Source organism: uncultured Chitinophaga sp. (genome assembly GCF_902168175.1).
Taxonomy (GTDB): domain Bacteria; phylum Bacteroidota; class Bacteroidia; order Chitinophagales; family Chitinophagaceae; genus Chitinophaga.
On the sequence record NZ_CABHOU010000054.1, the window covers coordinates 115,344 to 173,014 of the forward strand.

55 protein-coding genes (2 of these 55 cut by a window edge) are annotated in these 57,671 nt (G+C 46.6%); 36 read left to right on the forward strand and 19 right to left on the reverse strand.

All coding sequences use genetic code 11. From position 1 onward, the window contains the following. Together QZT80_RS11110 and QZT80_RS11115 are read right to left on the reverse strand one after the other, a co-directional pair. A protein-coding gene (locus QZT80_RS11110; protein ID WP_295121711.1) for an OPT/YSL family transporter crosses the window boundary here: on the reverse strand, positions 1-403 show its 5' end (the start). 1,658 nt of this gene lie to the left of the window's left edge; 403 of the gene's 2,061 nt are visible here — the first part of the coding sequence; it begins with the start codon at positions 401-403; its stop codon lies beyond the left edge, outside the window. 82 nt (positions 404-485) lie between these two features. After that, a complete protein-coding gene (locus QZT80_RS11115) occupies positions 486-2,195 on the reverse strand; it encodes a peptide MFS transporter (protein ID WP_295121713.1) in 1,710 nt (569 codons plus the stop codon). Positions 2,196-2,465: 270 nt separating this feature from the next. Here QZT80_RS11115 and purD point away from each other — a divergent pair, with 270 nt between their 5' ends. From purD to QZT80_RS11155, 8 genes are all read left to right on the forward strand, one after another. Further along, a complete protein-coding gene (gene purD, locus QZT80_RS11120) occupies positions 2,466-3,743 on the forward strand; it encodes a phosphoribosylamine--glycine ligase (RefSeq protein ID WP_295121715.1) in 1,278 nt (425 codons plus the stop codon). A 201-nt stretch (positions 3,744-3,944) separates the two neighbouring features. After that, complete coding sequence (locus QZT80_RS11125; protein WP_295121717.1) at positions 3,945-4,967, forward strand: rod shape-determining protein; 1,023 nt, start codon at positions 3,945-3,947, stop codon at positions 4,965-4,967. Positions 4,968-5,025: 58 nt separating this feature from the next. Further along, a complete protein-coding gene (gene mreC / locus QZT80_RS11130) occupies positions 5,026-5,913 on the forward strand; it encodes a rod shape-determining protein MreC (RefSeq protein WP_295121719.1) in 888 nt (295 codons plus the stop codon). Positions 5,914-5,916: 3 nt separating this feature from the next. Further along, complete coding sequence (locus QZT80_RS11135; protein ID WP_295121721.1) at positions 5,917-6,426, forward strand: rod shape-determining protein MreD; 510 nt, start codon at positions 5,917-5,919, stop codon at positions 6,424-6,426. An 81-nt stretch (positions 6,427-6,507) separates the two neighbouring features. Then, the gene (gene mrdA, locus QZT80_RS11140) at positions 6,508-8,484 is read left to right on the forward strand and encodes a penicillin-binding protein 2 (RefSeq protein WP_295121723.1); all 1,977 of its coding nucleotides are present in this window, start codon (positions 6,508-6,510) and stop codon (positions 8,482-8,484) included. A 6-nt stretch (positions 8,485-8,490) separates the two neighbouring features. Beyond that, on the forward strand, positions 8,491-9,777 hold the full coding sequence (gene rodA, locus QZT80_RS11145) for a rod shape-determining protein RodA (protein ID WP_295121725.1): 1,287 nt from the start codon (positions 8,491-8,493) through the stop codon (positions 9,775-9,777). A 197-nt stretch (positions 9,778-9,974) separates the two neighbouring features. After that, complete coding sequence (locus QZT80_RS11150; protein WP_295121727.1) at positions 9,975-10,721, forward strand: MBL fold metallo-hydrolase; 747 nt, start codon at positions 9,975-9,977, stop codon at positions 10,719-10,721. 66 nt (positions 10,722-10,787) lie between these two features. Next, complete coding sequence (locus QZT80_RS11155; RefSeq protein WP_295121729.1) at positions 10,788-11,138, forward strand: nuclear transport factor 2 family protein; 351 nt, start codon at positions 10,788-10,790, stop codon at positions 11,136-11,138. 67 nt (positions 11,139-11,205) lie between these two features. Here QZT80_RS11155 and QZT80_RS11160 read toward each other — a convergent pair whose 3' ends face one another. The 8 genes from QZT80_RS11160 to QZT80_RS11195 form a co-directional block, all read right to left on the reverse strand. Continuing rightward, positions 11,206-11,682: a hypothetical protein gene (locus QZT80_RS11160; RefSeq protein WP_295121731.1), complete on the reverse strand. Its 477-nt coding sequence runs from the start codon at positions 11,680-11,682 to the stop codon at positions 11,206-11,208. A gap of 6 nt (positions 11,683-11,688) precedes the next feature. Next, positions 11,689-12,297: a hypothetical protein gene (locus tag QZT80_RS11165; protein ID WP_295121733.1), complete on the reverse strand. Its 609-nt coding sequence runs from the start codon at positions 12,295-12,297 to the stop codon at positions 11,689-11,691. A 72-nt stretch (positions 12,298-12,369) separates the two neighbouring features. Beyond that, entirely contained in the window at positions 12,370-12,951 is a 582-nt protein-coding gene (locus QZT80_RS11170) for a sigma-70 family RNA polymerase sigma factor (RefSeq protein WP_295121735.1), read from the reverse strand. A gap of 121 nt (positions 12,952-13,072) precedes the next feature. Then, complete coding sequence (locus QZT80_RS11175) at positions 13,073-14,035, reverse strand: transketolase family protein (RefSeq protein WP_295121737.1); 963 nt, start codon at positions 14,033-14,035, stop codon at positions 13,073-13,075. An 85-nt stretch (positions 14,036-14,120) separates the two neighbouring features. Further along, the gene (gene galE, locus QZT80_RS11180) at positions 14,121-15,152 is read right to left on the reverse strand and encodes a UDP-glucose 4-epimerase GalE (protein ID WP_295121739.1); all 1,032 of its coding nucleotides are present in this window, start codon (positions 15,150-15,152) and stop codon (positions 14,121-14,123) included. A gap of 32 nt (positions 15,153-15,184) precedes the next feature. After that, positions 15,185-16,048, reverse strand: coding sequence for a glucose-1-phosphate thymidylyltransferase RfbA (gene rfbA, locus QZT80_RS11185; protein ID WP_295121741.1), 864 nt, complete (start codon positions 16,046-16,048; stop codon positions 15,185-15,187). A 490-nt stretch (positions 16,049-16,538) separates the two neighbouring features. Beyond that, a complete protein-coding gene (locus QZT80_RS11190) occupies positions 16,539-17,543 on the reverse strand; it encodes an inorganic phosphate transporter (RefSeq protein ID WP_295121743.1) in 1,005 nt (334 codons plus the stop codon). 39 nt (positions 17,544-17,582) lie between these two features. Continuing rightward, positions 17,583-18,233, reverse strand: coding sequence for a DUF47 domain-containing protein (locus QZT80_RS11195; protein WP_295121744.1), 651 nt, complete (start codon positions 18,231-18,233; stop codon positions 17,583-17,585). A 314-nt stretch (positions 18,234-18,547) separates the two neighbouring features. Between QZT80_RS11195 and QZT80_RS11200 the strand changes: the two genes are divergently transcribed. The 6 genes from QZT80_RS11200 to QZT80_RS11225 all read left to right on the forward strand — a co-directional run bounded on the left by QZT80_RS11200 (position 18,548) and on the right by QZT80_RS11225 (position 26,547). Continuing rightward, a complete protein-coding gene (locus QZT80_RS11200) occupies positions 18,548-19,378 on the forward strand; it encodes a UDP-2,3-diacylglucosamine diphosphatase (protein ID WP_295121746.1) in 831 nt (276 codons plus the stop codon). A 147-nt stretch (positions 19,379-19,525) separates the two neighbouring features. Continuing rightward, positions 19,526-19,909, forward strand: a complete 384-nt coding sequence (locus QZT80_RS11205; RefSeq protein ID WP_295121748.1) for a hypothetical protein — start codon at positions 19,526-19,528, stop codon at positions 19,907-19,909. Positions 19,910-20,074: 165 nt separating this feature from the next. Beyond that, the gene (locus QZT80_RS11210) at positions 20,075-22,852 is read left to right on the forward strand and encodes a TonB-dependent receptor (RefSeq protein WP_295121750.1); all 2,778 of its coding nucleotides are present in this window, start codon (positions 20,075-20,077) and stop codon (positions 22,850-22,852) included. A gap of 82 nt (positions 22,853-22,934) precedes the next feature. Continuing rightward, the gene (locus QZT80_RS11215) at positions 22,935-24,377 is read left to right on the forward strand and encodes a hypothetical protein (protein WP_295121752.1); all 1,443 of its coding nucleotides are present in this window, start codon (positions 22,935-22,937) and stop codon (positions 24,375-24,377) included. A gap of 348 nt (positions 24,378-24,725) precedes the next feature. Next, positions 24,726-25,133, forward strand: coding sequence for a hypothetical protein (locus QZT80_RS11220; RefSeq protein ID WP_295121754.1), 408 nt, complete (start codon positions 24,726-24,728; stop codon positions 25,131-25,133). 112 nt (positions 25,134-25,245) lie between these two features. Continuing rightward, entirely contained in the window at positions 25,246-26,547 is a 1,302-nt protein-coding gene (locus QZT80_RS11225) for a porin (RefSeq protein WP_295121757.1), read from the forward strand. Positions 26,548-26,612: 65 nt separating this feature from the next. On the opposite strand, the gene QZT80_RS11230 is transcribed toward QZT80_RS11225, so the two are convergent. Beyond that, positions 26,613-27,662 (reverse strand): ATP-binding protein, encoded by a 1,050-nt coding sequence (locus QZT80_RS11230; RefSeq protein ID WP_295121759.1) that lies wholly within the window; start codon positions 27,660-27,662, stop codon positions 26,613-26,615. A 180-nt stretch (positions 27,663-27,842) separates the two neighbouring features. Then, a complete protein-coding gene (locus QZT80_RS11235) occupies positions 27,843-28,529 on the reverse strand; it encodes a response regulator transcription factor (protein ID WP_295121761.1) in 687 nt (228 codons plus the stop codon). 265 nt (positions 28,530-28,794) lie between these two features. On the opposite strand from QZT80_RS11235, the gene QZT80_RS11240 reads away from it, so the two are divergent. The 7 genes from QZT80_RS11240 (at position 28,795) to atpA (ending at position 37,542) form a co-directional block, all read left to right on the forward strand. Further along, a complete protein-coding gene (locus QZT80_RS11240; RefSeq protein WP_295121763.1) occupies positions 28,795-31,008 on the forward strand; it encodes a hypothetical protein in 2,214 nt (737 codons plus the stop codon). A 222-nt stretch (positions 31,009-31,230) separates the two neighbouring features. Further along, positions 31,231-32,901: an ABC transporter ATP-binding protein gene (locus tag QZT80_RS11245; protein ID WP_295121764.1), complete on the forward strand. Its 1,671-nt coding sequence runs from the start codon at positions 31,231-31,233 to the stop codon at positions 32,899-32,901. Positions 32,902-33,187: 286 nt separating this feature from the next. Further along, positions 33,188-34,381: a F0F1 ATP synthase subunit A gene (gene atpB, locus QZT80_RS11250; RefSeq protein WP_295121767.1), complete on the forward strand. Its 1,194-nt coding sequence runs from the start codon at positions 33,188-33,190 to the stop codon at positions 34,379-34,381. Positions 34,382-34,419: 38 nt separating this feature from the next. Further along, on the forward strand, positions 34,420-34,677 hold the full coding sequence (gene atpE, locus QZT80_RS11255; protein ID WP_078670146.1) for an ATP synthase F0 subunit C: 258 nt from the start codon (positions 34,420-34,422) through the stop codon (positions 34,675-34,677). A gap of 92 nt (positions 34,678-34,769) precedes the next feature. Beyond that, positions 34,770-35,264, forward strand: coding sequence for a F0F1 ATP synthase subunit B (gene atpF / locus QZT80_RS11260; protein ID WP_295121772.1), 495 nt, complete (start codon positions 34,770-34,772; stop codon positions 35,262-35,264). Between the two features lie 51 nt (positions 35,265-35,315). Further along, positions 35,316-35,876: an ATP synthase F1 subunit delta gene (gene atpH, locus QZT80_RS11265; protein WP_295121774.1), complete on the forward strand. Its 561-nt coding sequence runs from the start codon at positions 35,316-35,318 to the stop codon at positions 35,874-35,876. An 88-nt stretch (positions 35,877-35,964) separates the two neighbouring features. Further along, the gene (atpA, locus tag QZT80_RS11270; protein WP_295121776.1) at positions 35,965-37,542 is read left to right on the forward strand and encodes a F0F1 ATP synthase subunit alpha; all 1,578 of its coding nucleotides are present in this window, start codon (positions 35,965-35,967) and stop codon (positions 37,540-37,542) included. A gap of 117 nt (positions 37,543-37,659) precedes the next feature. Here atpA and QZT80_RS11275 read toward each other — a convergent pair whose 3' ends face one another. Together QZT80_RS11275 and QZT80_RS11280 are read right to left on the reverse strand one after the other, a co-directional pair. Beyond that, entirely contained in the window at positions 37,660-38,079 is a 420-nt protein-coding gene (locus tag QZT80_RS11275; RefSeq protein WP_295121778.1) for a hypothetical protein, read from the reverse strand. Positions 38,080-38,083: 4 nt separating this feature from the next. Further along, entirely contained in the window at positions 38,084-38,590 is a 507-nt protein-coding gene (locus QZT80_RS11280) for a hypothetical protein (RefSeq protein WP_295121780.1), read from the reverse strand. Between the two features lie 73 nt (positions 38,591-38,663). Here QZT80_RS11280 and QZT80_RS11285 point away from each other — a divergent pair, with 73 nt between their 5' ends. The 7 genes from QZT80_RS11285 to QZT80_RS11315 all read left to right on the forward strand — a co-directional run bounded on the left by QZT80_RS11285 (position 38,664) and on the right by QZT80_RS11315 (position 44,834). After that, the gene (locus tag QZT80_RS11285; RefSeq protein WP_295121782.1) at positions 38,664-39,173 is read left to right on the forward strand and encodes a hypothetical protein; all 510 of its coding nucleotides are present in this window, start codon (positions 38,664-38,666) and stop codon (positions 39,171-39,173) included. Positions 39,174-39,285: 112 nt separating this feature from the next. After that, on the forward strand, positions 39,286-41,442 hold the full coding sequence (locus QZT80_RS11290) for a TonB-dependent receptor (RefSeq protein ID WP_295121784.1): 2,157 nt from the start codon (positions 39,286-39,288) through the stop codon (positions 41,440-41,442). A 45-nt stretch (positions 41,443-41,487) separates the two neighbouring features. After that, entirely contained in the window at positions 41,488-42,129 is a 642-nt protein-coding gene (locus tag QZT80_RS11295; RefSeq protein ID WP_295121786.1) for a hypothetical protein, read from the forward strand. A gap of 91 nt (positions 42,130-42,220) precedes the next feature. Beyond that, the gene (locus tag QZT80_RS11300) at positions 42,221-42,832 is read left to right on the forward strand and encodes a hypothetical protein (RefSeq protein ID WP_295121788.1); all 612 of its coding nucleotides are present in this window, start codon (positions 42,221-42,223) and stop codon (positions 42,830-42,832) included. Positions 42,833-42,844: 12 nt separating this feature from the next. After that, complete coding sequence (locus tag QZT80_RS11305; protein ID WP_295121789.1) at positions 42,845-43,462, forward strand: hypothetical protein; 618 nt, start codon at positions 42,845-42,847, stop codon at positions 43,460-43,462. Next, positions 43,459-43,755, forward strand: a complete 297-nt coding sequence (locus QZT80_RS11310) for a transcriptional regulator (protein ID WP_295121791.1) — start codon at positions 43,459-43,461, stop codon at positions 43,753-43,755. The genes QZT80_RS11305 and QZT80_RS11310 overlap by 4 nt, the downstream gene beginning before the upstream one ends. Positions 43,756-43,988: 233 nt before the next feature. Next, positions 43,989-44,834, forward strand: a complete 846-nt coding sequence (locus tag QZT80_RS11315; protein ID WP_295121793.1) for a class I SAM-dependent methyltransferase — start codon at positions 43,989-43,991, stop codon at positions 44,832-44,834. A gap of 54 nt (positions 44,835-44,888) precedes the next feature. On the opposite strand, the gene pdxA is transcribed toward QZT80_RS11315, so the two are convergent. Continuing rightward, a complete protein-coding gene (pdxA, locus tag QZT80_RS11320) occupies positions 44,889-45,959 on the reverse strand; it encodes a 4-hydroxythreonine-4-phosphate dehydrogenase PdxA (protein ID WP_295121795.1) in 1,071 nt (356 codons plus the stop codon). 110 nt (positions 45,960-46,069) lie between these two features. Between pdxA and rsmA the strand changes: the two genes are divergently transcribed. The 4 genes from rsmA to QZT80_RS11340 all read left to right on the forward strand — a co-directional run bounded on the left by rsmA (position 46,070) and on the right by QZT80_RS11340 (position 48,836). After that, complete coding sequence (rsmA, locus tag QZT80_RS11325; protein WP_295121797.1) at positions 46,070-46,822, forward strand: 16S rRNA (adenine(1518)-N(6)/adenine(1519)-N(6))-dimethyltransferase RsmA; 753 nt, start codon at positions 46,070-46,072, stop codon at positions 46,820-46,822. Beyond that, entirely contained in the window at positions 46,819-47,742 is a 924-nt protein-coding gene (locus QZT80_RS11330) for an NAD(P)-dependent oxidoreductase (protein WP_295121799.1), read from the forward strand. The genes rsmA and QZT80_RS11330 overlap by 4 nt, the downstream gene beginning before the upstream one ends. 125 nt (positions 47,743-47,867) lie before the next feature. Then, complete coding sequence (gene greA, locus QZT80_RS11335) at positions 47,868-48,341, forward strand: transcription elongation factor GreA (protein WP_295121801.1); 474 nt, start codon at positions 47,868-47,870, stop codon at positions 48,339-48,341. Between the two features lie 105 nt (positions 48,342-48,446). Beyond that, positions 48,447-48,836 (forward strand): HIT family protein, encoded by a 390-nt coding sequence (locus QZT80_RS11340; RefSeq protein ID WP_295121803.1) that lies wholly within the window; start codon positions 48,447-48,449, stop codon positions 48,834-48,836. 136 nt (positions 48,837-48,972) lie between these two features. Here the strand turns inward: QZT80_RS11340 and QZT80_RS11345 are convergent, their stop codons facing one another. Both QZT80_RS11345 and ruvC read right to left on the reverse strand, forming a co-directional pair. After that, a complete protein-coding gene (locus tag QZT80_RS11345; protein ID WP_295121805.1) occupies positions 48,973-49,668 on the reverse strand; it encodes a response regulator transcription factor in 696 nt (231 codons plus the stop codon). Positions 49,669-49,843: 175 nt separating this feature from the next. Beyond that, a complete protein-coding gene (gene ruvC, locus QZT80_RS11350) occupies positions 49,844-50,404 on the reverse strand; it encodes a crossover junction endodeoxyribonuclease RuvC (protein WP_295121807.1) in 561 nt (186 codons plus the stop codon). A 13-nt stretch (positions 50,405-50,417) separates the two neighbouring features. Here ruvC and QZT80_RS11355 point away from each other — a divergent pair, with 13 nt between their 5' ends. From QZT80_RS11355 to QZT80_RS11365, 3 genes are all read left to right on the forward strand, one after another. Further along, positions 50,418-51,425 (forward strand): lysylphosphatidylglycerol synthase domain-containing protein, encoded by a 1,008-nt coding sequence (locus tag QZT80_RS11355; protein ID WP_295121809.1) that lies wholly within the window; start codon positions 50,418-50,420, stop codon positions 51,423-51,425. Between the two features lie 9 nt (positions 51,426-51,434). After that, positions 51,435-52,226, forward strand: a complete 792-nt coding sequence (locus QZT80_RS11360) for a DUF3108 domain-containing protein (protein WP_295121811.1) — start codon at positions 51,435-51,437, stop codon at positions 52,224-52,226. A gap of 105 nt (positions 52,227-52,331) precedes the next feature. Further along, positions 52,332-53,033, forward strand: coding sequence for a response regulator transcription factor (locus tag QZT80_RS11365; protein WP_295121813.1), 702 nt, complete (start codon positions 52,332-52,334; stop codon positions 53,031-53,033). Between the two features lie 4 nt (positions 53,034-53,037). Here QZT80_RS11365 and ruvB read toward each other — a convergent pair whose 3' ends face one another. Beyond that, the gene (gene ruvB / locus QZT80_RS11370; protein WP_295121815.1) at positions 53,038-54,066 is read right to left on the reverse strand and encodes a Holliday junction branch migration DNA helicase RuvB; all 1,029 of its coding nucleotides are present in this window, start codon (positions 54,064-54,066) and stop codon (positions 53,038-53,040) included. Positions 54,067-54,153: 87 nt separating this feature from the next. Between ruvB and QZT80_RS11375 the strand changes: the two genes are divergently transcribed. Beyond that, the gene (locus tag QZT80_RS11375) at positions 54,154-55,455 is read left to right on the forward strand and encodes a M20/M25/M40 family metallo-hydrolase (RefSeq protein WP_295121817.1); all 1,302 of its coding nucleotides are present in this window, start codon (positions 54,154-54,156) and stop codon (positions 55,453-55,455) included. Between the two features lie 292 nt (positions 55,456-55,747). Here QZT80_RS11375 and QZT80_RS11380 read toward each other — a convergent pair whose 3' ends face one another. Next, positions 55,748-57,671: the 3' portion of a S41 family peptidase gene (locus QZT80_RS11380; RefSeq protein WP_295121819.1), read on the reverse strand. It continues 1,268 nt past the right edge of the window; only the last 1,924 of its 3,192 coding nucleotides appear in the window; its start codon lies beyond the right edge, outside the window; the stop codon is at positions 55,748-55,750.

The window sequence follows — 57,671 nt, forward strand, 5'->3', positions numbered from 1 at the left end:
TCATCAGCAAAGTGCCGAGTAGTCCGCCCAGTATAGCCAGGATGAGAATTGTCCAGTAGTTGAAAAAGGATGCGCCGTCATTCACGCCCGCCTCGTTGAGCGACAGGAACAGGAAGCCCGGAAGCGTAAATGCTACGCCGGAGGCAATAGACTCACCAGCGGAACCGGTCGTTTGAATGATGTTGTTTTCGAGAATGGTGGTTTTAAAGAATTTGCGCCCTAAGGTAATGGCCACTACGGCTATAGGGATAGATGCCGATACGGTGAGGCCGGCCTTTAAAGCCAGGTATACGTTGGCGGCACCGAAGATAATCCCGAAAATACAACCCAGCAGGATGGATTTAAGGGTGAATTCCTTCATTTGTGTTTCGGGGGAAACGAAGGGTTTGAAGTTGTTGCTCATAAGGAGGTTTATCTATTAAAAATAAAACAAAAAAGGAGCTGAGGCAATTCTCAACTCCTTTTTTGGAAAAAGGTGATTATCCTTATTGGGCGTTCATTAGCTTCTGCAACTGTTTGGTAATCATAAACAGGATCAGGGAGGCAACGCCCGCCATGATCACAAACAACATGAAGAACTCATAAAGGTTGGATATCTGGAATCCCATGAACTGGGTAGGGCTCTTATCAGGATAAAGTGCGCTGAGTTCACCTGCCAGCTTGTTGGCACCTGCGTTAGCGAGGAACCAAACTGCCATCAGCAGGGAGGCGAAACGTACAGGAGAAAGTTTGTTCACCAGTGCAAGGCCGATGGGCGACAGGCAAAGTTCGCCCCAGGTGTGCAGGGCGTACATGCTGATCAGGAACAGCATGGTTACTTTCATACCAGGTGCCACGCTTTTAACACCTACACCTATCACTACATAACCCAGTGCCAGCAGCAACAGGCCGATAGCCATTTTGGTTGGGGAGCTAGGTTCGTACTTGCCCAGTTTCAGCCATATCCAGGCAAATAAAGGTGCAAATGCTACTACGAATAAAGAGTTCAGCGACTGGAAGGCGCTTGCTGGTAATTCTTTCACAGTGATCGTCATATCGCCGGCGCTGTAAAGGCTGATGTTCAAGTATACGAGGTAAGCGCCCGCGAGCAGTAACAATACAGCCAGCGTGGTTTTTACGCTCTTCGGATCTTCAATCATCTTCGTGTTGATCTTGCGGATCAGCACATAGATGTAATATATAGCCACGGCGCTAAGTGCAGAAATCACCCAAACAGGAATGTTCCAGTTAAGTACACGATCGGTCTGCTCGTCCGCAAAGAATGTAAGTGAAGCACCAGCCTGCTCGAACGCAGCCCAGAAGAACACTACGAAGAACGAGAGGATGAAGATCACACCGATCTTCTTTTTCTCAATAACGGTAAGACTTTTATCGCTGAAGATCATCACGATGATAATCACTACAGCAGCGATCAGCAGGTAAGTAAGGAAAGGGAATTCTTTAGCATCTACCCATAACATACCAATGGCCAGTGCAGAGAAAAGCAGCAGGGCCGGGATAACTACGATAGGGTTGGTCGCATTTTTAGGCGCTTCTGCAGGCACAATACCCAGTGGTTCGCCGCTGGATTTGCGGATGTAAAAGTCTTTAAGCCACTGGAACACTACTACGCTCAATAACATACCGATACCTGCGCAAAGGAAGGCCCATTTAAAATCAGCAGGGTTGCCGGTATCGCCAAGTCCGCCGCACAATGCAGGGCCTAAAGCGCCACCTACGTTAATACCCATATAGAAGATGGTGTATGCCGCATCTATCCTCCTGTCGTTAGCCGGGTACAGCTGGCCAACCATAGAGGAGATGTTAGGTTTGAAGAACCCGTTGCCGGAAATCATGAAACCAAGGCCAGAGAAGAAGAGCAGGGAGGCGAGTTGCGGATTGCTGGCATAAATGGATGCACATCCGAACAGCAGGAACTCACCCAGTGCCATTAACAGGCCACCGGTAATGATTGATCTCCTGTTACCCCAGTAGCGGTCGGCTACAAAGCCACCTACAAGCGGGGTGAGGTAAACAAGGCTGGTATAGCTGCCATATAAACTGGACGCGAAGGCTTTGTCGAACAACAGGGCTTTAGTCATAAACAGGATCAGGATCGCCCTCATCCCATAGTAGTTAAACCGCTCCCACATTTCTGTTGCAAACAATACGTACAAGCCCTTCGGATGCCCCTTAGGCGTAGCAATTTGATTCATAAATGGTTAGTTTTGTTATAGCTGATTTTAGTTATTAAGCTGCGTTTTCTTGCTCTCGGAGTCATGGATGCGGGGCGTAAGTTAAATAAATTCAGCAATCCAGCTAAAAAAATAAGGCTTTTGTACATTTTTAGTGTTCCTTTGCAAAAAAATCCAATTCCCCATTTTTCATGTCCATATCCCGGCTATCATCCCCTTGCAAAAGGGTTAGTTGATGCATGACCTTGAAAAGCACGCCTATGGCGGGGGGAATACTATTTTAGGAGAATTATGAAGATACTATTACTTGGAAGCGGCGGCCGCGAACATGCGCTGTCATGGAAAATGTCTCAGAGCACTAAGTGTACGGGTCTGTTTATAGCCCCGGGAAATGCAGGCACCGCCCAGTACGGTACCAACGTAAACATTGCGGGTACCGATTTCGAGAAACTCAAGAATTTCTGTATTGACAATAAAATTGAGCTGTTGGTAGTGGGTCCTGAAGATCCACTGGTACACGGCGTTTACGACTTTTTTACGCAAGATCCTGCGCTGCAGCACATACCAGTGATAGGCCCCTCTAAAGTGGGTGCCCAGCTGGAAGGCAGCAAGGCCTTTGCCAAGGAGTTCATGCTCCGCCACAATATTCCCACCGCCGCTTACCGCGAGTTCAGCGAAGCCAATTACGAAGACGGTGTTGCTTACCTTAAGCAACACAGCCTGCCTATCGTACTAAAGGCCGACGGACTGGCAGCAGGTAAAGGTGTGGTAATTGCGGCCACGCACGAAGAAGCCCTGACAGAGTTTGCGCAAATGATTAAAGACGCCAAGTTTGGTGATGCAAGCAAGAAAGTGGTGGTAGAACAGTTCCTTACCGGGATTGAACTGTCTGTTTTCGTGCTTACAGATGGCATCTCTTATAAAATTCTTCCTGCTGCGAAAGACTACAAGCGGATCGGCGAGGGCGATACCGGCCTTAATACCGGCGGTATGGGTGCCATTTCACCGGTGCCGTTTGCAGGCAAAGCCTTTATGGACGAGGTGGAACAAACCATCATCCGTCCAACGGTGGAGGGCCTGGCGAAGGAAAACATCACGTACAAAGGATTCGTTTTCGTAGGACTCATCTCCGTGGAAGGCAAACCTTTTGTGATCGAGTACAACTGCCGTATGGGCGATCCGGAAACCGAAGTGGTAATGCCACGTTTGCAGAACGACCTGCTGGAACTGTTTGCTGCCGTAAGTAACGGTACGCTGGCTGAACAAACGATCTATGAAGATCCGCGTGCGGCAGCTACTGTAATGTTGGTGGCGGGCGGTTATCCCGAGGCCTACGAAAAAGGGAAGGAGATTACAGGTATACCGGAAGCCACGCTGGACCAGATTGTTTTTCATGCCGGAACAAAGGAAGAAGGTGGGATGGTGCTTACAAACGGGGGACGGGTATTAACTGTAACTTCGATGGCGGCCGATTTGAACCTGGCTTTAACGCATTCCAAACAAACTGCCGAAAGTATCAGTTTTGAAGGCAAATATTACCGTAGAGATATAGGCTATGAATTTGTGTAACAATAAGTTACAGCATAAAATATATGTCGCTATTTTTGGGGTAAGCAGCAATTAAAGCAATTTAAATCCGTTAAAACGGAAAAGAATATCTAGCAATGCTTCATACTATAAAAAAAATTATTATACTTTAAGCATTTTGCATCGTATATTCGTTGGAATTAATCATTTTTGCATATCTAATTCTTTTGACCGTATCAAACAATGGGCTTCTTTAATTTTTTAACACAAGAAATCGCGATAGACCTGGGAACCGCGAATACGTTGATCATACACAACGATTCGGTGGTGGTGGACGAACCCTCCATTGTAGCCATAGAGAGAGCCTCCGGCAAGATTGTGGCCGTGGGTAAGAAGGCTATGATGATGCACGAGAAAACGCACGAGTATCTTCGCACTATACGTCCCCTGAAAGATGGGGTTATTGCCGACTTCAATGCTGCCGAGGGCATGTTGAGGGAACTGATCAAAATGGTTTATCCAAAGAAGCCGCTGTTCGCCCCTAGCTGGCGCATGGTGATCTGTATCCCTTCGAGCATTACCGAGGTAGAAAAAAGAGCGGTACGCGACTCTGCCGAACAGGCGGGCGCCAAAGAAGTTTATCTTATTCATGAGCCTATGGCTGCAGCACTCGGTATTGGTATCGATGTGGAAGAACCTGTAGGTAACATGATCATCGACATAGGAGGCGGTACCACCGGTATTTCGGTTATCGCCCTGGCGGGTATCGTTTGCGACCAGAGTATCCGTATTGCGGGTGACGAGTTCACCTCCGATATCATGGAAGCCCTGCGCCGTTACCACAGCCTGCTGATCGGCGAAAGGACTGCCGAACAGATCAAGATCCAGATCGGTTCTGCCCTGAAAGAACTGGACAACCCACCAGATGATATCGCGGTGAACGGTCGTGACCTTGTTACCGGTATTCCTAAACAGATCTTTGTGTCTTACCAGGAAATCGCCGAAGCACTCGATAAATCTATTTTCAAAATAGAAGAAGCTATCCTGAAGGCGCTGGAAACAACCCCTCCGGAGCTGGCCTCGGACATTTACCGCCGTGGTCTTTACCTTACAGGTGGCGGCGCATTGCTGCGCGGACTGGACAAACGCCTTTCTCAAAAAATTAAGCTGCCCGTACATGTAGCTGACGATCCGTTACGTGCGGTGGTGAGAGGAACAGGTATTGCCCTCAAACACATCGGTAAATATCCTTTCTTAATGCAATAATTTCTGGAAGTTCCGGAATCGCAGGTAATGTGGTTCCGGAACCTATACTTTTATCAAGGTGCGTAATCTCATTATTTTCTTCAGGCGGTATTTCAACTTCTTTCTGTTTTTGCTGCTGGAAGTGATATGTATTGCCTTCGTGTTCCGTAACAACAATTACCAGCGCACGGTATACATCAACTCTTCCAACAACATCGGCGGTCAGTTGTACACATGGAATAACGGCATCCAGTACTATTTTCACCTTAGATCTACCAACGACAGCCTGGTAAAAGAAAACGCGCGCCTGCACAATGAGTTATTATCGGCCTTCAATACGGTCGATACTGGCTTCCTCCTCAAAGCAGATACCCTCAGGAAATTTTCCAATGATACCATGCACCGTGTAATTGGTTCCGAAGTACGCCGTTATCGCTGGCTCGAAGCCAAAGTGATCAACAACAGTATTACGCGGGAAATTAACTATCTCACCATTAACCGCGGCAGCAAATACGGCATCAGGCCCAATATGGGCGTGGTTGGACCCAGCGGTGTTGTGGGGGTGGTGCGTAACGTAAGTGAGAACTATGCCACCGTTATATCGCTCCTCTCTAAAACAGCTGCATTTGGCTTTAGCGCCAGGCTGCAGTCTAGCCGCGAAATGGGTACCGTAGTGTGGGATGGAAAAGATGGTGCGCATGCGATCATGAAAGATGTGCCCAAAAGCGCGAAAATTAAGGCCGGCGATACGGTGGTAACCAGCGGTTACTCCCAGTTGTTCCCTGAAAATATCCATATCGGTTATATCGAAAGCTTTTCGCTGTCCGATAAATCCAGCACGGCATATACCATTAAACTGAGGTTGGCTACCAACTTCTCCAATGTGCAATATGTGTATGCGATAGACAACCTGCTGAAAGATGAGCAGGCAAAACTTGAAGATTCTACCTACAAGCAGATAAAATAAGAGATGAGCGTACTGTTTAAAAATATTATCCGCTTTGTGCTGCTGCTGATGTTGCAGGTACTGGTGCTTAACCAGGTACTCATTCATCAGCTGGTAAACCCTTATATCTACATGTTATTTATCCTGCTGCTGCCCTTTAACCTGCCAAGGCCGGCGGTGCAGCTGTTAGGACTGTTACTGGGCCTTACGCTTGATATGTTTATGGATACGATGGGCCTGCATGCAGCAGCCTGTGTGTTTATCGCATATCTCCGCCCGTTTATCCTCAATGTACTATCTCCCCAGGGTGGTTTTGAGGTAACGCAGAAAACACCGTCCATCACAAGTATGGGTACTTCGCAGTTTGCTATTTATGTTTCTATACTGGTGTTGTTGCACAACATCGTTTATTTCTTACTGGAAGTTTTCGGTTTCGCCAACCCTTTTTACCTGTTGTTGAAAATGCTCGCAAGTACAGCCGCCAGTTTGGTGCTTATACTTATTTACGAGTTACTTTTCTTCGCCAGGAAGTAGAATGTTAAATGCAAGTGAAAGCAGCCCGACCGCTGCCCGTTATTTTGTATATTCGTTTCATTAGCCTGCAGTTTACAGTCCATGTCCGTTTATAATCAGCCCAGACAAAGAGTCATCCAGATGATCATCCTTGGGATGGTAGCACTTATCGTGGTGAGGTTATGTTACCTCCAGCTGGTTGATAAGAAGTATTCTAAACTTGCCGACGCCAATGCGGTGTTGCGCAAAGTGGTGTATCCCGACCGTGGCATCATCTACGACCGGAAAGGGCGCAGTGTGTTAGGCAATGATGCCCTGTACGACCTTGTCGTAACACCTGCCAACGTTAAAAGAATTGATACCACTTACCTCTGCCAGTTACTTCAGATCGATAAAGATGAATTTATCCGCCGGATAGGCGATGCTATACGTAAGAATGGCCGTGTAAGGCAAACTGTGTTTTACCCGCTGATGCCGCCCGATATGTACGGCAAACTGCAGGAAAGCATGTACCTGTTTCAGCCGGGCTTCGAGCTGGTATTAAGACCAGTACGTTCTTACCCTTACCATGCCGCCGCCAACATCCTCGGGTACATTGCGGAAGTACCGCCTTATATGCTCGACGATTCGTTGCAACGCTGGGCCGATTACTCCATGGGCGATTTCATTGGCCGTACCGGTCTGGAGAGTTCTTATGAAAAAGTATTAATGGGCCAAAGGGGGATACAATACCTGGTGAAAGATAACCTCAACCGTCCGCAGGGCCCTCTCGAAAACGGAGAGTTCGATACCGCGGCAGTCGCCGGTAAAAACCTGCGCTTATCCCTCGATATAGAACTACAGGCCCTGGGCGAAAAGTTCCTGAAAAACAAGATCGGCAGTATCGTGGCCATCGACCCGCAAACGGGTGGTATACTGGCCATGGTGAGTGGACCTACCTTTGATCCAAACCTGCTTACCGGCTCAATGGGCCGTAAGAACTTCAATAAACTGTTTGTGGATACGGTGTACCCTATGTTGAACAGGGGGATGCAGGCGATTTATCCGCCGGGTTCGTCCATGAAGCCACTTACGGCATTGATGGCGCTGGATGAAGGGGTAATCACCAAAGACTTCGGTTTTCCCTGTCACGGGGGATATGTGAACTGTGGACGCTTAATTAAATGTACGCACCATAATCCCGGACACGCGGCTAACCTGCGCCTGGCGATCGCTAACTCCTGTAACGCCTATTTCGTACACCTTTACCGCCTGGCCGTAGACGCACCTAAGTGGGGTGGCGTTAAAAAAGGACACCAGAAGTGGTGGGGGTATATGCGCGATTTCGGGCTGGGACATCCGCTCGGTGTTGATGTACCTGGTGAGTATCCGGGCCGTGTGGCCGACACTGTACGTATTAACCGCCTGTACAACGGTTACTGGAACTCCTGTAGTGAATTGTATGTGGGTATGGGGCAGGGTAACGTATCAACCACCCCGCTGCAAATGGCCAATGCCATGTGTATTATTGCGAACAAAGGCTCGTACTACATCCCGCACTTCGTAGAAAGTATAGATGGCGATAAGTCGGACATACTCAAAAAATATAAAGAAAAACATAAGGTAGCCAATGTGTCTGACGATGCTTACGAGTCGGTAACACTCGGTATGGCGGACGTAATTACCAGTGGTACAGGTCGTGTTGCCGCTATCGATGGGATAGAGGTATGTGGTAAAACCGGTACTGCCGAAAACCAGGCTAAGATTAACGGTGTACTTACCAAACTGAAAGACCACTCGGTGTTCGTTTGTTTTGCTCCCCGTGTAAACCCGAAAATTGCGGTTTGTGTAATCATCGAGAACGGTGGTTTCGGTGCCACCTACGCCGCGCCAATTGCCAGCCTGATGATGGAGAAATATCTTAATGATACCATCGCTATGACGCCCAAACGCCAGGCGATGATGCAAAAGATGTTTGCCGATAATACCATGTCTCCAGCCCTCCGTGAAAAATCGAAACTGGACTCAATGAATAGCGCCTACGCTGGCTCCGGCCATTTTGGCATCGATAACAGGGGAAGATTTATACTGAATCAATAACGAGAAATGAACCGCTCACAACCTAAATTAACACAGGGTATCGACTGGCCTATTCTGGGCCTCTACTTCGCATTGGTATGCATTGGTCTGATGGCCATCTTTGCTGCCGAACACCGCGATGGCGATAATGTCTGGAATAACATTATTACCCTGAATAAAAACTATGCACGCCAGCTCATGTGGCTTGGAGTTTCCCTTGCTCTCGCTACGATCATATGGCTGATGGACAGTAAGTTTTTTACGGCTACGGCTAACCTGTTGTATGCATTCGGTATCCTTTTACTCTTATTGGTACTTGCTATCGGGCAGGATGTGAAAGGTTCGCACTCCTGGCTGAATGTAGGCTCGTTCAGGTTTCAGCCCGCGGAGCTTACAAAGTTGTTCACCAACCTGGCCCTGGCCAAATACCTCTCATCGCTGGAAACTGATTTTACCAAACTGCGTCCACGGCTTATTGCAGCCGCTATTGCCCTGTTACCCTGCGCCATTACCATATTGCAGGACGAAACCGGGTTGGCGCTCGTATATTTTTCTTTCTTCCTGGTAATGTATCGCGAAGGTTTGCCTTCGGTATTACTCGTTATTGCATTCTCTGCTATCGTGCTGGTATTGTCGGCACTATTGGTTGATAACAAGATATTATTTATCATTTTCACCGTCATCGCCGGCCTGGTCATCTACTTCGCGCGGCGGGAAATAAGACGGAAGAAATCGCGCCTGTTCACGATTGTGGGTATCTGGGCTTTTTGCTCCATATTCGTAGTGTTCGTAGTGCCCTACGCTTTTACCAAAGTGTTGAAGGACTACCAGGTGAAACGTATTAACGTAATGCTGGGAAAGGAAAACGATCCCAAAGCTACCTATAACACCCGCCAGAGTATTATCGCTATTGGTTCCGGTGGTCTGTTCGGTAAAGGATACCTGAAAGGCACACAAACCCGGTTCGACTTCGTACCAGAACAGAGTACGGACTTTATTTTCTGTACCATCGGCGAGGACTTTGGTTTTGTTGGTTCCGTTATTTTTATTGGCCTTTATGTGGCCCTGCTCTTACGGATCATTCTCATCGCAGAGCGACAGCGATCGACATTCAGCCGAGTCTATGCGTACGGGGTGGCCTGTATCATCTTTTTTCACCTGGCCATTAACCTGGCCATGACCATCGGTTTGGCGCCGGTAATCGGTATTCCCCTGCCATTGGTGAGTTACGGTGGGTCTTCGCTTATGACGTTTACGATGCTTCTCTTCATCATGCTGCGGCTCGATGCCGACAGGCAGATGGTGTTACGCTAGTAACGCCCCTCGGTCTATCCGGTTTTTTTGTTCGTATCCGGCTATAATCAACCCGCAAAGGGTTATCTGGCGTGGCCGGATTTAAGTCCGATTTCATAAGCGTGTGTGCAGGCTCCGGTGACTTCCATTGATAACAAAGAACGGTTTACGTTGGGTCGATAAACCACTTCGGTGAAAAGCCGTATTTTTGCAGCAGCATGGCACGAATCATACCACTCTCGGAAGGAAGTTTTACAGTTGACGGAACAAAGGCTTTTGTTCCTTATAACACCAGTAAGGATACGATGCAACAACGGGGCCCCGGCGCGTTGTTGGTGGAAATTCAACCTTTCCTCGTTATTACAGATAAGGACTACCTGCTCTGCGATACCGGCCTCGGTTTCCGCAACAGTAACGGCATCCTGCAACTGCATCAGAACCTGATCGACAATGGAATTAATCCGCTGGAGATCACGAAGGTGCTGATGAGCCACCTGCATAAAGACCATGCCGGCGGGGTTACTGTACAGGACCCGGTTACGGGCGAACGTACACTCAGCTTTCCACACGCCACTTATTATGTGAACACACGCGAAATGGCTTATGCCATTGAGCAGGACGGCAAATCGTACCACGCAGAGGAAGTAGACCAGTTGCAAAAGCGCGATAACGTAGTGTTTATCGATGGCAATGGTACCATAGATGGTTATATACATTATGAATTCACTGGCGGCCACTGCCCCTATCACCAGGCATTTTTGATAGATGATGGCGAGGATAAGGTGTTTTTTGGTGGCGATGTTACCCCGCAGTTATCACAAATGCGCAGCCGTTTTATTGCCAAATACGATTACGATGGAAAGCTGAGCATGGAATTGCGCCAGCAGTTCATTGAACGTGGAAAGGCCGAAGGCTGGCAGTTCCTCTACTACCACGATACTAAGCAACCTTACGGTACATTCTGATTTAACGTCCATCCACTCAAAAGCAGCTTTTTTGAGCCCGGTTAAAGCCATAACTTAGGTATAAAAATGAACGCCAACATTTTTGCCAAGGCCTGGCTCGACGCCTGGAACAGCCACGACCTGGATGCGATTATGCATCATTATGCGGAGAACATTGCTTTTTATTCCCCTTTTATTAAACGTGTAAACAACGACCCATCGGGCTGCATTAAGAATAAAGCCGAACTGAGGGCCTATTTCGAACGTGCGCTAACAGCCTATCCCGACCTGCATTTCGAGTTTTACCAGGTGCTGGAAGGTGTAAACTCTGTGGTTTTATACTACAAGAGCGTCAACAACAACCTGGCAGCCGAAATGATGGTGTTGGGCGATGATGGAAAGGTTACGGAAGTAAGAGCGCATTACTATCAGCAATAAAAAAAAGGCCGCCTTTTCTATGAAAGACGGCCTTTTTCAACTAAAACAAAAAATCGAACGTATCAGTCTAATTTCTTTGCCTCCGCATATTGCGATTCTCTTTTCGCTCCTTTAGCTGCCGGATCATCATTTGCCTGAACTCACGTTCTGACCGGAAGAAGTCCGTTACTTTCGGCGTAGGAATTACTTTTTTGAACTCTTCTTTATATTTGGTGCGAATGTCGAGCATCCTCCTTTCGTACCCCAGTTCTGTATCCATGGCCTCGTCTGCACCTTTGTCCGTACGCGCCTGCTGTTTATTGACCCTCATCTTCTGCTTGCGGTCCTGGATAAGTATTTCTATTTCGTGGGAGTACTTATTATATACCGGCCAGAACTTCTGTGCTTCGTCGGGTGTAAGGTTCAGTTCTTTGGAGATGTAAGCTATTTCCAGTGATTTCACCTTGTCCTGGATGGTTTTGTTATCTGCCCCCTGGGCCGAAGCGCGGGGAAGATAACCAAGGAGCATCACTGCCATTATCCATATCAGGTAAAATTTCTTCATGTAGTATTAATTAACGTCTTTAATCATGTTTTCGTCCACAAATTCTTCCAGCGCATCGGTCGATACTTCGTCCAGTACAGACGGGAGTTCAGATTCATAACTAACGGTGGAAAAAATGGCTTCGGTATCAAAATCGTCGGTATGGTTCTGTAGGTACTCTTCGATTTCCGTGTCGCTGAGGGCAGCCAGTTGTTGGTCGATTTTACCCGGATTATATTCGTTGGTCAGGTATACACCGCCCACACTGATCACCGCGGCTATACAGGCTGCGGCCAGGCCGCGTTTGAGCAGCTTTACCCGTTTAGCCATCGTTACCACCCTGCCACTTTCCTTTTTGTCGGCTGTAATGGCCACCGGTAACTCCAGCGATTCGAAGTAACCTGCAGGTGCCGAATAGGGGGTATGCCTGGGCACAGCAGCCAGGAACGGCGAAATTTCGTCCAGTTCTTCCTGAACACTGCTCACCGGGTGCTGTTCTTCCATTACCCGTTGCATGATCATACCGGGCAGCGCGTCGAAATAGCCATCCGGTATGCTGTAAGCCGGCATATCCGGTACAGGCATTCCGGGTGCTAAACCCTTCAGTTCTTCCGCTATTTCTTTCCCTTTTTTCATGCGTTATTACTGTTTAGACGGATTTTAAGCCCCATCGTTTAACCGGGCCGGCGTTTTTTTTGCTGAAAACGCCTATCCATTCTTCATAAACTCCTCTACTTTTTTAACAGCGTGGTGGTAAGATGCTTTCAAAGCGCCTTCCGAGGTCTCTAATACCTTCGACATTTGTTCATAGGGCATCTCGTCGTAGTAGCGCAGGTTAAACACGATGCGCTGCTTTTCCGGGAGCCCTAAAATCGCTTTTTGCAGTTTCCACTCCAGTTTATTGCCATCGAACTGGCTGTCGGCCTGTAGTTTATTGCTCAGCCCCGTTTCCACGTCTGAAAGAGAGATGGCCGACTTTCGCTTCTGTTGTTCCAGGAAAGACAGGGCTTCATTCGTAGCTATTTTATATAGCCAGGTATAGAGCTGGGCATCTTCCCGGAAGTTATCCAGGCTTTTCCAAACCTTAATGAACATATTCTGCAACACATCATTGGCATCCTCGTGGTCTACGACCAGGCGGCGGACGTGCCAGTACAGCCTTTCCTGGTATTTCCGGATAATGAGGGTAAATCCCTTTTCCTTCGTGCCGGGCTGCCGGTATATTGCCAAAAGCTCTTTGTCTTCCTGCGTTACGGCCATATCGGTTAAATGGTTAGAATCTGTCGGCAAACTGCCGTTTTATGGTCTTGCAATCCCTGCCCCGGTAAACACTCTCACGACCAATTTAAAATAAAAAACCCATCCTTGGATGGGTTTTTTGTGCGAAGGTTTAATGCCTTTAGCTTTAAAGCTATGCTTTTTTACGGGCCATTGCCTTTTCAGCCGCTTCTACGATGTTTGGTGTATCCAAACCGTACTTTTTGAGGAGATCGGTAGGTTTACCGCTTTCGCCGAAAGTATCGTTGGTACCAACATATTCGATAGGGCATGGAATGTAACGTGCAGCTACCTGTGCAATGCTGTCGCCCAGGCCACCCAGTACGTTATGTTCTTCAGCCGTAACCGCGCAACCGGTTTTGGTCAGTGATTTAATCACCGCCTCGGTATCGAGCGGTTTAATGGTGTGTATGTTAATGAGTTCTACGCTGTAACCTTTTTCTTCGAGGATACGGCCAGCTTCTACTGCTTTCCACACCAGGTGGCCGCAGGCGAAGATGGTGATATCGGTACCTTCGTTCAGCACCTGTGCCTTACCGATCTCGAATTTCTGATCTTCGGCGGTAAAGTTGGGCCATTTTGGACGGCCGAAACGCAGGTAAACAGGGCCTTCGTAGTCGGCTACCGCGATAGTGGCCGCCTTGGTCTGGTTAAAGTCGCAGGGCACGATCACGGTCATACCAGGCAACATTTTCATCAGCCCGATATCTTCCAGTATCTGGTGGGTAGCGCCATCTTCACCGAGGGTAAGACCTGCGTGAGAAGCACATATTTTAACGTTTTTACCGGAATAAGCTACAGACTGACGGATCTGGTCGTAAACACGGCCGGTAGAGAAGTTCGCAAAAGTGGTGGTATAAGGAATTTTACCGCCAATGGTTAAACCGGCAGCTACGCCGATCATGTTTGCTTCTGCAATACCGCATTGTACAAAACGGTCGGGGAATTCCTTAATAAAGGCGTTCAGTTTCATAGAACCGAGCAGGTCAGCCGTAAGCGCTACGACATTAGGATTTTTACGTGCCGCTTCGAGGATGCCTTCGCCAAACCCACCGCGGGTTTCTTTTTCATTAAGGACTTGTATGTCTTTTACCATAGTTGCCAGAGTTTGTGCCGCAAAATTAGAAAAATACTGTAAAGCAGGTATATAAACCGGCTTACAGGTGGAATTAATTGATGAATTAGTTATTCAGGACCCGGTCTCTCAACGACACTTCCCACTGCCAGGCAGTGCGCATCATATCTTCGATACCTTGTTTTGGCTCCCAGCCGAGTTTTTCGCGGGCATAGGAGTTATTAGCGTAGATCTCGATCACATCTCCCGGGCGACGGGGCCCCAGTTCGTAGTTGAGTTTTACGCCTGATACTTTTTCGAAGGCCTTAATAGCTTCCAGCACGGTAACGCCGTTACCGGTACCCAGGTTAATGATCTCGCGTTTAGTATCGTTTTTACCGTCCAGCAGGTACTGGATGGCTTTAGTGTGCGCGTTGGCGATATCCATTACGTGAATGTAGTCGCGTACGCATGAACCATCGCGGGTATCGTAGTCGGTACCAAACACCGTTACCTTAGGCAGTTTGCCAATGGCAGTCTGCGTAATTACCGGTACCAGGTTATCTGGACGGCCTAAAGGCAGTTCGCCGATGAGTGAGGTTGGGTGGGCTCCAACCGGGTTGAAGTAACGAAGTATAATGTTGCTGGTGTCGTTTACAGCGCTGTAATCCTCGATAATCTGCTCGCCCATTTGTTTGGTACGTGCGTAAGGGCTTTGTGCCGCGCCAAGCGGGGTGCTTTCTACCACCGGCAGGGCATCGGTATTGCCGTATACAGAACAGGAAGAAGAGAATACGAAGTTAGGTATCTTAAACTCCTTTACACATTTCAGCACATTTACCAGTGAAGTAAGGTTGTTGTGGAAGTACATCAGTGGGTCGCTTACCGATTCAGGAACGGTTTTAAGCGCCGCAAAGTGAATTACACCAACAATATCGCGGTTCTCGTGAAACACAGCATGTGTATCTTCGAGGTTACAAAGGTCCACCTTGTAGTTATGGATCTTTTTGCCGGTAATTTTTTCAATACCTTCTAAAAGTTGCGTAGAGCTGCGCACGTTACTGTCTACAGAAACTACTTCAAAACCATGATTGATGAGGTCTACTATCGTATGCGACCCAATATAGCCACAACCACCTGTAACAAGGACTTTTTGCATATTGCTGAATTATTGTATTGAGATTCTTTGTATTAATGTTTCACCAGGTCCATCAGGTACTGGCCGTAACCGCTTTTAATGAGAGGTTTGGCCAGCTTTTCCAACTGTGCGGCGTCTATAAAGCCTTTCCTGAACGCAATTTCTTCTATACAGGCCACTTTAATGCCCTGGCGCTGTTCAATTACCTGTACAAACTGCGAAGCCTGCATCAGGGAGTCGAAGGTGCCGGTATCGAGCCAGGCGGTACCACGGGGTAATATGCTTACTTCCAGTTTGCCCCGGCGCAGGTATTCCCTGTTTACGTCGGTAATTTCATACTCACCACGTGGGCTGGGTTGCAGATTTTTAGCGATTTCCACCACATCGTTATCGTAGAAGTAGAGGCCGGGTACGGCATAGTTCGACTTAGGCTGCGTAGGTTTTTCTTCTATTGATACGGCTTTCATGCTGGCATCAAACTCCACCACACCATACCTTTCCGGGTCGGATACATGGTAAGCATATACGATACCGCCATTAGGGTGTACGTTATTTTCCAGCTGGGTGCCCAGGCCGGCGCCGTAGAAGATGTTATCGCCCAACACCAGCGCAACATTGTCTTTACCAATAAACTGCTCGCCAATCACAAATGCCTGCGCCAGCCCGTTAGGTTCTGGTTGCTCGGCATAAGTAAGGCTGATGCCAAACTGGGAACCATCGCCGAAAAGGCGCTTAAATGAAGGAAGATCGTGCGGCGTGCTGATGATAAGGATCTCTTTAATACCAGCCAGCATCAGGGTCGACAGCGGGTAATAGATCATAGGCTTATCATATATCGGCATAATTTGTTTGCTGATAGCGTAGGTGATCGGGTGTAAACGAGTACCGGAGCCGCCGGCAAGAATAATTCCTTTCATGGATGGTACAGTGTGTTTAAGTTTTAAAGACCTGTTTGAGGCCGCACAAAAATAGGGGCAATATAGTTATTGCCATAATTTTTGAAGGAAAAAGCAGAAGAAAAGTAGATGCAGGTGCCTGATGTTATGATATTAACCCGATCGTTGGCCCGAAATAAGGTTTCCACGCCAGTAACAATTCCAGGTAATATCCTATCAGTAAAGAAGCTATATCCTCTATAGATCCTTGCTCCCTCCCTGCTCCAATCTAGGTTCATTCTAGGTTCATTCTAGGTTCATCTTAGGTTTATTCTAGGTTAAAATACCTATCATCTACCTAGGATTAACCTAGGATCTACCTTATATCTACCTAAGATACATAAAAGATGGAGCAAGGTTCCGGCATGGACCCGGCACCGGACCGCAGAAGTAGTAGTTTTTTAACAGGGTAAGCACGAAAAAGGCCTGCGGGTAACACCCACAGGCCGAGATATAAGAAAGATACAGTTAACTAGATGAAGAGGCTTACCACGTAGAAAGTGCCAGCCGCCAGCAGGGCGCTGATAGGAATGGTAAGTATCCATGCCCAAAGCAGATTTACGGTAACGCCCCAGCGCACTGCCGACAGGCGTTTGGTTGCGCCCACGCCAATAATGGAACCGGTGATGGTATGGGTGGTACTTACAGGTATACCCAGCGATTCGCTAAGGTACAGGGTAAGGGCACCCGCTGTTTCGGCACTCACACCTTCCAGCGGAGTTACCTTGGTAATGCGCGATCCCATTGTTTTTACGATTTTCCAGCCGCCGCTCAGTGTACCAAGGGCAATGGCAGTAAAGCAGGAGAATGGTACCCAGTCCGGCACCGATTTAAGGTCGGGAATAAGCCCCTGTGCCACCATGGCTGCGGCAATAATACCCATTACCTTCTGCGCATCGTTACCACCGTGGCCAAGGCTAAACGCCGCCGATGAAACCAGCTGCAGGCGTTTAAACCAGTTTTCGGCCCGGTACGGATTGGCTTTCTTACAGATGTTCACAATGATCACTGTAATAATAAAGGCCATCACCATACCAATCAGAGGGGCAAGAACGATGAAGTATACTGTTGGTAATACTTTAGAATAGTTAATTACGTCGAAGGAGCCGTGCGCGTTAGCTATTGCGGCACCAATAAAGCCGCCGATGAGCGTATGCGAAGAGCTGGAAGGGATGCCATACCACCAGGTAAGCAGGTTCCAGGCAATAGCAGCCACCAGGCCGGAGAAAATCACCTTTAAGGTGATAAACTGTTCGAACACCGACTTAGCGATGGTGTTACCCACCTTAAACTCGCCGTAAATGTATTTGGAAATGAAGAACGCGGCGAAGTTGAAAACCGCCGCCCACAATACCGCCTGAAAGGGGGTCAGTACCTTGGTAGATACGATTGTGGCAATCGAGTTGGCAGCATCATGAAAACCGTTAATATAGTCAAAGATGAATGCCAGTATAATAATTATAACCAGAAAAGTCATGATACAGGTGAATTGTGCCGAAGATGTGCAAAAGCGTTATCAGGCGTACTTGATAATAATGGTTTCGATCACATTGGCAGAATCCTCACATTTATCTGTGGCAATCTCCAGCGCCTGGTATATTTCGCGCATTTTGATCAGCTCGGCAGCATTAGTTTCAAACTCGAACAGGTCGCCGATAGCACGGTCATAGATATCATCCGCATGGTTTTCCAGGCTGTTGATCTTAACGCAGGCATCGGTGATAATGCGCATGTTTTTCATGTTACGCAGCTCGGGAATAGCGCGGTGCAGCTCGATAGTACCTTCATGAATGAGGTGGGCGAGTTTACGTACGCTATCGGTAATTTCTTTTACTTTATAAAGATCGATCCTCTTGGCAGAACCGTGGATGTAGTCGGCTACGTCGTCGAGGGTAGAGGCAAGGTAGTGGATGTCTTCGCGGTCGAAAGGCGTAATGAAGTTCTGACCCAGTTCCACGAATATGCGATGCGTATAATCATCGTTTTTATGCTCAAGACGCTCGATCAGGTGCGTTTTGTCTTTACGGAATGACGGATCATTGCTCTCCACAAGGTAAATAAGCTCCTGGGCCATGTCTACCAGGTTTGCCGACACATCTTCAAACAAGGAATAAAACACCCGGTCTTTCGGCATAAAAAGTTTAACGATCGAATTGAAGCCTCCCATAAATGTTGTGTTAGATTATAAATTTGCCGCAAAAATAGCCTTCAAAGGGTATAGGAGCCAAGAAAATGTGAGAATTAATAATTCCTTAATACTGGATTAATATAAAAGTAATATAGCGATTTTTCCTTTGCATAAGTAAATATAGACCGCGAAATTGTTTCAAACTGATCATTGACGCGGGTTTTCTGATCCAAAGCCGTGGTTGGCTAAATGGAAAGCCCGTTTGCTGACTGGTCATTATGAAACAAAAAAAATCTTATTTAGTTAAAACAAACCCGGGTTTTGCGGTTTTTCCCAGGCATTATAAGCAGCGCATGCCCGAAAAACGCCCATTAGACATAGCCGTAATCTCCGACGTCCACCTGGGCATCTACGGCTGCCACGCCAAAGAGCTGGTCAGTTACCTCGACTCCATCGATCCTAAAATCCTCGTACTCAACGGGGATATTATAGATATATGGCAGTTCAGCAAACGGTATTTCCCGAAATCCCACACCAAGGTGATCCGGAAAATACTGAAGATGATCGGTAAGGGTACCGAAGTGTACTACCTCACCGGTAACCACGACGAGTCGCTCCGCAAATATGCCGGCTTCGAGTTAAGCAACTTTACCATCGACAATAAACTCATCCTGGAGGTAGATGGTAAAAGGCACTGGTTCTTCCACGGCGATGTGTACGACATTACCATGAAAAACTCCAAATGGCTGGCCAAACTCGGAGGTAAAGGGTACGATATCCTCATTATCCTGAACCGCCTGGTTAATAACGTATTGGAAAAGATGGGCCGCGAAAAGATGTCGTTCTCTAAAAAAGTAAAGGAAAGTGTGAAAAAGGCCGTGACCTTCATTTCCGATTTCGAGCAAACCGTAGCCGAGATAGCCGCAGAAAAGAACTTCGACGTAGTATGCTGCGGGCATATTCACCAGCCGGTGATCAAGGAGATGGATTTCGAAGGAAGGAAAATCACCTACCTGAACTCCGGCGACTGGGTCGAGAGCCTCACCGCCCTCGAATACAGCCAGGGAAACTGGGACCTTTACACCCATCCCGTCACTAAAACTGTGCAGGTAATATTGGAGGAGGAAGAAGAAAGCGTGATAGAATGGCCCGATGGTAAAGTGATCACCTTTCCATCTATATAATAAAAATAATATACCGCTTAATTAGATATTAGTGATATTTTAATATATTTGTAAAGACCACTTAGTTGTTTACAATTAAGTAACCTGTTATTAATATTTAAGTAACCCTGCGTTACTAAGTTTGCCTATACCTGATAAGAAATTTAGATGAAGATCCTGAAGTTACATCCTTTAATGACCGTATCCCTATTGCAAATGCAGTTCCAGCGTTTGCTGAATTGTAATGTTACCGTGTATATCAAACACTCGCTTGCCAACGCTTTTGATACGCTGAAAGAAGCGGGGCTGGACGAAGCCGATATGGTGGAACATCCGATTGATGAAACACTGAGCCTCCGCGAATTCGAGGAAGAGTTGGAAGAGAAGTACAACTTCAGCCTTGAATTGTGTAAAACGGACTCAAAGCCATTTTTGAATAAAAGCCTGCGATTGTTTCAATTGGGAGAGCCCAAAGTTAACACACAGGCGCTGCCCGATATTTTGGTACCCAACGTTAATCCACCGTTCCCCGGCCTCAGCGCGTCGCTATAATTCCTTTACTATGGCCATTTTAGCAGTATTTCTCCACTGCACGGAACCCTCGTCCGTGTTAACTATTCTTTAATGATTTCTTAACAATTAACATTCTGGTAATATTGGCTTAACAATGCGGTAATGCTATGCTGGTAGTTTTGCGTCGAAATAAACAAACAAGTAGTGAAACGCATAACTATCGTATTACAATTTATTTTCGCCTTACTACTGGGTACTGCCCAGGTATTTGCACAGGGCAACGGTAAGGTGACGGGTAAAGTGACAGACAGGAAGTCGGGAGAGGCACTTATCGGTGTTACTGTAATTGTTCAGGGAACATCTACCGGTGCTGTTACTGATGTGGAGGGACGTTATAATATATCTGTTAAAGCAGGTACCTATACTTTACAGGTAAAATACATTGGTTATCAAACCAAAGAAATTTCTGAAGTAGTAATTAAGGCTGGTGCTGTAACCAACCTGGATATGACGCTGGACGAACCTAAGTCCGAGAAATTGAACGAGGTGGTGATCAAAGGTTCTGCAAGAACGGAAACACTGAATTCACTGTTAACGTTCCAGAAAAATACGAATACGGTGGCGCAGGTCGTATCTGCAGAAACTATTCGCAAATCGCCGGACAGAAATACATCCGAAGTATTGAAAAGGGTGTCCGGTGCATCTATGCAGGACGGTAAATACCTGGTAGTACGTGGTTTGGCCGACCGTTACAACCAGGCGATGGTGAACGGTGCGCTGATGTCTTCTACAGAGCCGGACCGTAAAACTTTCTCTTTTGATCTTTTTCCTTCGGCAATTATTGATAATATCATTATCAATAAAGCAGCTACGCCAGAAATGCCGGCCGAGTTTGCAGGCGGCCTTGTACAAATCAATACGAAAGACGTACCAGACGAGAACTTTTTTACAATTAGCGTTGGTACGGGTTATAACACCTCTCTTTCCGGCGAAGACTTCAAAACTTACAAAGGCGGTAAACTCGACTTTTTCGGGTTGGACGATGGTGATCGTAAACTCGGAAGCAGCTTCCCCTCTTCATCCGCTGTATCTGGCGGCAATCCTGCCGACAACGCAGAATTGGGTAAAAGCCTGAACGACGTTTGGGGATTAACCGACAAATCGGTTCCATTAAATGGTAGTGCGCAGATTGCTGGTGGTTTCACCAAACGTTTGGACGGCCAGAAAGGTTGGGGCGGTGTATTTGCACTCAATTATAATAAGCAGAACAGGGTTCTCAACGTTGAACGTAATTATTATGAACTTGATGAATCTCCCGAGTTTCTTTACAGGGATAAAGTATTCGTTCAGAATTTACTATTGGGCGGCCTTGCTAACTTCACCTATCGGACCGGTTCTTCAAAGATCAGCTGGAAAAACTCCTATAATATCAGCAGTAACGATCAGACAACTACACGTGAGGGACAAGATATCGACTCTGACAGGAGCTATGATATTCGCAGCCAGGAACTCAGTTTTGTATCCAACAAACTTTATAACACGCAGCTGATTGGCGAACACCTGCTTAGGGGCAGCAATATCAAAATTAAATGGAACGGCAACTTTGCGTTGACCGACCAGGACATTCCAGACCTTCGGCGTCTGAAATATACATCTCTTAATAGTGATGGTAACTATGGGGCCAATATCCAGAGAAATACAGGAAGTCCGAGAAATGCAGGTCGCTTTTATTCCGATTTACAGGAGATCCTTTATGGCGGATCAGCCGAGGCTTCCAAAACCTTTAAGGTTTGGGGACGTCAACAGCAGGTAAAAATAGGAGGCCTGTACCAGCGTAAAGACCGCGATTTTAATGCACGCGCGTTGGCTATTATCAGGGCAGATAATGCGGTCACTGAACAATTGATCAACCTGCCACCAGACCAGATACTCGCTAAGGAGAACTATGGTCCTGATAAATTCTACCTCGATGATCTTACCAGCACAACAGATTCCTACACAGCATATTCCAATCTTGGAGCAGGTTTCCTTCAGTTCGATAACCAGTTCGGTGATAAGTGGAGATTAGTGTGGGGCGCCAGGATCGAGTACTTCCTCCAGCACCTGGAGTCAGCAAATGTAATTCCAAGTCAAAACTCCAAGACGGACGTATTACCGTCACTGAACCTGACCTATATGCTGAATGCCTCCACGAATATCCGCCTCGCTGCTTCTCAAACAGTTGCAAGGCCGGAGTTCAGGGAAATTGCCCCTTTTAGTTTCTACGATTTTGAAAGAAACGGTATTGTACTTGGTAACAGGGCACTGGAGCGCACAAAGATCTCTAACGTAGATCTGCGTTACGAAATTTATCCCAAGGCCGGAGAGGTTTTAACAATAGGTGCGTTCTTTAAATATTTCGACAAACCTATCGAAACAAACTACTTTACCTCAGGTGGATCACCAACTTTCTCTTATCAGAATGCGAAAAGTGCAACCAGTCTCGGTATAGAAGTCGAATTCAGAAAAAAGCTTGATTTCCTGAATAGTTCATTCCTCGACAACTTTGCCATATTCGCTAACGGAGCATTGATTAAAAGCGAAGTGAAGTTCCCTGAAAGCCTCAGCGCACTGTCGAATGACCGGCCGATGTTTGGTCAGTCTCCATACCTTATAAATGCGGGCCTGCAATACGACAATACTGAAATTGGACTGAACGCCTCTGTATTATTTAATGTAATCGGCAGAAGGATTGCTCAGGTGGGTAACGCGGATTTTCCAGATATCTGGGAAAGCCCCCGTCCTTTGCTTGATTTCCAGGTAACAAAGAAATTGGGTAAGAATAGCGAAGTGAAATTAAGTGCTTCTGATATCCTGAACAGGCCAGGCAGCTTCTATTGGGAGATGAATGATAACAAAAAGTATGATGCCGGGAAGGACTATCTGATCAACAGATTCAGGTATGGCACTAACCTCAGTGTTCAGTACAGCTATCGCTTCTAGTAGTTGATAACATTAACTTAATGCGTAGTTAACATAGGAATAATAACTCAATTGCATTTTTGTATCTCATAAAATTGAAAAGATGAAAAAAATATTAGCAGCTTTATTAACCGTTTCCGCGTTTGTTGGACTGAATGCGTGTAAAGATGACAATCCAAACCCAAATGGTGGTGGCAATAAGGGTATTGATACTTTGAGCGGTGTTTATGAAAAAGATGTAAAACTCGCAGCCGGTAAAACTTACTACATAAGCGGGCCTGCTATTTTCAGAAAAAATTCAACATTAACAGTTGATCCGGGTGTTGTGGTGAAGGCGATTAAAGGAACTAAGGCCTGTATCATCATTACCCGCGGATCAAAAATCCAGGCACAAGGTACTGTTGATAAACCAATCGTATTTACGTCTAACCAGGCTGTAGGCGCAAGAGCAAGAGCTGACTGGGGTGGTATCGTGTTGTGCGGTATCGCAACTGTGAACTCTACACACACTGACGGTACAAAAAGAAGAATTGTTGAAGGGTTCCAAACCGGTGACGTGCTGACTGAAGACGATATCCTTGGTGGTGGCGGTAATAACCCTAATGACGAGGATAACTCAGGTGTTCTTAAATATGTAAGGATCGAGTTCGCAGGTATCGCACTGTCTACTCAGGCTAACTCAGAGTTGAACGCTCTTACTATGGTTGGTGTAGGCAGAGGAACACAAATTGACTATGTACAGGCTTCTTTTGGCGGTGATGACTCTTTCGAGTGGTTTGGTGGTACAGTTAATGCAAAACACCTGATCTCTTTCCGCGGTCTGGATGACGATTTCGATACTGACAATGGTTTTAAAGGTAAAGTGCAGTTCGGTGTTGCTATCAGAGATAAAGATGTATCTGACTCCGATGCTAACGGATCTTCTAACGGTTTTGAGTCGGATAACGATGCTGCTGGTTCTGATAACACTCCGCTTACAGCACCAATTTTCTCCAATATGACGATCGTTGGCCCTTATGCAATCAATGATGGCGCTAACATCCCAGGTGTTAATGGCACTCCCGGTAAAAACGTGTTCGCACGTGGCGCTCACATCAGGCTTAATAGCCAGCAATCAGTGTTCAATAGCCTCGTTATCGGTTTCCCTGTAGGTCTTTACCTGGATGGCGACAAAACCATCACCGGTGCTGTTAACGGTACTTTGGACATCAGGAATACTTTTGTAGGTGTAGCTCCTACTGCCCGTGTTTCTTCTAAAGTTGCTAATATTACCTTTGATATTAATACCTGGATTGGACTTGCCGCAAGGTCAAATAATACTGTACTTGCCGGTATCGCCGATTACAAACTGGCAAAACTGACTGGTTCTTTAAACCAGATTGATGCAAGACCAGTAGCTGGTTCACCATTATTGGGTGCTGCTGCTTTCACTGACACCAAAGTTGCAACAGGTTTCGATAAAGTTACTTACGTTGGTGCTTTCGCTGAGAACGATACATGGGCTACCGGTTGGGTAAACTGGGATCCTAATGCAACTAACTACTAGTCGTTATAAGGTTATAAGTATAGTTTTCATAAGCTGTTTTTTCACCGTCCCGCTTTAAAGCGGGACGGTTTTGTTTTTTGGGGATGCGGTACCTGAGTAGCTTGTAATGTTAACTTTTTCGGGTTTTGTAACTCACCGTTTTCCGGGCCGTTTAATAACTATGGCGCCTGTCTTCTACCAAGGCTGGCGTGGCAGGGGGCTGGGCGTCCCGGATAGATCTGGATGGCAGGAGCGCTTTTTCCATGGAGCCTTATGAATCGTGGCGCTGCAATTACGTAATTCTTACTTATTGGAGGAAGTAATAATAGCTATTGCTTGTTCTGTTGCATTCTTAAACATACATCATTTATGAAATTAATCACCCCGGCGGTAGTTGCCAGCCTGTTTATGATTTCCTGTTCTAAAAAAGAAAACCCTGAACAGGAACGGACCTACATGACAGGTACTTGGGAAAAAACGGAATGGAGAACTTTTTCGGATACTACCTGGCATACATCTGATGAAAAGTTGGTTTTAACCTTTCGCCGTAATGGCGCCGTTGAAGCCTTGATCGGGAATGATATGAAAGATTCAGGCACCTATCAATTGCAGACCGTGGGTTTTATGGGTGGGCAGATGTCAGGAGGGTTTCAGTTGTCGGGCCTTATCTTTTCCGGGCCATATACAGGTAATCCGCTACAGCTGCGTCTTTCGCATCGCGACAGTGGATCTGCGCCCGAAAAGTATATTACTGCCCGCTTTATCAAAGTTAAATAACGTCAAATACTGCTGCTGCACATCGGGTAGAACTACTGCTGTGTTAACTAATTGTTACCAAATTGTTATGTAACCGTTTTCCGGCTATTTTTGCGCAAATTATTTGTGACGCATGAAAAGAGCCGTACTTCCGGTAATGATTTGCCTGCTTATGTCGATCAGCACCATTTCCCGCGCCCAGTTCCTGATGGATATGATAGATACCACTACCGACGTGGGTAAGGGAATGTTCTCTATGTACAAGAAGTTCGACGCATTACGCCTGGGGGGCTATATGCAGCCTCAGTGGCAGCTGGCAGAGCGCCAGGGCGCAAAAGGGTATGCAGGAGGCGATTTTCTGCAGCATGTAAATAACCGGTTTACGCTTCGTAGGGGGCGTATAAGGGTTGATTATGAGCGTTATACGAGCGAAGGTTTCCCGGTAGTGCAATTTGCTTTCCAGTTCGATGGTACCGAACGTGGCGTAAATATCCGCGATTTCTGGGGCCGCTTTTTCGAGAACAAGTACAGTATGTTCTCGCTCACCACAGGCATGTTTCCCCGCCCTTTCGGCTACGAGATCAACCTCTCTTCCGGCGATCGTGAAACGCCGGAACGCGGCCGGATGTCGCAGATACTGATGCGCACCGAGCGCGACCTGGGCGCGATGATTTCGTGGGAACCGCGCCGCAGCAAAGATATTTGGCGCAAACTGAAGGTAGATGCCGGGTTCTTTAACGGCCAGGGCATGACCGGGGTGGCCGACGTTGATAGTCATAAGGATTTTATCACCCGTGCGTATTTCAGGCAGTTGAATGTATCTAAAAAGATGAAATTGTCTGTGGGCGCTTCCATGTTGTATGGCGGCATGCAACAATTTACGCCTTACATTTATTCGATGGATGGGAAGGCATTCCTGGTCGATTCTACCGGAAACGTAAATAAGGTAGCGCCGCGTCATTACTATGGTGCAGATGCGCAGTTACGTATTGCCAACCGGGTTGGTTTTACCGAACTGAGGGCGGAGTACATCCGTGGTACCCAAACCGCCACAGCGACTACTACAGAAACTCCGGGTGCCATTCCGCTGGCAGGTGGTGCCCCCGCGCCGCTATACATCCGGCCATTCGACGGAGCTTATTTCTACTACGTACAACACATTGCCAGCCTGAAGCACCAGCTGATCATCAAATACGATTGGTACGACCCAAACCGGAATGTAAAGGGCAAAGAGATCGGAAGTGTCGATGATGGTCTTACCGGGGCAGATGTTCGTTATAATACGCTTGGGGTATGTTATCTATACCACTTTAACCAACAGCTGAAAATGTTTTTTAACTATGATGTGGTACAAAATGAAAGTACCAGCCTCGAAGGATTTGAGGATGATTTGAAGGATAATGTGTTTACAGCACGACTGCAGTTCCGGTTCTAAGATTACCGCATAAGAAAGGCCGCTTCGTATTCGAAGCGGCCTTTCTTATTATTATCAGCTAAATATTATTCTCTTACTGCCTCCAGCGTAAAGCCGAACGTAGAACCTACTTCCTGTTTGCTACGCACATTGATTGTTTGCCCGTGCGCTTCGATAATATGTTTAACGATGGCCAGGCCAAGACCAGTACCGCCAATATCACGGCTGCGTGCCCTGTCGGTACGGTAAAAACGTTCGAACACGCGCGGCAGATGTTCTTCCTGCATACCAATACCATCGTCGGATATTTCCACAAGCAGCGTTTTGCCGTCGAGGTTGTAAATGCTGGCTACCGTAGCGCCTTGCTGTTTACCATATTTAATAGAGTTGTCGATCAGGTTAATCAGCACCTGGCGAATTTTCTCCTTATCGGCCAATACCTGTACCGGCGCTTCGCATCCTTTCTTAATACTGAATTTAATTTCCTTGCCTTTAGCCTTTAGTGAAAGCGTGTCGAACACATCGCGGATCAGGTCCTGTATCACGAATATCTCGGCATTGATAGTCATTTCGCCGCTTTCGAGTTTGGATATTTCATCCAGGTCGTCGAGCAAGCGGCAAAGGCGGTCGATGTTTTTGGTAGCGTTTTTAAGGAACATCCGGTTTACGGTCGGGTCTTCCATGGCACCATCCAGCAATGTATGTATGTAACCCTGCACGGCAAAGATGGGTGTTTTCAGCTCGTGCGAGAGGTTCATCAAAAACTCTTTACGGAAAGCTTCGTTCCTGCGCAGGTTGTCCAGTTCTTCCTTTTTCTGGCTGGCCCATTTTTCCACATCCTCACTTACTTCCTCAATGGTTTTAAGGGGCAGGATATTTTTGTTAAAGAAGTCTTCCCTTTTAGTAGCCTTGGTCTGGTAAATGAATTTGTAAATCAGTTTTATCTTCCTGTAAATGAAGTTCTGCAGCGTGTACAGGTACAGGTAGTACGCCACCAGGAAGGTGAGTACAAACGCAATGCCTACCGTTTTAAAGCTGGGATCAATGAACATGGTGCCCAACGCTGCTACTATGGAAAGTACCAGGGCGGTAAAAGCGGCTAGTTTTTGTGGTGACAGGTTTTTTGCTTTGAGCATACTCCAAAGTGAGTAATGATTGTAATACAGGGAAATTAAACTAAATTTTTTATTTGCCATAACAAGCACTTGGCGCCTTCACATGTAAAGCTTCAAAAAAGAAGGGAAAGATACAATAAAAGAATACGAAGAAAGTGCATTCACACCTTCCTCGTTTACTTTATAAAAGTCGGTAAAGATTTACATTTCGAATTTATAACCTACGCCTTTAACGGTGGTAATAAGGTCGATGCCTATTTTCTGGCGTATTTTGCGGATATGTACATCAATGGTACGATCGCCCACAATTACTTCGGTACCCCATACCTGGTTCAGGATTTCATTGCGAAGGAAAACGCGGCCTGGTTTAGACGCCAGCAGTTGTAACAGTTCGAATTCCTTTTTAGCCAGCACGATTTCCTGGTCTTTGTAGGTAACTGCGAATTTTTCGCGGTCGATGGTGAGGTCACCCAACAGCAATTTTGTTTCCTCTTGTTTATAGAGCCTGCGGAAGAGTGCGTTAATACGGCTAACCAGCAATTTGGGTTTGATGGGTTTGGCTATATAATCGTCTGCTCCCATGTTAAGACCTTCAATTTCCGACTTTTCGTCGTTGAGGGCCGTGAGGAACAGGATCATGGTTTCTTTAAATTCGGGTAGTTTGCGCAGATCGCGACAGGTATCGATGCCATTTTTGTTGGGCATCATGATATCGAGCATGATCAGGTCTGGGCGGAAAATTTTAGCTTTCTGGATCGCTTCGCTGCCATCTTTGGCAATTACGGTGTCGTATCCCGCGCTCCTGAGGTTATAGCTGATAATCTCGAGGATGTCCGTTTCATCATCTACAACCAGTATTTTGCCGGCAACCGCTTGGTCCATCATCATAAACATTTGTTTTATTAAGACGCTGCAAAATTAACCACATGAGGCCATGATTAATGGAAAGTTAACATTATGTAATTGTTAATTCGACACCGCCTCATAAGCATCTTATAAACAGCAAGTTACAGAAAAAAAATGGGTCGGCTTTCAGCAATCAGAAATGCACTGCCGGAAACTGCCATTTCGGCGGCCGCAAAGGGCCTCTGCTTTGACGGAGGCAAATTTGGTCGTAAATTTGCAGTATAGATGAGAGTGTAAATCATTATTAATGAGAAAATTATTGATAATCATATCATTTGGAGTAATTCAAAGTGGATGGTTATATGCACAAAATGGAAGTAGCGGCGGGAATGTTCAGATACCTATAGGGCGCCAGGGTTTCCACGATAATATCGACAAAGAGCAGGCGGAAGCCCTTAAATTCGGTAATAAAGGAGTGGAAAAGCCAGACGTGGTTAAAGTTTCGGACGATAGAAGCCTGAACCTTCAGGTGACCAATGCCCTGATTAAACAGGTGGATGCGATGCAAAACGAGATAGAACTCGATTCTGCACTGGACCATCGTTTAAAGATCAAATACCTCTCGGGCCTACAGCAGGTGCTGAAAGACTACAATACCAAACGCGCTTACGGCCGCATTAATCCGGAAGAAGCGCCAGCTATGGTGGCGGCTTATCGTAATATGATGAAAGCTAATGTAGCGGGCAAAAGCATTCTGCCATATGTTTCCAGTTTATCCTGGGAGGCGGGGGAGCGTATCATAGAACCATTCCAGGATAACGTGGGTTACAAAGACGCTAAAGTGGAGATGTTCGGCAAGTTTGCGTTTGAGAACATCGAAACAATCATGCCCAAACTGGGGCCTTACCTCGAATACCCGATCACAGACTCTATCATAGCTGTTGTGGCCAGGAAGAACCCTAACCAGGTGCTTACCTACGCCACTTCTTATACGCCCACTGCTTCGGCCATCCGCCGTAACAGGGACCCGCTGGTGCAAACCATTGTGAGCATCGGCCGCTCTAATCAATCTACGAAAATATTACCTTTTATAGATGAGATTTTGGCTGGCAGAGCCACTGTAAGCGACCTGGAAAAAGCGGTGGAGAACGATGAACAGTACTTCCGCCAGATGGTGAAAACCACTATACAGTTGCAAAAACGGAAGGTGGACGGCGAGCAGATACTGGGCATGAAGGCGATGAATGACAATATGAAGGCGAAGGCCCTGCGGTACATCCGCGAGGTGAATGACCTGCATGAGGAACCCGCGCCCGTGCGTTTCCGTATCGTTAAAGACTTTTCGCCTGAAGAGCTGTACTACCTGATCATCAATGGTCAGGAGGAATTGTTTACCTCAAGTTATACAAACCACGCCGGTGCCGGCATGTACGACCAGATGATGGCGCGTATGAAACCGCCGCGTGGCGATAGTTTGCTGTTACTGGTGAGCTTTGACCACTTTAAGAAGTTCCTGGCAATGGCCGCAGGTTTCAATACGCTCGACCACTTCCTGAAGTCAATGGATGCCAGCAACTCCACTTACCTGATGCAGAAGTTCGTGCGTGCCCTTGAAAAAACGGAAGATCTGGAAGATGCGGTGGATGTGGCTAACTCATTTGGCAGTATACGCGACGAAAAGCTGATGGCCCTGTTGCGCTCTGAGGTACAATCGAATTTTGCTTACGTTAGTAAAAAGAAAGACAGGCGTGGTATCGTAATTTACGAACTGCTCAGCAGCCTCGTTGCCCCGGAAGGCAAAAACGGCGATTCGGCCTGGGCCCGCCAGATGTCTGCCAAACTGCAACTGCCGCCGATCAACTTCGTAGAGTTTAATTCTCTGCAAAGCGATAGCGGCCGCATTTATCAACAGGTGTTCTTTTATGGCGATAAGGACGGACAGGATTCTTATGGCAGCTTTATGGGCAACTTCCCTTCCAGTGACTGGAAGGTGAGCAAAAACGCGCACTGGACAACTATATCATCCATCAAAGGAAAGCCTACTACCATTTTCGCGAATAACCCGATAGACGAACCCGGAGACAAGGAAGCGATCAGTAAACTGGGCGAATACCTCGACGAAAAAGGGATTCACCCTACGATATTTATTCACCGTGGCCACAGTTACCATGTTAACACCACGCTTGATAACCTGCAAAGCACTGCCCGTATCGTAGTGCTGGGTTCCTGCGGTGGCTATCATAACCTGGCCGTGGTTTTGGAAAAGGCGCCGGAAGCGCACATCATTTCTTCTAAACAGGTGGGTACCCGCTGGGTGAACGAGCCTATTATCCGCAGCCTGGAAGACCAGATACGCGCCGGCAAAAATGTAGACTGGGTAAATATGTGGGCTTCCCTGAGCAAGAAATTTGCAGGCGACGCCCGCAATAAACCACTGTTCGACGACTATGTGCCACCACATAAAAACCTGGGGGCCATTTTCATCAAGGCATACCGGCAGATCATGAAAGATGAAAAGTAAACACACTATAGCAAGGGAGAAACGAAAGTTTCTCCCTTGCCGTTTATACATGGGCACCATGCAATTAGGTAAAAAGCAGTAGGTTTGTAAACCAATTATTGGAAAATACGTAATCTGAAAGTTAAGGTGGAGAATCTGGCGGTTAAGAAGGTTTTTGATACTAGTTTGTTAAGGAGGGTATTTTCATTCGCTCGCCCCTACAGGCGCTCGTTTTATCTTTCCATGTTCCTTACAGTGTTGCTGGCGGTATTATCGCCCGTGCGCCCTTATCTTATCCAGTTGTCGGTAGATAAATACATTGCCAACGACCTGATGCAGCTGCTGTTTACCGTTACCATGCTGCAGGTGGGTTTGCTGATTGTGGAAACCGTGGTGCGGTTCTTTTTCTCTTACCTCACAAACTGGCTGGGCCAGTCGGTAATTAAGGATATGCGGGTGGCGGTGTATAAAAAGATCGTTCGCCTCGACCTCGCCTTTTTCGACAAAACGCCCATCGGTACTCTTACTACCCGTACCATTAACGACATTGAGGCCATCAACGACATATTTTCCGAGGGCATTATTTCCATCGTAGCCGATGTGCTGATGATCGTCGCCATACTGGGCGTGATGTTTTATGAGGACTGGCGGCTTACGCTCATCAGTCTGTCTCCTTTCCCCGTACTCATTTTCGCCACATATATTTTTAAAGAGAGTGTAAATAAATCCTTCCACCGGGTACGTAACGCGGTATCGGCGCTCAACGCCTTTGTGCAGGAGCATTTAACGGGCATGGTGGTGGTGCAGGCGTTTTCGGCAGAGAACAGGGAGTTCGGTAAGTTCCGCACGATCAATAAAGACCATCGTAAAGCTAATATAGACGCCATTTTTGCTTACTCGGTGTTTTTCCCGATCGTGGAAATTATACTGGCTATTTCTTTAGGGTTGATGGTTTGGTGGGGTGCTAATAAGGTGCTGAACTTCGAAGTGACCCAGGGTGTGATGATCGCTTTTATCATGTACCTCAACATGCTGTTTCGCCCGCTGCGCATACTGGCCGATAAGTTTAATACCCTGCAGATGGGTATGGTGGCCAGTGAGCGTGTATTTAAAGTGCTGGATAGCAATGAGTACATACCGGACAATGGCACCCATACTGCCGAAAATATGAAGGGCGGTATCAAGTTCGATCATGTATGGTTTGCGTACAAAGATGATCGTTATGTACTGAAAGACATTGATTTCGAAGTAAAACCAGGACAAACAGTGGCCATAGTAGGGCACACCGGTTCCGGTAAAACCACTATCATCAGCATACTGAACCGGTTGTACGAGATCCAGAAAGGCACCATCAGTATAGATGGCATTCCGTTGCCAGACTATAAACTGGAAGCCCTGCGCAGCAGGATAGGGGTGGTGTTGCAGGATGTATTCCTGTCGTCCGGCTCCATTTACGATAACATTACCCTCCGCAACGCCAATATCAGCCGGGAGCAGGTAGAGAGTGCGGCCAAACTCATCGGCATGCACGAATTTATTATGCAGTTGCCCGGCGGGTACGACTACCAGGTAATGGAGCGGGGCAGCACCCTGTCGCTGGGGCAGCGCCAGCTCATTTCGTTTATCCGCGCCTTATTATATAATCCGGCCATCCTTATTCTCGACGAGGCTACCTCTTCGGTGGATACAGAATCCGAGATGCTGATCCAGCATGCTATCGACAAACTGATCGCCGACCGTACCGCCATCGTCATCGCCCACCGCCTGTCCACTATCAGCAAGGCCGATAAGATCATCGTTTTGGATAAAGGGGAAATTAAGGAGATGGGGAACCATGAGGAACTGTTACAGGTCGAAGGCTTTTATCATAAATTATATATGATGCAGTTCAAGCAGGCGGAGAGCCCCCTCTAAACATTTTCCCCGACCTCGTCTGTTTTTTGCGCTTGCCCGAAAACTTATATAGATTTTTGGTTAGGAAGCCTCATTTTATATCATTTCTCACCTACTGGGCTCATATGTGAATTTTATTCATTTAAGTAGGGGCGTTTCAGGGACGCAAAAACTGATTTTAATCAGGTTGATTTTTTGCCTTAAACATTTGATATTTACAGAATTACAGCAGTATGCCCCTTTTTTTTATACGCTGGGTTTAAAATGAACTAAAATCGCATATCTTTGCGCAAAATTTCAGAAAGCGGTGATTTCTTTTAACAAGTCCAAATATAGTCTGGTAGCCCTGTTTGTGGCATTTTGCATGGCTGGTTACAGCCCTGCCAACGCTCAGCATGCTGAGCACAATGACACTACTGTTCACGAGCATGACCTGGCTAATGAAGCTGGTCATGATGCGCAAGCCCATGGCGAACATGAACAAAAGAAAGGTTTTGACGCCAAAGAAGTAATTCTTGGTCACGTAAAGGATGCTCATGACTGGCATTTCTTCAGCATTGACGATTTTCACGCGACTATTCCTCTTCCTGTAATTATTTACCACCCTACCCGTGGTTTCTCTTCTTTCTCCTCCTCCCGTTTTGAGCACGGCCATGCAACCTACGAAGGTTACCGCCTGCTGGACGAGCATTATATTCACGAAAAAGGTCTTGACCCGAATGTTTATTCGGCGGGTAAGATTGTAGAAGTAGACGAAGCTGGTATGCCAACAGGCGCTAAGATCCAGGACTGGTCTATGACTAAAAACGTAACAGCGTTGTTCATTGCTACCGGCTTATTGCTGGTGCTGATGATCGGTGTGGCGAATTCTTACAAAACACGCGGTGTGAAATCTGCTCCCAAAGGTTTCCAGAGCCTGATAGAGCCGGTGATTATCTTTATCCGCGACGAGGTAGTGAAACCGAACATTCCCGGTTACCGTGCAGAGCGTTTCACTCCATTCATTCTTACCGTATTCTTCTTTATTCTGATCAATAACCTGTTTGGCCTGTTGCCAGGCTCGGCTAACGTTACCGGTAACATCGCTGTAACTGCTGCACTGGCGCTGTTTAGCTTTATCGCTACCTGCTGGGCATCTAACAAACATTACTGGGGTCACATCGTTAATCCTCCTGTTCCGGTATGGGTTAAACCAATCCTGGCGCCGGTAGAGCTGATCGGTGTATTCACCAAACCAATTTCCCTGATGATCAGGTTGTTCGCCAATATCCTGGCCGGCCACATCATCATCCTGAGCATTGTGTCGTTGATTTTCATTTTCGGATCGCTGAATAAAGTAGCCGGTTATGGTTTTATGCCTATCTCCATTGCGTTTAACCTCGTAATGATGATGCTGGAACTGCTGGTAGCCTTTATCCAGGCGTTCATCTTCGCCAACCTTACCGCGGTGTTCGTTGGTCAGGCAATGGAAGGTGCGCACCACGACGAACATCATCACTAATTTCGAAACATTTTTAATTTCACAAATACATATTCATTATGGCACTTTTAACTGTTTTATTGCAGGCTGCTGCTGCTTCTGGCCTGGCTAAGGCTGGTGGCGCTGTTGGCGCTGGTATTGCTGCAATCGCTGCAGGTATTGGCGTAGGTAACATCGGTAAGAGCGCGCTGGAAAGCATCGCTCGTCAGCCCGAAGCTGCAAACGACATCCGTGCAAACATGATCCTGGCTGCGGCGCTGGTAGAGGGTGTTGCCCTGTTCGGCGTTATCGCGGGTCTGCTCGCTGTTGTACTGTAAGAACAACCTTTAATTACTGCATCCGGCGCATAGGGCAAAGGATGCAGTAATTGTATTTTGATCTAAGTAAATTATTTAAATACATCTCTAATATGGATCTGTTATTGCCTGCGTTAGGCTTGTTCGTCATCACTTTCGTAATTTTTGGTCTCGTTTACCTCATCCTCAAGAAGTTTGCCTGGAAACCAATCCTGGGAGCACTGAAAGAAAGGGAAACATCCATCTCCGACGCTATCGCATCTGCAGAGCGCGTTAAAGAAGAAATGGCACAGATGAAAGCCGAACACGAACATGTTCTGGCCGAAGCTAAAGCCGAAAGGAGCAAGATCCTGAAAGAAGCGAAAGAAGCGAAAGATCAAATCATCGGCGAAGCTAAAACACAAGCCCAGGCCGAAGCGAAAAAGATCATCAACGAAGCTTACAACGCTATCGAAAACCAGAAACAGGCTGCCCTTACTGATGTTAAGAACCAGGTTGGTAAACTCGCTGTAGAAGTAGCTGAAAAAGTACTGCGCAAAGAACTGGGTGGCCAGGCCGCACAGGAAGCCTACATCAAAGAACTGGCTGGAGAAATTAAACTGAACTAATTTATATATACCATTCCGGCGCAACCGGGAAGGTCATCAGAAAGAAACAATATGCAAAATCCCCGTTTAGCATCCAGGTACGCGAAAGCATTAGTTGACCTGGCCGTTGAAAAAAATGAACTGGAAACAGTGCATACCGATATGCAACTGTTGAAGGCGATCTGCAAAAGCAACCCCGATGTGGTGGCTTTGCTGAAAAGCCCTATCATTAAAGCGGACAAAAAGGTGAAAATCCTTGCTGCCGTGCTGGAAGGTAAGATCAGCGCTATCACTGCCGGTTTTGTAACACTCCTGACTAACAAAGGAAGGGAAAGCACCCTGCCGGAAGTAGCAACGGAAGTGATCAGGGAATACAATGTGATCAAAAACATCACCAATGTAAAGATCACTACTGCCGTTCCTGTAGACGCATCTACGCTGGAAACGATCAAAACTAAAGTTGAACAAACTGCAGGACGTAAAGTTACCATGGAGTCGGCCGTAAATGCTGACCTGATTGGCGGATTTGTACTGGAAACAGGCGACCAGTTGTTCGACGCGTCTGTTCTTCGTGATCTGAAAGACATCAAAAAGCAATTCCTGGAGAACATTTATGTTCCCAACATCAGATAAAGTATAAAACAACAGCCGCTGCGTACCCGCAAAGCTGTTGTCGTTATTTTAGTTTAAACCTTAACGACGTTTTTAAAAGTTAATAATTATGGTTGGTATTAAACCCGATGAAATTTCGGCGATATTACGCCAGCAACTGAGCAACTTCAACGCTTCTGCGGAACTTGAAGAAGTTGGTACGGTGCTGCAGGTGGGCGACGGTATTGCCCGCGTGTACGGATTGAACAATGTTCGCTCCGGTGAACTGGTTGAATTTGAGAATGGTGTTAAAGCCATTGCACTGAACCTGGAAGAAGATAACGTGGGTGTGGTATTGATGGGTGATTCCGGCGAAATTAAGGAAGGAGCGAAAGTTCGCCGTACCGGCCAGATCGCTTCCATCAAGGTAGGTGAAGGCCTGGTAGGTCGTGTAATCAATACCCTCGGTGAACCTATCGATGGTAAAGGCCCTATCGCTGGTGAACTGTATGAAATGCCTATCGAGCGTAAAGCTCCGGGTGTAATCTACCGTGAGCCGGTTAAAGAACCACTGCAAACAGGTATCAAAGCGATCGACGCAATGATCCCGGTTGGTCGTGGCCAGCGTGAGCTGGTGATCGGTGACCGTCAGATCGGTAAAACTGCGATCTGTATCGACACCATCATTAACCAGAAAGAATTTTTCGATGCAGGTAAACCTGTATACTGTATATATGTAGCAATCGGTCAGAAAGCCTCTACCATTGCAGGTGTAATGAAAACCCTGCAGGAAAACGGTGCTATGGCTTACACTACTATCGTTGCTGCTTCTGCTGCTGATCCGGCTCCTCTGCAGTTCTACGCTCCGTTCTCCGGCGCGGCGATCGGTGAGTTCTTCCGTGATACCGGCCGTCCTGCACTGATCGTTTATGATGATCTGTCTAAACAGGCCGTAGCTTATCGTGAGGTGTCCCTGCTGCTCCGCCGTCCTCCAGGACGTGAGGCGTACCCTGGTGACGTATTCTACCTGCATAGCCGTTTGCTCGAGCGTGCTGCGAAAATCATCGCGAAAGATGAAATCGCACGTGAAATGAACGATTGCCCTGATTCTATCAGGCACCTGGTTAAAGGTGGTGGTTCACTCACAGCATTACCGATCATCGAAACTCAGGCGGGCGACGTATCTGCATACATCCCAACCAACGTAATCTCCATCACTGACGGTCAGATCTTCCTTGAATCTAACCTGTTCAACTCCGGTGTACGTCCTGCGATTAACGTAGGTATCTCCGTAAGCCGTGTGGGTGGTAACGCACAGATCAAATCCATGAAGAAGGTAGCTGGTACCCTGAAACTGGACCAGGCTCAATACCGCGAAATGGAAGCGTTCTCTAAATTCGGTGGCGACCTTGATGCTGCAACCAAATCCATCCTGGACCGTGGTGCACGTAACGTGGAAATCCTGAAACAGGCACAGTTCACTCCTTTCACCGTAGAAAAACAGGTAGCAATTATTTACCTGGGTACTAACGGCCTGCTGCGCGAAGTTCCTTTGAAAAACGTGAAAGCGTTCGAAGAAGCCTTCCTGCACGAAATGGAAGTGCGCCTGCCCGACGTTCTGGCTAACTTCAAAAAAGGTGGTCTTGAAAAAGCCGATACCGACCGTATGGTTGCACTGGCTAATGAACTGAAACCAAGGTTTGCTTAGTTTTTAAGCGAGTCTTAATCATACTAAAACGCTCCGGTCACATTGTGGCTGGAGCGTTTTGATTTTAGAGAGCAGAGCGAAACCGGGGTTGCTTAACACAAGGCCGATGGCATTAACTTAAAAATTTTTCCGGAAGCGCAAATAACTCCACACATGCCCTATCGCAAATGGAAGAACAAATAGTGGTATAAACAGGTTATCCTCGGTTAGTCCCTCCGTTTTTTTATAGATGGATGAGAAATGCTCGTACATCATATAACCCAGCCAGGCAAGCGAAGGCAGAAACCAGCACAACAGGCTAAGCAAGGGATTACTCCGGACGGCAATCTTGCCGTTAAGAAAGATACTGGTAGCTGCGATACAGGTGACCAATGCAAATGCTGCCACCACCATGGTCGAATAACCAACCATATCATAACCGTAGCTATGTCTTGGATCACCAGGCCGGATATCCACTAACGTAAGTGCATACCCCAGGGTAACGGTAATCACAATAATGGCAGGAATAAGGGCTGCGTAGGCGTAGTATTTGAACATAGTATTAAGGTTGTTTATTTCGTGCTGCTTCCAGTTGCCGGTGATAGTTATGAGCCATTCGGAGCAACTCGAGGTCGAAGTCGTCGTCGCCCTCCGTTCTACCATGCCCCAGGCTGATGTGATTGATCATCGCACCCTTATTAAAATAATAACGGGCTTGAAAGATCATCCCGATATTTTTAGTTTTAGGTTCAAACATTTTATAGTCTTCATAAATAAAGATCAGCTCATTGTCCTTAAAGTAATATTCCATGATCTCAGTACTTTCGTGGTCAACGATGCGGCTTATTACCTTTACAAGTGTATCACCTTTATAAAGCCCCGATAACGACGCGGTTTCCTTTTTCTGCATGTTCCTGAAAGCTTCATTCCGCAACACTAGCTTAACATATCCAGTGTCCATGTCAATGGTCCGCGTTTCCCTGCCTATCCGGTTAAGCGGGCCTACCTGCGCTTTTACGGTAATAGTTATAAGCATACAGGCGAAGAATAAACCGTGTTTAACAGGCATAGGGAGGGATATTTATGTAAATATAATCGTTTGCCCGATGATGCCGATTACGTTTGAAGTATATTTATATCCGATGAAAAAGCTTAAATACCTGCTGATTTTACTACCGTGGCTGTTGCCTGTGGCGGCTTCCGCGCAGATCTCCGACATCCGTAAAATCTGCACCACTATTAATACCGATACCGGCTATCAGCGCATACGCCTCGACAACGAATCGTATCTGGAAGAAATGACAGACCGCGGCGGATGGCTGGAAGGGCTGTACAAAAAAGAACAGCTTAAAAAAATGACAAGCTGGATCGGCTATTCAAACCGCATCGTAGTTACCGAATATTACTTCGATAAAGCACAGCTCATCTTCGTTTACGACCTGGAAAAGACCTTCCCATTAGATGAAAAGACTGGCGGCCTCGACGAAGCTCACCCGCTCGTTGCTTACGAGGGCCGCTACTACTACCGGCAGGGAAAAAAAATAGACGAGAAAGTGAGCGGCCGTAAGCCAAAAGGCACCGCGGAAAACTGGATATCTATGGCTGAAGACCTGCGTTTATTAGTAGATAGTAATAGGGAAGCGCAGGAGTAGAGTTTAAATAAAATATTTTTGATTGATAATCAGTGAGATAGATTATTTGTTTGTTTTGTAGTTTGGTTTATAAAATAAACCAGTTTACATTTGATACATCAAACAATGATGTATGTCCCCTAAATCGCTTTACCTGTTATGCCTCATGGTTTTACCAATATTGGCGCAGGCACAAACCAAAATCAGCGGTAAAGTTACCGACGCTAAAAAACAGCCCTTGCCAGGCGTGAACATATATATCAAGGGCACTTATGATGGTACAACCACTACAGCCGATGGCAGTTATTCATTCAGCAGCACGGCCAAAGGCGAACAGTTATTATCCGCCAGTCTTATGGGGTATAAAACACTGGAGCAAACAGTGAATCTGAGTGGCGCTGCAATTGTACTTAACATCAACTTAAAAGAAACCATGAATGAATTGAAGATGGTTACTATCTCCGCGGGTAGCTTCGAAGCCAGCGATGAGAAGAAAAATACCATCCTTAAATCACTTGATATTGTGACTACCGGTGGCGCTAATGCCGACATCGTAGCAGCGCTGAAAACGTTGCCTGGCGCGCAGCAGGTGGGTGATAAAGAAGGATTGTTCGTGCGCGGTGGTACCGGGTATGAAACGCAAACCTTTATTGATGGTATGATGGTACGTAACCCATTTTACTCAGGCATGCCCAACTTCGCTGCCCGCGGACGTTTTTCGCCTTTCCTGTTTAAGGGCACCTCATTCAGTAGCGGCGGTTATTCTGCACAATACGGCCAGGGCATGTCGTCGGCTCTTGTTCTTGAAACCAACGATCTGCCTACCCGTTCTTCCGCTTCAATAGGTATTATGACCATTGGCGCAAACGTAGGGCTGGAACAGCTTTCGAAAGATAAAAAGAGTTCCTTTACACTGGAAGCAGACTACACCAATCTGACCCCTTACTTCAAAGTATTTAAAACATTACAACAGCCGACTACATACCCTGAAATTGCCGGCGGCTCACTAGTTTATCGGCGTAAAACATCTAAAACCGGTATGCTGAAGGCCTATGTATATGGCAACTGGAGCCGCTTCGGCTACCAGGGCAAAAGCCTGGAATACCAGGGTGACGAAGAACTATTCGAGCTGAAGAACTATAATATTTACAGCAATCTTACTTACCATGAAAATCTTGGTAAAGGATGGAAAATAAACACCGGTATTTCTTACAGTACTAATAAAGACCGTATTCACCTGGATACCATCGTAAAAGCAGCAGAGGCTAATGTGCGTACGCGATCGGATCTTTCGCAGGCAAGAGTTGTATTGACCAAAAGCCTGGGAGCCTTTTCACTACTGCGTTTCGGGGGAGAGTACCAGTATGCGGTAGAAAAAACGGCTTACAACCAATATCATCTCGATTATACCGATAACTATGGCGCCGGCTTCGTGGAAGCAGATATCTATTTTAGTCCGAAGTTAGTTGGCCGTGCAGGTGTGCGGGCGGAGTATACTTCGCTGATGGAGAAGACCAACCTGGCACCACGCGTATCTATGTCGTACAAGCTGGATGATAAAGGGCAGGTATCGCTGGCATATGGCGAGTTTTACCAAAAGCCGGAACAGCAGTACCTGCGCAGCAAACATGACCTGGAATATATGCACGCCACGCACTACATTGCAACGTATGAGAGGCGTTCCACCGCTTATACCTTACGTACAGAGGTGTTTTACAAGAAGTACCACGACCTCGTAAAAACAACGCCCGATATCAACAGCAATGGTACGGGTTATGCAAAAGGCGCAGAATTGTTCTGGCGTGATAAGAAAACCATTAAGAATGCAGACTACTGGATTTCTTACTCCTTCCTCGATACTAAAAGAGATCACCTGAATTATCCATATGAAGTGCAGCCCGACTTTGCAGCTAAACATACTGCCTCGCTGGTGTATAAACAATACTTCTCAAAAATAACGACGAACGTAGGCCTTACGTATAGTTTCGCAACAGGCCGACCTTACTACAATCCGAACCGTCCGGCCAATGAGTTTATGCACGATCGTACTAAAACTTTCAACACGGTTGGCCTCATTGCCAACTATCTCACTACGATCGGTAAAGCCTTTACGGTATTTGTTGTATCGGTGTCTAACATGGCGGGGCAGCGGCAGGAATACGGCTACAAATATTCAAGTGACGGCCTTCGCCGCGAAGCGATACGGCCCATGACGCCCAGTTTCTTTTTCGTAGGCATGTTCATGAGTTTCGGGATAGACAGGCGGCAGGAAGTAATCGACAATAACTAATCAACTTAATATATTCATCTCTCTAAACACAAAAAATCTAACTCGATGAAACGCATTTTCTTATTTCTTTTCTCCATTACCACATTTACATTGGCCGCTAACGCACAAAGCGCGCAGTATACAGAAGCGATGGAAAAGCAAGTAGCGGCAATTGACAAAAACGCCAGCAGCGAGGAACTGACGCAGGCGGGCAATACGTTCGAAAGAATCGCCGAAGTGGAAAAAACACAGTGGCTTCCTTATTACTACGCTGCCTACTGCAAAGTAATGCAGGCCCTTAGCGCAAAAGGCAACACCATTGATGCCCTGGCCGATCAGGCAGAACAGCACGCTGAAAAAGCCGAAGCATTAAGCAAGAACAATTCCGAAATAGCGGTTATACGTTCGTTGATCGCAACTGCCCGTATTAATGTAGATCCGATGGCCCGTGGGCGTAAATACGGCCCTATATCTTCGGGCTTTTTGGAAGCGGCAAAGAAATACAATGCAGACAACCCACGCATCTATATGCTGGAGGGCCAAAGCCTTTACTATACTCCTGAACAGTTTGGTGGTAGCAAGGTGAGGGCAAAGGAGAAGTTTGAATTGTCTTTAAAGAAGTTCAGCACCTTCAGGCCAGAAAGCAGCATTGCGCCGCATTGGGGCGAAGAGTATACTAAGAAGCTGTTAAGCTCGATCGGTAACTAAAATAGAGGCAACGGCTGGTGTGTATGGGTTTTCCGCCAGAACATCATATATTCATCAGCCGCTATTATCATACTGCAACAAAAATATTATTATGCAACAGCCGGAAAACCAGGATGCATTCTCTTATGAGGACAGCCTGAAAGTAATTACCCAAATGATTGAGCAGGCGAAGGATCGCGTGCTGAGCGACGGGTTTGATTATATGTTATGGGGCGCATTTGTGTGCTGCGCTGCGTTAGCTCAGTATTTTCTTATAAATGCCGGGGTTGGCTATCATTGGCTAGGTTGGACAATACTGATGCCCTTGGGCGCTATCATCACTTTTTTTCGTAACTACGCCTGCCGGAAAAGAAGAGAGGTGAAGCTGGCTGTCATGGATATCTACCTGTCAGTGCTGATGGCATTCCTGGTTTCGCTTTGTATTATCATCTTTTCTTTTTCTGCCCTTGGGTATAAATATGGTTTAGGCGTGATATTAGTGTTGTACGGTTTGTGGATATTCATTTCAGGACGTATTTTTAAGTTTACGCCATTTGTACTGGGCGCGGTGGTGAACTGGGTAGGCAGCATCCTGGTTTTTAATTTCCTTGATTACCATAATACACTGCTCACAGTGGCTGCCGGGGCAATTTTCGGTTACCTGATCCCCGGATATTTATTGCGCCGCGAAGTAAAGATGAAAAAACGTTCATTAGCTTATTAATCTGATATACGCATGACACCTGAACAGGATAAACCGATGACCGGGCAGGAGAGCCTGGACCTCATACAGTCGATGATCAACTCGGCCAAAGAAAGCACTGTGAATAAAGGAGATGGTTTCCTTGTATGGGGCTGGATGTTGTTTATTTGTGCTGTATCATCTGCCGTACTGATTTATACAGATTACGCATCTCCGTTCCTGCCATGGAATATATTTATGCTGGTGTGTGTAATTATGCTGATTTACGGGATCGTAAAACCTCGTAAAATACCGCGGGTGAGAACTTATATGGGCGATTTATTCCGCAACTTTGCCACAGGATTTTACATTTGCGTGTTCATTGTGGTTTTTGCCATGAATTTTAATACTGTTTCCACCAGCATTGCATTTGCGTTTCTGTTGATGTTGTACGGTCTTATGATGTATGTAATGGGCGTGTCTATGAAACAACGGGCAATGATAGCCGGGGCCGTAATAACCTGGCTGTGTTGCATTGCTTCATTGTTGATGGCCAAATTGATTTTTGTAATGTCTTTCACAGCCCTTGCGGTATTGGCGGGCTATCTTATACCCGGTTATATTTTAAGGACAGAATGGAAAAAACAGCAACAAAGTGAAAAGGTAAGATGATGGATTTTAAAGAACTGGACCCGGTACTGCATTCCCAGCTACGGTTGGCAATCATGTCTGTGCTTATTAGCGTGAAGGAGGCGGAGTTTACGTTCCTGAAAGAGAAGACGAATGCAACGGCGGGTAACCTCAGTGTGCAGATCAATAAACTGAAAGATGCTGAGTATATAGAAGTGATAAAACAGTTCAAAGAAAATTATCCTCAAACCATTTGTAAAATTACCCCTAAAGGTATTACTGCATTTGAAGAATATGTGAAGTCGATACAATCTTATTTAAACACAGGTAAGTAATTCGATAGAAAAGATTAAATTCGTAGTAACGGATCCGCTTTTTTTTGCGGATCCGTTTTTTTTGGACATGTATACATAATCCCGCCACCAGAACCCAATACAGTAAAGGGTTTTCAGAGGACATGAAATTGACCCGAAAGGCTCCTTCTTTTTTGGCAGAACGCATGTACAGTGCAGTTACCTGTATTAACTTCAATATCCCGGTTTAACCCACAATTAAAAAAGACACCACTATGGAACTCCTCGATCAAAAGGTGCAGGTGGCACCCACCGCTGCGCTGGTATTGTTGCAGGCACGCGAATTATTTGAGGAAGGCATCACCAAAGATTACCTTTCTAATATTGATTTTTCTGCCGTACAAGGCATGTCGGACAAGTTGAACGATATGCCGGGAGATTTTGCACAGGTAGTACGCTACCGAAAGCAGTTCATTCGTTACCTGGCTGATAGTTACCTGCCCGAAAGCGAACCCGTACAGATTGTGATATTAGGGGCAGGCCTCGATCCGCTGGGGTTGCAGTTATTAGACAAACACGGTGGTGATATTTGCCAGGTATTTGAAGTCGATGCAGCGCATCTTGCCGAAAAGGAAATTCTTTATCGCAAAATCGCACCGGACATTAAGAACCTCCACCTCGTTCACTGCGATATTACCGATCCGCAGCACCTGCTCGAGTGCCTGGTAGTAGCAGGGTACGACCGCGATATACCTACTATTATAGTTTTTGAAGGAATAATTCATTACATCACACAGGAGAAGTTCTACGATATTATGCGTCGCTTCCGCACGCGTAACCGCACCAACCTCGTACTGATGGATTATGCGTTACCCCTCGATGATTTGCCTGCATCAACGGCGGTTACTTACAGGCGAATGCTACAGATGCTGGAAAGCGCCTTCAAGGTGCGGTTCTTCCTGCACAGCCGCCTTAATGTATTTGGGCTTATCGACCGGCTGGGTGGCGATGTATCTACCATCGACTCTCTGCAGGATGTGGAGTTTAAGCTCAATGGGCGTAATGTGAAGTATTACGATGCGGGAGACGGGTTCCTGGAAATGATTTCGTTTTACCTGTAAATAACAATGGCGGGGTACAATACCCCGCCATTGCCTGTAAATATTTTGAACCCACTATTCGGAGGCCAGCTCCATCTTCTTTAACGGATTTTTCGTGTTGTCCGCGTAAGTTTGGCGTTGGGTGATGATGTCGATACAAGTGTAAATTGACTGGCGGAAAGAATCCGGGTCTGCCAGGTTTTTACCGGCGATATCGAAGGCAGTGCCATGGTCGGGCGAGGTACGCACGATCGGCAGGCCTGCGGTGTAATTAATACCGTAGCCTGAAGCCAGTGATTTGAAAGGAATAAGGCCCTGGTCGTGGTACATGGCCAGTACGCCGTCGAACTGCTCGTGCATATTACGGGCGAAGAAGGCATCGGCGCTATAGGGGCCGAAGCAGAGCATACCATTGTGTTTAGCCTGTTTAATGGCCGGGATGATCTGTTTTTGCTCTTCGGTACCGATAAGGCCATCGTCGCCGGCATGTGGGTTAAGGCCCAGCACGGCAATACGTGGGGTATCGATACCAAAATCCTTAATGAGACTCTCCTTCATGAGGGCCAGCTTTTGCAGGATGTTTTCTACCGTTACATATTTAGCGATCTCCGATACGGGCACATGCTCCGTAAGCAGACCTACACGCATATTATCCGCAGTCATCAGCATTAGCACGTCTTTCGCCTGGAAAGCTTCCTTCAGGTAAGGTGTGTGGCCGGTGAAGTTGAAGTCTTTGCTTTGAATGTTCTTTTTATGGATAGGGGCGGTGATAAGGCCCTCTATATCACCGTCTTTGAGGCATTGTATGGCAACCGCCAGGGAGCGGGCTGCATACTTGCCACCAAGGTCGTTAATTACGCCAGGGGTGATCTGCACCTCTTCTTCCCAGCAGTTAAATACGTTCACCTGCTTGTGGTTAATTTTGGTGAAGTCCTTGATGCTCTGGTAGTTAAAGGTATTTTCATTCACCAGCTTGCGGTAAAAGTTCACGGTCTTATTGGACGCGAAAATGATGGGTGTGCATAACTCCAGCATCCTGCTATCAGCAAAAGTCTTAATGATGATCTCAGCACCGATGCTGTTAATGTCGCCTATCGTGATACCGATCACAGGCCTGTTGGCAGTATTTGTTTGTGGTATGCTCATGCTTAACCCCGGGTAATTAGCTAACAAATATACGGTTTCCTGTTGATAGCTGGTGGCCCGTCACGCCTGCCATGCTCCTTTTTCTTACTTTTGCTTCTTATTCCTTTTTCATGTACACGCTAAAGAAGTCACTGGGGCAGCATTTTTTGAAAGATGATAACATCTGCCGGAACATTGTGGATGCGCTCCCCGCCCCCGAAGGCACACAAATACTGGAGGTTGGTCCGGGGGCCGGCGCAATTACCAAATATCTGCTGGAGCTGCCGGGCACTATTTTTAAAGCAGTGGAACTGGATAAGGAGAAGGTAGAATATCTCGAAAAAACTTATCCGTCCATAAAGGGTAAACTCATCAACGAGAGTTTTTTGGAGATAAACCCGCCGTTCGATGGCAAGTTTTCCGTGATCGGCAACTTTCCTTACAACATTTCCACCCAAATCATGTTCCGTGTGCTGGAGTGGAAAGACCAGGTGCCGGCTGTAGTAGGGATGTTCCAGAAGGAAGTGGCGCAGCGTATTGCGGCGGCTCATAATAACAAGGATTACGGGATACTGAGCGTATTGATCCAGGCATTTTACCGAGTAGAGTACCTGTTTGACGTGTCAGAAACCTGTTTTATCCCACCGCCTAAGGTGAAGTCGGGTGTTATACGATTGCATCGTTTAGAGCAGGCGTACGATATCAGGAATGAAAAGAAGTTTTTCCTGCTGGTTAAAACTGCTTTCGGGCAACGCCGTAAGCAGTTGCGTAATCCGCTCAAAGGTTTCTTTAAAAAAGAAGATTTACAGGACGAAATATTTACCAAAAGGGCCGAAGCGCTTACAGTAGCCGACTTTGTGGCCTTATCCCATAGAATGTTATGAAGCAAGTATTGATTACGGCCAAAGTAAACCCGTACCTGATCAACGAACTCGAATCAAAAGGATACGCTGTTTCTTATCAACCGGCTATCACCTATCAGGAGGTGCTGGAGCAGGTGAAAGATATAGAGGGCCTGATAGTGACCACCCGTATCAAAGTGGATAAAGCGGTGTTAGACAATGCCACAAAACTGAAGTGGATAGGACGACTTGGTTCCGGAATGGAACTGATTGATGTGAAGTATGCTGAAAGTAAAGGCATTAAATGCGTAAGCAGCCCCGAAGGTAATGCTGATACAGTCGGAGAGCAGGTAGTAGGCATGTTGGTGTGCCTGATGCACAATATCCTCAAAAGTAACCTGGAACTGCGTGAGGGTATTTGGGAAAGAGAGGGCAACCGTGCATGGGAACTGGGTGGCCGTACAGTTGGTATTATCGGTTATGGTAATACAGGAGGTGCTGTAGCGAAAAGACTGCGCGGCTTTGGAGTGAATATCATTGCATACGATAAATACAAAACCAACTACGGTACCAGCGAGGTAAAAGAAGTGAGCTTACAGGATATTTTTGAGCAGGCCGAAATTGTAACCACACACCTGCCGCTTAATGATGAAACGTTCCATATGGTGAACGAACAGTTCCTGCGTTCGTTTGCGCAACCTATCTACTATATCAACGCCTCGCGCGGTAAGGTCGTAGATACGCCGGCTCTCGTAGCTGCCCTCGATAATGGGCTTGTAAAAGGCGCTTGTCTTGATGTTTTGGAGAATGAAAAACTGTCTTCCTACACAGCTGCCGAACAGGAAATGTTTACAAGATTGCTTACTGCCCCCAACATAGTAATGACCCCTCACATCGCAGGATATTCACACGAAGCCACGATAAAGATGGCGCAGATAGTGCTTCAAAAGTTAGATATATAGGTATTATATATATGAGCCACTGTAGCTAATCGTAAGGAAAAAAATATATATTTGCTGTACATCACTTTACAACGCTTCTATGCAAATAGGAGCGTTGCTTTTTTTTATTTCAAAAACAAAAGGTTATGTCTGGCGTAAATTATGTTACCAAGGAAACCCTGGAGCAAATGAAAGCGGAGCTAACGCTACTCAAAACAAAAGGAAGGGCTGAAATTGCACGTGCAATTTCGGAGGCTCGTGAAAAGGGGGATTTGAAGGAAAATGCAGAATACGATGCGGCCAAAGAGGCTCAAGGCCTCCATGAGGCCAAGATAGCCGTTTTGGATAATGCCGTTGCTACTGCCAGGATAGTAGAAGCTGAGTCAATTGATACATCTAAGGTTTCCATTCTTTGTAAGGTAACCATCACAAATATGGCTAGTAAAAAAACAGTTACTTACCAGCTTGTATCTGAAAAAGAGGCGGACCTGAAGTTGAATAAAATCTCTGTTACTTCTCCTATCGGCAAAGGTTTGCTGGGCAAAAAAGTCGGCGATGTGGCCGATGTGGTGGCGCCCAATGGCAGCATGAAATTTAAGGTCGAAAATATCGGTATCTGATCATATAATTCAGTTTTTCGCAAGGCCCGTCTGCATAAGGCGGGCCTTTGCTTTGAGCATCAATACAAATTGCTTATTTTTCCACTACCTAAAAACCTGCGGGCTATGACACTATTCTCCAAGATCATTAAAGGCGAAATTCCCAATTACAAAATTGCAGAGAACGAACACTTTTATGCATTCCTCGATATTTTTCCACTGATGAAAGGCCATACGCTCATCGTACCTAAAGTGGAAACCGACCGTTTTTTTGATGTGGATGATAACCTGCTGCGTGAGTGGCTGTTGTTTGCCAAACCAATTGCGCTGGCCATCGAAAAAGCGTATCCCTGTAACCGGGTAGGACTGAGTGTAGTGGGGCTGGAAGTGCCGCATGCGCATATGCACCTGGTGCCGGTAAACAGTGCCGATGATCTGAACTTCACACGTCCTAAACTGAAGTTATCGTCCGACGACTTTCAGCAGATACAGCAGCGTATAATTTCCTTTTTGTAATTGTAATAAGGAATAAGCAGAAGAGGTGTATAGATGGTATTGGCCATGTATACACCTCTTCTGCATTTGTATAAACATCAATAACACCCTTCTGAAGAAGCGTGTTAGTTTATTAGAACCCTACTGATAAAATCCGTTACGGAATGTAAAACTTGAACCCTATGCCGTGCAGTGTTTCGAGCCTGATGTCGTCTACATCGTCGAAGTGTTTCCTGATTTTGGTGATAAACACGTCCATGCTGCGACCGAGGAAGTAATCGTCCTTTCCCCAAACGTGGTAAAGGATTTCTTCGCGTTTGAGGGTTTTGTTGGGATTTTCGCAGAAGAATTTCAGGAGATCTGCTTCTTTCTGGGTAAGGGTGGCTTTAGTTTTACCGTCGTTGTCGATCAGTTTAAGTTCGCCGTAATCAAAGCTAAGGGGGCCGAGTTGGTATTGTGCGCGTTTGTCGGCATTGAGGGGCCGGGTCCTTTTAAGGAACACTTCAATACGCATTAACAATTCCTGCATGCTGAAAGGCTTCGTAACGTAGTCATCTGCGCCGGTTTTAAAGCCGGTGATCTTGTCCTCATCCATGGATTTGGAGGTAAGAAAAAGTATCGGGATAAGGTCGTTTTTCTTCCTGATTTGCTGAGCGAGCGTAAAGCCGTCTTTCTTTGGCATTACCACATCCAGCAAACATATATCAAACATGGATTTTTGAAATTGTTTCCAGGCCATCTCTCCGTCGGAGCAATGTGTCACTTCGTACCCGGCTTCTTCCAATCTTCGTTTGGTAACAGCCCCCAGATTGTAGTCATCTTCTACAAGGAGGATTTTTGCTTTCGTATCCATCTACGAACTGGATTAGGGTAAAATTGATAATTGATTAAAAGAGCAAGTTTTCATAGTTGCTATGGTGTTGCATTGAATTTTCCCACTGTCACAGGGCAAACCCGATTCAAAATAAGTACATTTTCGCAATTAACAAATAATAATAAGCTGTTCATTCCTGTTCATTTTCCGCCAGTCACCTCGAAACCCGCTCAGGATGCTTCTTCAGGAAGTCGTCCCAGCCTTTCGATTTGCCTGCCCCGGCCGCTGGCCCGGAGTCCTGGAAATGATGGCAAACGGCCACTGCCAGTGCATCTGAAGCATCCAGGAAATCGGGACGCTCATTGTAATTAAGGATATGGCGGAGCATTTGCCAAACCTGTTCCTTATCTGCATTACCGTTACCTGTTATTGATTGTTTTACTTTTTTTGGAGAATATTCGGCTACTTCGAGCCCCGCCTGCATCGCGGTAGCGATAGCCACGCCCTGGGCGCGACCCAGTTTGAGCATACTTTGTACGTTTTTACCGAAAAAGGGAGCTTCGATGGCGCAACAGTGTGGTTTATACTGCAATATGAGCTCGTTTACACGGGAATGGATCAGCATCAGCCGCTCATAATGGTCTTTATGTTTAGAGAGCTTTAGTACGTCGAGGGCAATAACGGTGGCTTTTTTGCCCTCCACGGAGATGAGTCCGTAGCCCATTACGATCGTACCGGGGTCTATTCCAAGAATTATTTTTGATTTGTTTGCCAACCGGAGTTTATTTTTGCCAAAATCTGAAATCCTGAACAAAAGTACAAAAATACTCCTCAATTACACTTTAGGCATCGGCCTCTTCGTTTGGTTAACCTATTCCATCTATAACCAGTTAATGAACCAGGTCAACCTCCGGGAGGCGGTAGACCGTATGGGCGAACTCCTTGTAAACAGGGGCCTGTTCGTACTGTTAACCGTTATTGTGCTAATGCTCGTCAACTGGGGGCTGGAAGCCCGAAAGTGGCAATTATTGGTACGGCCACTTGAAGATATATCGTTCCGCAAAGCTTTCAGCGCCATCCTTTCGGGGGTATCGCTGTCGATAAACACCCCCAACCGCATTGGCGAATACGGGGGGCGCATCCTTTACATAAAGAACCGTAACAAGCTCAAAGCGATTGCTGCTACCGTCGTGGGCAGCTTCAGTCAGTTGATCATCACCGCGGTTTTTGGGCTGGCCGGACTGATTTATTATATAAATAACTTTGAGCTAATTAAGGCTGATCAACGCTTTGCGTCTAGTTTCTGGGAAAATATAATGCTTGGCGTACTGATAGTTGTATCCTTGTTGATTATATTGCTTTACTTTCGGTTACAAATTATTGTCGCCGTTTTTGACAAGATATCCTGGTTGCGCAAGGCTAAGGTTTTTGTTCAGATCATCGCCCGGTATTCTCCTAAAGAACTGAAAAAACTCCTGCTCCTTTCAGCCGTGCGATACATGGTCTTCTCGGCACAGTATTTGATTTTATTGTATGTGTTAGGCGTTGAACTTGTGTGGTGGCAAGGTCTTTTGATGATCAGTACCATTTACCTCGTGATGGCAATGGTACCCACGATTGCGATAGCTGAACTAGGCCTCAGGGGCAGGGTGAGCATCTATTTCCTGGGTTTGCTCAGTCCTAATATAGCCGGCATCATAGCTGCCACGGTATGTATATGGCTGATTAACCTGGTTTTACCTGCGGTGATGGGTAGTATTCTACTTCTGGGCGTTAAAATATTCAAGGAAAAATAGCGATGATCAATGAAGCATTTGTTACTAATTATCTGTGGGTTAACCATAAGCAGTATATGCTTTGCACAGGAGTTTTGCGGGGCCGGTAACACCAGCTTTAAAGCGGGCGAAAACCTTACATTTAAGGTGTACTATAACCTTGGTAAAATGTTTGTAGGCGCAGGCGAAGCCACGTTTACCAGCAAACTGGAAAAGTATGGCGGGCACGATGTATACCACGTAACAGGTGAAGGCAAAACCTTTCGCACCTACGACTGGATATTTAAAGTGCGCGATAAATATGAAAGTTATATAGATACAGCTACCATGAAGCCATTACGTTTTATCCGTAATGTGAACGAAGGGGGCTACAAAATATCCCAGAACGTGGTATTTAACCACGATGCCCATACCGCCACTAACGAAAAAGGAGCGGTTTTTAAAACACCTCCCTGTGTGCAGGACGTTATCAGCGCTATTTACTACGCACGTAATATCGACTTCTCGAAGTACAAACCGAACGATAAAATTCCGCTTACGATGTTCCTCGACGATGAGGTGTACAACATTTACATCCGTTATATCGGAAAGGAGGAAGTGAACACGAAGTTCGGTAAGTTCCGCGCCATCAAATTCAAGCCCCTGCTTATCAAGGGCACCATCTTCGAAGGTGGCGAAAAGATGACGGTGTGGGTGAGCGACGATGCTAATAAGGTACCTTTGCGGGTAGATAGCCCTATCTCCGTAGGCAGTATTAAAGTTGATATGGTGGGTTACAGTAACCTACGCTGGGGCTTTACATCACTGATCAATAAACGTTAGTCATCTTCTTATTTTAACAAATTCTTAGCGCGGGAAGGCGCGATTTTTCTGCATCTTGCTGCTTCAGAAAAACTTATATTTGTTTATATACATTAACCTCTGAATATGGAAGAACGTAAACCACATATACTGCTGGCCGAAGACGATACCAACCTTGGGATGGTATTAAAGAATTATCTGGAGCTGAACGATTATGAAGTAGAACTTTGCCGCGACGGTATACTTGCACTGGCTGCCTTCCGCCGCCAGAAGTTCGATATCTGCCTGCTCGACATCATGATGCCTAATATGGACGGATTCAAGCTGGCTGAAGAAATACGCGATGTAGATCCGGATATCCCTTTATTTTTCCTTTCTGCCAAAACCATGAAGGAAGATATTATCCAGGGGTATAAACTGGGAGCCGACGATTACATCTCTAAACCTTTCGATAGTGAACTGCTGCTGCTGAAGATCAAAGCGATACTGAAGCGCAACCAGGAACTGAACCAGAAAGAGGAAGAGCAACACGAGTTCGTTATCGGCGATTATCATTTTAACTCGCGCCTGCGTACGCTGGCGAAAGATACACAGTCGCACACTTTATCTCCTAAAGAGAATGAGTTGCTGCATATGCTGTGCGAGCATAAAAATGACCTCTTACCGCGCGAAGTGGCGCTGAAGAAAATATGGGGCAGCGATACTTACTTCAATGGTCGCAGTATGGACGTGTACATCGCCAAACTGCGTAAGTACCTGAAGGAAGATCCCAATATCGAGATCGTGAATATTCACGGTAACGGCTTCCGCCTGGTGGTGAAGGAGTAGTGATTTAAAACAAAGTATTTCCACTCCCTTTATAAGGAGTTTTCCCTAAATGGGTATAGGCTTTATCGGTAACCTCCCTTCCACGGGGAGTGCGCTTGATAAAGCCTTCTTGTATTAAGAAAGGTTCGTACACTTCTTCCAGCGTACCTGCTTCTTCACCCACTGCCGTAGCGATAGTAGTAATACCCACTGGCCCGCCTTTAAAGTTTTCGATGATGGTATGCAGGATGCGGTTGTCCATTTCATCGAGGCCATATTCGTCTACATTCAGCGCTTTAAGGCTGAACTGCGCTATTTCCATATCAATTACCCCGTTACCCATTACCTGGGCGAAGTCGCGCACACGGCGCAGCAAACCGTTGGCAATACGGGGAGTGCCACGTGAACGGCGGGCTATTTCGCCGGCAGCATCGGAAGTGATCTTCGTATTTAATAAACCAGACGCCCGCCAGATGATCTTCTGAAGCACATCTTTGTTATAGTATTCCAGCCTGGACTTAATACCGAAACGTGATAACAGCGGGGCGGTAAGCAGGCCGGAACGGGTTGTAGCCCCGATCAGGGTAAAAGAACTGAGGTTGATCTGTACCGACCGTGCATTGGGACCGCTATCGATCATGATATCGATACGGAAGTCCTCCATGGCGGAGTACAGGTACTCTTCCACGACCGTACTGAGGCGGTGGATCTCATCTATAAACAGTACGTCTTTTTCCTCGAGATTGGTAAGCAAACCTGCCAGGTCGCCGGGCTTTTCGATCACCGGGCCGGAAGTTTCCTTAATATTGACCCCCATTTCATTGGCAACGATGCGGGAAAGCGTGGTTTTACCGAGACCGGGAGGGCCGTGGAACAGCACGTGGTCAAGAGCTTCTCCGCGCATTTTAGCCGCCTGGATAAACACCTTTAAGTTGGTGATGATCTGGTCCTGGCCCGCAAAGTCAATAATCTCCTTTGGGCGAATGCTGTTCTCGAATTCCTTCTCAGCAGCGCTCAATCTGTTCTCTTCGGGTCGTAAGTGCGGATTGGACATAATCACCAAATGTAAGAAAACCTTGATTTTGGATGGAGTTATGGGCATGAAATTTTATTTTTGACATAATTCAAATCTGCTATGACAATGAAAAAGGCTCTTTTACTGGCGCTGCCGTTAAGTTTGGGAATGATGTCGCATACAATGTTTGCCCAAAAAATTAAAGCAAAGGAGGTAAAACGTATCATCAGCACGCTGGCTGCAGACGATATGGGTGGCCGCCCCACATTTAAACCGGGTATAGATAAAGCTTCCGTTTTTCTGGAAGCGGAATTTAAGAAAGCTGGTTTGCAGCCATTGGCAGGTTCCAAAGGTTATCGCCAGGAGTTCAATATGTATACTGTAAAGTCGCAGTCGGTGAGGTTACTGGTAAACGGAAAAGAGTGGAGCCGCGACCAGGTGGTAGTTCAAAGCAGTTTACCCAGGATTGAATGGAAAAGCCTTGATAAGATAAAGGAGGAAACGGTTAGAAGTGAAGAAGAGCTGAAAGCAAAGTTCCGTGAAGCGCTGGATGGCGAGGTGGATGTGCCGACCTTAGTTTGGGTAGATGCGCAGGCCGCCGGGGCATTCAAGTCGATCCGTAACCGCAGGGCAAGGCCTTTAATTACGGGCGAAAAGGATAACCCGGTAGTGTTCGTATTAAAAGATGCGGTGTTTGAAAAGATAGCCGAATGGAACCTTTCCATTACCCAGGAGCTTAATATTATGCACCTGAACAACGTGGCAGGTATGATTACCGGCAGCAGTAAACCGGATGAGTACGTGGTATTCTCTGGCCATTACGATCACATAGGTATATTACCTCCATCGGCAGCTAAGGACAGTATTGCCAATGGCGCTGACGATGACGCTTCGGGCACCACGGCGGTAGTAATGCTGGCCAATTATTTTAAGAAGAAGAAGCCTGCCCGTAGTATCATCTTCGTGGCATTTACGGCCGAAGAGATAGGCGGCTACGGCTCACAGTACTTCTCCCGCCAACTAAGCCCTGATAAGGTAGTAGCCATGTTCAATATTGAAATGATAGGCAAAGAATCGAAGTTTGGCCGCAACAGCGCGTTTATTACGGGCTTCGAAAAGTCTGACTTCGGCACTATCTTACAGAAGAACCTCGAAGGCTCGGCCTTTAAGTTTCACCCCGACCCATACCCAGAACAGAACCTGTTTTACCGTTCAGATAATGCGACATTAGCCCGTTTAGGTGTGCCTGCCCATACCATCTCCACCACACAGATCGATAAAGATAAACTGTACCATAGCGTTGATGATGAAGTGGAAAGCCTGAACATCCAGAACATCACCGACATTATTAAAGCGATTGCCCGTAGCGCTGAAAGTATTATCGCAGGGAAAGACACGCCGACAAGGGTGACTGATGTGAAGAAATAGATTCGGTATATACACCGGTATGTAGCCTCTCCGTAATGCGGAGGGGCTTTTTTATTTCACCCGGTTGTTAGTTGGCTATACCGGTTGGCAGGTTATCCCTCATTGACAGATGATCATGCCGGTGCACCAAAAGCTAGTGTTGGGCAGGTGTATACACCACCCCGCCATGTAAGCCCCAAACATTGCCCGATACTGTTACCACCGCTGAAGGGAGTGACACAACGGCGGCTGACCAAAGCTCCTCCGCTGGTTACATAAAAAAAGGCCGGTCTGTATGACCGGCCTGTATGGACTATTTAATCTTCTTCATGATTTCTTCTATCGCCCGGTCGAGTTGCGGGTCTTTGTTTTCGAGACGGTCGGTGAAGGTGGTTTTCACGTAAATGTCGGGGGCAACGCCTTCTTTTTCCAGGTCTTTACCATCCAGGGTGTAGCAACCCCAGGATGGGAGGCGGAAGAAGGAGCCATCTACCAGGCCACGGCCGGAGGTGAAAATGATCCAGCGGTAGGTTTCTGTGCCGATGATGGTGCCAAGTTTGAGGGCTTTGAAGCCGGCGGCGGTCATTTCGGCATCACTGAGGCTTTGCTCATTGATCAGCAGTACGATCGGTTTGCCGGATGGGGCAAAGTCGGGCTGAGGTGAGCGTTTGCCATCGCGGTACTGCCATTGCAGGTACGGGCGCTGGCTCAGGAAGTTGAGTACGGCGTCGTGTACATTACCGCCGGTATTATACCTGAGGTCGAATATCAGGGCCTTTTTGCCATCGAGTTCGGCAACGAGGTCGGTGAGGAACTTTTCGAGTTCGCCGCCACCCATGTTCTTCATGTAGGTGTAAGCAATTTTGTTGTCGCTTTTCTTATCTACATACGCCTGGTTCCAGTCTATCCACTCGTTATACAGTTCTTCGCCCAGCTGGTACGGCTGCTCGGGATGCAGTTTTACATTTACTTCTTTGCCGCTGCGGGTAAAGGTGAGTTCCATTTCACGCTCCATTGATGGGCGGGTGAAATAGATGTCGCGGCAGGTGTTTGGATCTACCTTTTCGCCGTTTACTTTCACCAGGATATCGCCTGGTTGTATGTCCACCTCTTTTTTATCGGCATTACTGTTATTAACGATGTACTTTACTTTGTAAGGCTCATTGTTGTCGAACATGATGCCTGTTTCCATGGTGTTATAAGCGAAGTTGATGCGCTCCTCCGGACCATTGGAGTTGAAGCCCATATGCGAGGAGTTCAGTTCGCCCAGCAGGTCGTTCAGCAGTATACGCAGATCGGCGCGGGTGTTGATGTACGGCAGGAATTTAGCATAGTCGTCGCGCAGTTTCTTCCAGTCGCGGCCATGAAATTCGTGATCGTAATAGTTTTCTTCAAGGCCGGCCCATGTTTCATAAAACATCTGTTTAAACTCAGCTTCCATATCGCGGTAAAAGGATTTGCTGATATTGATCTGGTCGAGTTTATTGGCGTCAAGGTTTACCTTGTTGATGTTACCGTTGAAGATGGTGTAGATCTTGCCATCGGCTTCTACGATGCCATCTACACTGCCATCGGTACCATTGATCTTTTCGGTTTTAGGCTGCTCGAATGGTTCCAGCACGGTTTTGTACAGCGCGGGTTTACCTTCGTGGTTAGAGCCGAATAATACGGTGGTCTTCGTGTCTTTCTGCAGCACCCATGGGCCATCCTGCGAACCGGCGTTAGGGCTGATGCGCTCCACACGTTCCATGAGACCTTTGGTGTTGATGGAGATGGCGATCGCCTTTTTCTTCTCCTCTTCTTTTTTCTTCTCTTCTTCTTTCTTTTTCTCCTCTTCCTTTTTCTTGTCTTTGTCTTTACCGTCTTCTTTCTTTTTCTCTTCTTCTTTCTTCTTCTCGAACAGTTCGTCAAACTTATCCATACGGTAAGGTTCATCGAATTTGTCGAGGGCCACACGGTAGATGTGCGGGTCTATCATACCGGTTGGGTAGCTGGGTTTGGTGCGGGAAGAGCCGAAGTAGATATACTTGCCATCGGGCGACCAGAACGGATTTACTTCCGCTACGCCGGTATTGGTAAGGTTAATGGTTTGTTTGGTTTTGGTGTTATACACCATGATGTCGGCCTCGAAGTTGCGCATGGCGTTAAACACGATGTACTCGCCATTGGGGGAGTAACGGGGCGCACTGTTGTACATGGCCCAGAGTTCGTCTTTCACAATGTTTTTGCTCTCGAAG

Coding starts and splice junctions, on each gene's coding strand:
- QZT80_RS11115 (WP_295121713.1), bottom strand. CDS start 2,195: ATGAATCAAATTGCTACGCCTAAGGGGCATCCGAAGGGCTTGTACGTA.
- purD (WP_295121715.1), top strand. CDS start 2,466: ATGAAGATACTATTACTTGGAAGCGGCGGCCGCGAACATGCGCTGTCA.
- QZT80_RS11125 (WP_295121717.1), top strand. CDS start 3,945: ATGGGCTTCTTTAATTTTTTAACACAAGAAATCGCGATAGACCTGGGA.
- QZT80_RS11135 (WP_295121721.1), top strand. CDS start 5,917: ATGAGCGTACTGTTTAAAAATATTATCCGCTTTGTGCTGCTGCTGATG.
- mrdA (WP_295121723.1), top strand. CDS start 6,508: ATGTCCGTTTATAATCAGCCCAGACAAAGAGTCATCCAGATGATCATC.
- rodA (WP_295121725.1), top strand. CDS start 8,491: ATGAACCGCTCACAACCTAAATTAACACAGGGTATCGACTGGCCTATT.
- QZT80_RS11150 (WP_295121727.1), top strand. CDS start 9,975: ATGGCACGAATCATACCACTCTCGGAAGGAAGTTTTACAGTTGACGGA.
- QZT80_RS11155 (WP_295121729.1), top strand. CDS start 10,788: ATGAACGCCAACATTTTTGCCAAGGCCTGGCTCGACGCCTGGAACAGC.
- QZT80_RS11160 (WP_295121731.1), bottom strand. CDS start 11,682: ATGAAGAAATTTTACCTGATATGGATAATGGCAGTGATGCTCCTTGGT.
- QZT80_RS11165 (WP_295121733.1), bottom strand. CDS start 12,297: ATGAAAAAAGGGAAAGAAATAGCGGAAGAACTGAAGGGTTTAGCACCC.
- QZT80_RS11175 (WP_295121737.1), bottom strand. CDS start 14,035: ATGGTAAAAGACATACAAGTCCTTAATGAAAAAGAAACCCGCGGTGGG.
- galE (WP_295121739.1), bottom strand. CDS start 15,152: ATGCAAAAAGTCCTTGTTACAGGTGGTTGTGGCTATATTGGGTCGCAT.
- rfbA (WP_295121741.1), bottom strand. CDS start 16,048: ATGAAAGGAATTATTCTTGCCGGCGGCTCCGGTACTCGTTTACACCCG.
- QZT80_RS11190 (WP_295121743.1), bottom strand. CDS start 17,543: ATGACTTTTCTGGTTATAATTATTATACTGGCATTCATCTTTGACTAT.
- QZT80_RS11195 (WP_295121744.1), bottom strand. CDS start 18,233: ATGGGAGGCTTCAATTCGATCGTTAAACTTTTTATGCCGAAAGACCGG.
- QZT80_RS11200 (WP_295121746.1), top strand. CDS start 18,548: ATGCCCGAAAAACGCCCATTAGACATAGCCGTAATCTCCGACGTCCAC.
- QZT80_RS11205 (WP_295121748.1), top strand. CDS start 19,526: ATGAAGATCCTGAAGTTACATCCTTTAATGACCGTATCCCTATTGCAA.
- QZT80_RS11215 (WP_295121752.1), top strand. CDS start 22,935: ATGAAAAAAATATTAGCAGCTTTATTAACCGTTTCCGCGTTTGTTGGA.
- QZT80_RS11220 (WP_295121754.1), top strand. CDS start 24,726: ATGAAATTAATCACCCCGGCGGTAGTTGCCAGCCTGTTTATGATTTCC.
- QZT80_RS11225 (WP_295121757.1), top strand. CDS start 25,246: ATGAAAAGAGCCGTACTTCCGGTAATGATTTGCCTGCTTATGTCGATC.
- QZT80_RS11230 (WP_295121759.1), bottom strand. CDS start 27,662: ATGCTCAAAGCAAAAAACCTGTCACCACAAAAACTAGCCGCTTTTACC.
- QZT80_RS11235 (WP_295121761.1), bottom strand. CDS start 28,529: ATGATGATGGACCAAGCGGTTGCCGGCAAAATACTGGTTGTAGATGAT.
- QZT80_RS11240 (WP_295121763.1), top strand. CDS start 28,795: ATGAGAAAATTATTGATAATCATATCATTTGGAGTAATTCAAAGTGGA.
- QZT80_RS11245 (WP_295121764.1), top strand. CDS start 31,231: ATGTTCCTTACAGTGTTGCTGGCGGTATTATCGCCCGTGCGCCCTTAT.
- atpE (WP_078670146.1), top strand. CDS start 34,420: ATGGCACTTTTAACTGTTTTATTGCAGGCTGCTGCTGCTTCTGGCCTG.
- atpF (WP_295121772.1), top strand. CDS start 34,770: ATGGATCTGTTATTGCCTGCGTTAGGCTTGTTCGTCATCACTTTCGTA.
- atpH (WP_295121774.1), top strand. CDS start 35,316: ATGCAAAATCCCCGTTTAGCATCCAGGTACGCGAAAGCATTAGTTGAC.
- atpA (WP_295121776.1), top strand. CDS start 35,965: ATGGTTGGTATTAAACCCGATGAAATTTCGGCGATATTACGCCAGCAA.
- QZT80_RS11275 (WP_295121778.1), bottom strand. CDS start 38,079: ATGTTCAAATACTACGCCTACGCAGCCCTTATTCCTGCCATTATTGTG.
- QZT80_RS11280 (WP_295121780.1), bottom strand. CDS start 38,590: ATGCCTGTTAAACACGGTTTATTCTTCGCCTGTATGCTTATAACTATT.
- QZT80_RS11285 (WP_295121782.1), top strand. CDS start 38,664: ATGAAAAAGCTTAAATACCTGCTGATTTTACTACCGTGGCTGTTGCCT.
- QZT80_RS11290 (WP_295121784.1), top strand. CDS start 39,286: ATGTCCCCTAAATCGCTTTACCTGTTATGCCTCATGGTTTTACCAATA.
- QZT80_RS11295 (WP_295121786.1), top strand. CDS start 41,488: ATGAAACGCATTTTCTTATTTCTTTTCTCCATTACCACATTTACATTG.
- QZT80_RS11300 (WP_295121788.1), top strand. CDS start 42,221: ATGCAACAGCCGGAAAACCAGGATGCATTCTCTTATGAGGACAGCCTG.
- QZT80_RS11305 (WP_295121789.1), top strand. CDS start 42,845: ATGACACCTGAACAGGATAAACCGATGACCGGGCAGGAGAGCCTGGAC.
- QZT80_RS11310 (WP_295121791.1), top strand. CDS start 43,459: ATGATGGATTTTAAAGAACTGGACCCGGTACTGCATTCCCAGCTACGG.
- QZT80_RS11315 (WP_295121793.1), top strand. CDS start 43,989: ATGGAACTCCTCGATCAAAAGGTGCAGGTGGCACCCACCGCTGCGCTG.
- pdxA (WP_295121795.1), bottom strand. CDS start 45,959: ATGAGCATACCACAAACAAATACTGCCAACAGGCCTGTGATCGGTATC.
- rsmA (WP_295121797.1), top strand. CDS start 46,070: ATGTACACGCTAAAGAAGTCACTGGGGCAGCATTTTTTGAAAGATGAT.
- QZT80_RS11330 (WP_295121799.1), top strand. CDS start 46,819: ATGAAGCAAGTATTGATTACGGCCAAAGTAAACCCGTACCTGATCAAC.
- greA (WP_295121801.1), top strand. CDS start 47,868: ATGTCTGGCGTAAATTATGTTACCAAGGAAACCCTGGAGCAAATGAAA.
- QZT80_RS11340 (WP_295121803.1), top strand. CDS start 48,447: ATGACACTATTCTCCAAGATCATTAAAGGCGAAATTCCCAATTACAAA.
- QZT80_RS11345 (WP_295121805.1), bottom strand. CDS start 49,668: ATGGATACGAAAGCAAAAATCCTCCTTGTAGAAGATGACTACAATCTG.
- QZT80_RS11360 (WP_295121811.1), top strand. CDS start 51,435: ATGAAGCATTTGTTACTAATTATCTGTGGGTTAACCATAAGCAGTATA.
- QZT80_RS11365 (WP_295121813.1), top strand. CDS start 52,332: ATGGAAGAACGTAAACCACATATACTGCTGGCCGAAGACGATACCAAC.
- ruvB (WP_295121815.1), bottom strand. CDS start 54,066: ATGTCCAATCCGCACTTACGACCCGAAGAGAACAGATTGAGCGCTGCT.
- QZT80_RS11375 (WP_295121817.1), top strand. CDS start 54,154: ATGAAAAAGGCTCTTTTACTGGCGCTGCCGTTAAGTTTGGGAATGATG.